The organism is Bosea sp. RAC05 (assembly GCF_001713455.1).
Taxonomy (GTDB): domain Bacteria; phylum Pseudomonadota; class Alphaproteobacteria; order Rhizobiales; family Beijerinckiaceae; genus Allobosea.
This window is the reverse complement of record NZ_CP016464.1, coordinates 4,484,165-4,540,133: the sequence shown is the minus strand read 5'-3', so window position 1 is coordinate 4,540,133 and position 55,969 is coordinate 4,484,165. Positions and strand designations below refer to the sequence as shown.

Annotated in this window: 48 protein-coding genes and 1 tRNA gene (1 of these 49 only partly in view); 27 read left to right on the top strand and 22 right to left on the bottom strand. The window is 69.5% G+C overall.

Annotated features, from left to right (window positions below):
- Positions 1-292: 292 nt before the first annotated feature.
- Both BSY19_RS24980 and cpdR read right to left on the bottom strand, forming a co-directional pair.
- Positions 293-367: transfer RNA gene (locus tag BSY19_RS24980), tRNA-Val, on the bottom strand.
- Positions 368-519: 152 nt separating this feature from the next.
- A complete protein-coding gene (gene cpdR, locus BSY19_RS24975; RefSeq protein WP_038363805.1) occupies positions 520-879 on the bottom strand; it encodes a cell cycle two-component system response regulator CpdR in 360 nt (119 codons plus the stop codon).
- Positions 880-1,140: 261 nt separating this feature from the next.
- Here cpdR and BSY19_RS24970 point away from each other — a divergent pair, with 261 nt between their 5' ends.
- Together BSY19_RS24970 and hisN are read left to right on the top strand one after the other, a co-directional pair.
- Complete coding sequence (locus BSY19_RS24970) at positions 1,141-2,061, top strand: N-formylglutamate amidohydrolase (RefSeq protein ID WP_083247822.1); 921 nt, start codon at positions 1,141-1,143, stop codon at positions 2,059-2,061.
- A 331-nt stretch (positions 2,062-2,392) separates the two neighbouring features.
- Positions 2,393-3,175 carry a histidinol-phosphatase gene (gene hisN, locus BSY19_RS24965; RefSeq protein WP_069056522.1) on the top strand — a complete coding sequence of 261 codons (783 nt, stop codon included), beginning with the start codon at positions 2,393-2,395 and terminating at the stop codon, positions 3,173-3,175.
- Here hisN and BSY19_RS24960 read toward each other — a convergent pair.
- Positions 3,080-4,144 (bottom strand): alpha/beta hydrolase, encoded by a 1,065-nt coding sequence (locus BSY19_RS24960; protein ID WP_069056521.1) that lies wholly within the window; start codon positions 4,142-4,144, stop codon positions 3,080-3,082. The genes hisN and BSY19_RS24960 overlap by 96 nt on opposite strands.
- A 209-nt stretch (positions 4,145-4,353) precedes the next feature.
- Between BSY19_RS24960 and BSY19_RS24955 the strand changes: the two genes are divergently transcribed.
- Positions 4,354-4,827: an Hsp20 family protein gene (locus BSY19_RS24955; protein WP_069057381.1), complete on the top strand. Its 474-nt coding sequence runs from the start codon at positions 4,354-4,356 to the stop codon at positions 4,825-4,827.
- A gap of 83 nt (positions 4,828-4,910) precedes the next feature.
- Here BSY19_RS24955 and BSY19_RS24950 read toward each other — a convergent pair whose 3' ends face one another.
- The 3 genes from BSY19_RS24950 to BSY19_RS24940 form a co-directional block, all read right to left on the bottom strand.
- Positions 4,911-5,846, bottom strand: a complete 936-nt coding sequence (locus BSY19_RS24950; protein ID WP_069056520.1) for a hypothetical protein — start codon at positions 5,844-5,846, stop codon at positions 4,911-4,913.
- 89 nt (positions 5,847-5,935) lie between these two features.
- Positions 5,936-7,000: a threonine aldolase family protein gene (locus BSY19_RS24945; protein WP_069056519.1), complete on the bottom strand. Its 1,065-nt coding sequence runs from the start codon at positions 6,998-7,000 to the stop codon at positions 5,936-5,938.
- A 49-nt stretch (positions 7,001-7,049) separates the two neighbouring features.
- Positions 7,050-7,442, bottom strand: a complete 393-nt coding sequence (locus BSY19_RS24940; RefSeq protein WP_069056518.1) for an MAPEG family protein — start codon at positions 7,440-7,442, stop codon at positions 7,050-7,052.
- A gap of 595 nt (positions 7,443-8,037) precedes the next feature.
- Between BSY19_RS24940 and gltB the strand changes: the two genes are divergently transcribed.
- A complete protein-coding gene (gltB, locus tag BSY19_RS24935; protein WP_069056517.1) occupies positions 8,038-12,738 on the top strand; it encodes a glutamate synthase large subunit in 4,701 nt (1,566 codons plus the stop codon).
- A 6-nt stretch (positions 12,739-12,744) separates the two neighbouring features.
- Positions 12,745-14,169 (top strand): glutamate synthase subunit beta, encoded by a 1,425-nt coding sequence (locus BSY19_RS24930; protein ID WP_069056516.1) that lies wholly within the window; start codon positions 12,745-12,747, stop codon positions 14,167-14,169.
- Between the two features lie 117 nt (positions 14,170-14,286).
- On the opposite strand, the gene BSY19_RS24925 is transcribed toward BSY19_RS24930, so the two are convergent.
- From BSY19_RS24925 to galE, 3 genes are all read right to left on the bottom strand, one after another.
- On the bottom strand, positions 14,287-15,507 hold the full coding sequence (locus BSY19_RS24925; RefSeq protein ID WP_171905203.1) for an SGNH/GDSL hydrolase family protein: 1,221 nt from the start codon (positions 15,505-15,507) through the stop codon (positions 14,287-14,289).
- A gap of 62 nt (positions 15,508-15,569) precedes the next feature.
- Positions 15,570-16,787 (bottom strand): lytic murein transglycosylase, encoded by a 1,218-nt coding sequence (locus tag BSY19_RS24920; RefSeq protein WP_069056515.1) that lies wholly within the window; start codon positions 16,785-16,787, stop codon positions 15,570-15,572.
- Positions 16,788-16,906: 119 nt separating this feature from the next.
- The gene (gene galE, locus BSY19_RS24915) at positions 16,907-17,896 is read right to left on the bottom strand and encodes a UDP-glucose 4-epimerase GalE (protein WP_069056514.1); all 990 of its coding nucleotides are present in this window, start codon (positions 17,894-17,896) and stop codon (positions 16,907-16,909) included.
- Positions 17,897-18,071: 175 nt separating this feature from the next.
- Here galE and BSY19_RS24910 point away from each other — a divergent pair, with 175 nt between their 5' ends.
- The 3 genes from BSY19_RS24910 to BSY19_RS24900 are packed head-to-tail and all read left to right on the top strand — an operon-like array spanning position 18,072 to position 20,332.
- The gene (locus tag BSY19_RS24910) at positions 18,072-18,956 is read left to right on the top strand and encodes a UTP--glucose-1-phosphate uridylyltransferase (protein WP_069056513.1); all 885 of its coding nucleotides are present in this window, start codon (positions 18,072-18,074) and stop codon (positions 18,954-18,956) included.
- Between the two features lie 25 nt (positions 18,957-18,981).
- Complete coding sequence (locus BSY19_RS24905) at positions 18,982-19,863, top strand: methyltransferase domain-containing protein (RefSeq protein WP_069056512.1); 882 nt, start codon at positions 18,982-18,984, stop codon at positions 19,861-19,863.
- Between the two features lie 16 nt (positions 19,864-19,879).
- Positions 19,880-20,332: an acyl-CoA thioesterase gene (locus tag BSY19_RS24900; protein ID WP_150129724.1), complete on the top strand. Its 453-nt coding sequence runs from the start codon at positions 19,880-19,882 to the stop codon at positions 20,330-20,332.
- Here BSY19_RS24900 and BSY19_RS24895 read toward each other — a convergent pair.
- Positions 20,307-21,548, bottom strand: a complete 1,242-nt coding sequence (locus tag BSY19_RS24895) for a TadE/TadG family type IV pilus assembly protein (RefSeq protein WP_069056510.1) — start codon at positions 21,546-21,548, stop codon at positions 20,307-20,309. The genes BSY19_RS24900 and BSY19_RS24895 overlap by 26 nt on opposite strands.
- Before the next feature lie 176 nt (positions 21,549-21,724).
- On the opposite strand from BSY19_RS24895, the gene purL reads away from it, so the two are divergent.
- The 5 genes from purL (at position 21,725) to bla (ending at position 25,890) form a co-directional block, all read left to right on the top strand.
- Positions 21,725-23,932, top strand: a complete 2,208-nt coding sequence (gene purL, locus BSY19_RS24890; protein ID WP_442856675.1) for a phosphoribosylformylglycinamidine synthase subunit PurL — start codon at positions 21,725-21,727, stop codon at positions 23,930-23,932.
- Positions 23,933-23,943: 11 nt separating this feature from the next.
- Positions 23,944-24,180, top strand: coding sequence for a BolA family protein (locus BSY19_RS24885; protein ID WP_069056509.1), 237 nt, complete (start codon positions 23,944-23,946; stop codon positions 24,178-24,180).
- A 22-nt stretch (positions 24,181-24,202) separates the two neighbouring features.
- Complete coding sequence (locus tag BSY19_RS24880) at positions 24,203-24,451, top strand: hypothetical protein (protein ID WP_069056508.1); 249 nt, start codon at positions 24,203-24,205, stop codon at positions 24,449-24,451.
- Positions 24,452-24,468: 17 nt separating this feature from the next.
- A complete protein-coding gene (gene grxD, locus BSY19_RS24875; RefSeq protein ID WP_069056507.1) occupies positions 24,469-24,804 on the top strand; it encodes a Grx4 family monothiol glutaredoxin in 336 nt (111 codons plus the stop codon).
- Between the two features lie 72 nt (positions 24,805-24,876).
- The gene (gene bla / locus BSY19_RS24870) at positions 24,877-25,890 is read left to right on the top strand and encodes a class A beta-lactamase (protein ID WP_069056506.1); all 1,014 of its coding nucleotides are present in this window, start codon (positions 24,877-24,879) and stop codon (positions 25,888-25,890) included.
- Here bla and BSY19_RS24865 read toward each other — a convergent pair.
- Complete coding sequence (locus tag BSY19_RS24865) at positions 25,887-26,801, bottom strand: DMT family transporter (protein WP_069056505.1); 915 nt, start codon at positions 26,799-26,801, stop codon at positions 25,887-25,889. The two genes, bla and BSY19_RS24865, sit on opposite strands and share 4 nt — an antisense overlap.
- A 127-nt stretch (positions 26,802-26,928) precedes the next feature.
- Here BSY19_RS24865 and BSY19_RS24860 point away from each other — a divergent pair, with 127 nt between their 5' ends.
- The 3 genes from BSY19_RS24860 (at position 26,929) to BSY19_RS24850 (ending at position 32,220) form a co-directional block, all read left to right on the top strand.
- On the top strand, positions 26,929-27,810 hold the full coding sequence (locus BSY19_RS24860; RefSeq protein ID WP_069056504.1) for a type 1 glutamine amidotransferase: 882 nt from the start codon (positions 26,929-26,931) through the stop codon (positions 27,808-27,810).
- Positions 27,811-28,193: 383 nt separating this feature from the next.
- Positions 28,194-30,275 carry a methyl-accepting chemotaxis protein gene (locus BSY19_RS24855; RefSeq protein WP_069056503.1) on the top strand — a complete coding sequence of 694 codons (2,082 nt, stop codon included), beginning with the start codon at positions 28,194-28,196 and terminating at the stop codon, positions 30,273-30,275.
- A 217-nt stretch (positions 30,276-30,492) separates the two neighbouring features.
- Positions 30,493-32,220 carry a mucoidy inhibitor MuiA family protein gene (locus BSY19_RS24850; protein ID WP_069056502.1) on the top strand — a complete coding sequence of 576 codons (1,728 nt, stop codon included), beginning with the start codon at positions 30,493-30,495 and terminating at the stop codon, positions 32,218-32,220.
- 164 nt (positions 32,221-32,384) lie between these two features.
- On the opposite strand, the gene BSY19_RS24845 is transcribed toward BSY19_RS24850, so the two are convergent.
- Positions 32,385-32,999, bottom strand: a complete 615-nt coding sequence (locus tag BSY19_RS24845) for a tyrosine phosphatase family protein (protein WP_236840447.1) — start codon at positions 32,997-32,999, stop codon at positions 32,385-32,387.
- A 239-nt stretch (positions 33,000-33,238) separates the two neighbouring features.
- Positions 33,239-34,450 carry an amidohydrolase gene (locus BSY19_RS24840; RefSeq protein WP_069056501.1) on the bottom strand — a complete coding sequence of 404 codons (1,212 nt, stop codon included), beginning with the start codon at positions 34,448-34,450 and terminating at the stop codon, positions 33,239-33,241.
- Positions 34,451-34,751: 301 nt separating this feature from the next.
- Here BSY19_RS24840 and BSY19_RS24835 point away from each other — a divergent pair, with 301 nt between their 5' ends.
- Together BSY19_RS24835 and BSY19_RS24830 are read left to right on the top strand one after the other, a co-directional pair.
- Positions 34,752-36,044 carry an adenylosuccinate synthase gene (locus BSY19_RS24835; RefSeq protein ID WP_069056500.1) on the top strand — a complete coding sequence of 431 codons (1,293 nt, stop codon included), beginning with the start codon at positions 34,752-34,754 and terminating at the stop codon, positions 36,042-36,044.
- Between the two features lie 116 nt (positions 36,045-36,160).
- Positions 36,161-37,396, top strand: a complete 1,236-nt coding sequence (locus BSY19_RS24830; protein ID WP_069056499.1) for a hypothetical protein — start codon at positions 36,161-36,163, stop codon at positions 37,394-37,396.
- A gap of 128 nt (positions 37,397-37,524) precedes the next feature.
- Here the strand turns inward: BSY19_RS24830 and BSY19_RS24825 are convergent, their stop codons facing one another.
- Positions 37,525-38,679, bottom strand: a complete 1,155-nt coding sequence (locus BSY19_RS24825; RefSeq protein ID WP_150129722.1) for a hypothetical protein — start codon at positions 38,677-38,679, stop codon at positions 37,525-37,527.
- A gap of 372 nt (positions 38,680-39,051) precedes the next feature.
- Positions 39,052-40,008 (bottom strand): polyprenyl synthetase family protein, encoded by a 957-nt coding sequence (locus BSY19_RS24820; RefSeq protein ID WP_083247819.1) that lies wholly within the window; start codon positions 40,006-40,008, stop codon positions 39,052-39,054.
- An 85-nt stretch (positions 40,009-40,093) separates the two neighbouring features.
- Here BSY19_RS24820 and mtgA point away from each other — a divergent pair, with 85 nt between their 5' ends.
- Both mtgA and rpmF read left to right on the top strand, forming a co-directional pair.
- Positions 40,094-40,804, top strand: coding sequence for a monofunctional biosynthetic peptidoglycan transglycosylase (gene mtgA / locus BSY19_RS24815; RefSeq protein WP_069056497.1), 711 nt, complete (start codon positions 40,094-40,096; stop codon positions 40,802-40,804).
- Positions 40,805-40,962: 158 nt separating this feature from the next.
- Positions 40,963-41,148: a 50S ribosomal protein L32 gene (rpmF, locus tag BSY19_RS24810; RefSeq protein ID WP_043233137.1), complete on the top strand. Its 186-nt coding sequence runs from the start codon at positions 40,963-40,965 to the stop codon at positions 41,146-41,148.
- 132 nt (positions 41,149-41,280) lie between these two features.
- On the opposite strand, the gene BSY19_RS24805 is transcribed toward rpmF, so the two are convergent.
- Positions 41,281-41,478, bottom strand: a complete 198-nt coding sequence (locus BSY19_RS24805; protein ID WP_069056496.1) for a hypothetical protein — start codon at positions 41,476-41,478, stop codon at positions 41,281-41,283.
- Between the two features lie 166 nt (positions 41,479-41,644).
- On the opposite strand from BSY19_RS24805, the gene BSY19_RS24800 reads away from it, so the two are divergent.
- A complete protein-coding gene (locus tag BSY19_RS24800) occupies positions 41,645-43,333 on the top strand; it encodes a GGDEF domain-containing phosphodiesterase (RefSeq protein WP_069056495.1) in 1,689 nt (562 codons plus the stop codon).
- Positions 43,334-43,381: 48 nt separating this feature from the next.
- On the opposite strand, the gene phaR is transcribed toward BSY19_RS24800, so the two are convergent.
- Positions 43,382-43,978, bottom strand: a complete 597-nt coding sequence (gene phaR / locus BSY19_RS24795; protein ID WP_069056494.1) for a polyhydroxyalkanoate synthesis repressor PhaR — start codon at positions 43,976-43,978, stop codon at positions 43,382-43,384.
- Between the two features lie 312 nt (positions 43,979-44,290).
- Between phaR and BSY19_RS24790 the strand changes: the two genes are divergently transcribed.
- From BSY19_RS24790 to phbB, 3 genes are all read left to right on the top strand, one after another.
- Positions 44,291-45,469, top strand: coding sequence for an acetyl-CoA C-acetyltransferase (locus tag BSY19_RS24790; RefSeq protein ID WP_069056493.1), 1,179 nt, complete (start codon positions 44,291-44,293; stop codon positions 45,467-45,469).
- 7 nt (positions 45,470-45,476) lie between these two features.
- On the top strand, positions 45,477-45,692 hold the full coding sequence (locus tag BSY19_RS24785) for a DUF1737 domain-containing protein (protein WP_069056492.1): 216 nt from the start codon (positions 45,477-45,479) through the stop codon (positions 45,690-45,692).
- A gap of 140 nt (positions 45,693-45,832) precedes the next feature.
- Positions 45,833-46,555, top strand: coding sequence for an acetoacetyl-CoA reductase (gene phbB, locus BSY19_RS24780; RefSeq protein ID WP_069056491.1), 723 nt, complete (start codon positions 45,833-45,835; stop codon positions 46,553-46,555).
- A gap of 114 nt (positions 46,556-46,669) precedes the next feature.
- On the opposite strand, the gene BSY19_RS24775 is transcribed toward phbB, so the two are convergent.
- Positions 46,670-47,863 (bottom strand): MFS transporter, encoded by a 1,194-nt coding sequence (locus BSY19_RS24775; RefSeq protein ID WP_069056490.1) that lies wholly within the window; start codon positions 47,861-47,863, stop codon positions 46,670-46,672.
- Positions 47,864-48,052: 189 nt separating this feature from the next.
- Between BSY19_RS24775 and yddG the strand changes: the two genes are divergently transcribed.
- Positions 48,053-48,952 carry an aromatic amino acid exporter YddG gene (gene yddG / locus BSY19_RS24770; protein ID WP_069056489.1) on the top strand — a complete coding sequence of 300 codons (900 nt, stop codon included), beginning with the start codon at positions 48,053-48,055 and terminating at the stop codon, positions 48,950-48,952.
- Positions 48,953-49,105: 153 nt separating this feature from the next.
- Here the strand turns inward: yddG and BSY19_RS24765 are convergent, their stop codons facing one another.
- From BSY19_RS24765 to argH, 4 genes are all read right to left on the bottom strand, one after another.
- On the bottom strand, positions 49,106-51,838 hold the full coding sequence (locus BSY19_RS24765) for a TIGR02302 family protein (protein WP_069056488.1): 2,733 nt from the start codon (positions 51,836-51,838) through the stop codon (positions 49,106-49,108).
- A gap of 180 nt (positions 51,839-52,018) precedes the next feature.
- Entirely contained in the window at positions 52,019-53,308 is a 1,290-nt protein-coding gene (gene lysA, locus BSY19_RS24760; protein WP_069056487.1) for a diaminopimelate decarboxylase, read from the bottom strand.
- 10 nt (positions 53,309-53,318) lie between these two features.
- Positions 53,319-53,582, bottom strand: a complete 264-nt coding sequence (gene lptM, locus BSY19_RS24755) for an LPS translocon maturation chaperone LptM (protein ID WP_069056486.1) — start codon at positions 53,580-53,582, stop codon at positions 53,319-53,321.
- A gap of 158 nt (positions 53,583-53,740) precedes the next feature.
- Positions 53,741-55,132 carry an argininosuccinate lyase gene (gene argH / locus BSY19_RS24750; protein ID WP_069056485.1) on the bottom strand — a complete coding sequence of 464 codons (1,392 nt, stop codon included), beginning with the start codon at positions 55,130-55,132 and terminating at the stop codon, positions 53,741-53,743.
- Positions 55,133-55,160: 28 nt separating this feature from the next.
- On the opposite strand from argH, the gene tlpA reads away from it, so the two are divergent.
- Together tlpA and BSY19_RS24740 are read left to right on the top strand one after the other, a co-directional pair.
- Positions 55,161-55,793, top strand: coding sequence for a thiol:disulfide interchange protein TlpA (gene tlpA / locus BSY19_RS24745; protein WP_069056484.1), 633 nt, complete (start codon positions 55,161-55,163; stop codon positions 55,791-55,793).
- A gap of 82 nt (positions 55,794-55,875) precedes the next feature.
- Positions 55,876-55,969 carry the 5' portion of a DUF294 nucleotidyltransferase-like domain-containing protein gene (locus tag BSY19_RS24740; protein ID WP_069056483.1) on the top strand. It continues 2,015 nt past the right edge of the window, so only the first 94 of its 2,109 coding nucleotides appear in the window; its start codon is at positions 55,876-55,878; its stop codon lies beyond the right edge, outside the window.

Genomic DNA, 55,969 nt, shown 5'->3' with positions numbered 1-55,969 from the left:
GCCGCGCCAGCACAGCGGCGCCAGCGTCAGCGAGGGTCTTGCAGGGGCTCGGCGCCGTCACCGGCGCCTCAGCCGAAGGGCAGGAGCGCCCGGACCACGTCTACCATACGGGTTCTGCGAATGCGGGCCCTTGCGAGAGACCATCACGCCGGGCGCCGGTGTCAATGCGCCAATGGCCAGGCTCATCCTTCGGCCGATCCCGGGCCCGGCCCGCAGCCGCCCGGCTGACGCGGCCATGGACCCCGGCCAAACAAAAACCCTGCAAGCCGGAGGCTTGCAGGGTTTTCGAAAATGGTGGGCGCGACAGGGATCGAACCTGTGACCCCTACGATGTCAACGTAGTGCTCTCCCGCTGAGCTACGCGCCCGTCTGCCGCGTCGGGAAATCGTCGCGGCGGTCGGAACAGGCCCCGCCGTTTCCGGGCGACCATGTTGCGAGGTGTGCGGCTATAGCCGCTCGTCTCGAGGCTGGCAAGGCGCTTTGTGTAGAAAGCCTCGCAGGCTCCCGGCGCCCGTGCCGTCAGGCCGCCAGCAGCTTCTCGACCTCGTTCACCAGCTCGCGCAGGTGGAAGGGCTTGGAGAGCACCTTGGCATCCTTGGGCGTCTGCGAATCGGGGTTGAGCGCCACCGCCGCGAAGCCGGTGATGAACATCACCTTGATGTCGGGGTCGAGCTCGGTGGCGCGGCGCGCCAGCTCGATGCCGTCCATCTCGGGCATGACGATGTCGGTCAGGAGCAGCTCGAAGGGCTCTTCGCGCAGCCGGTTGTAGGCTGACAGCCCGTTGTCGAAGGAGGCCACGTCGTAGCCCGCATTCTGCAGGGCCTTGACCAGGAACCGGCGCATGTCGTTGTCGTCTTCGGCGAGGAGTATCTTGGTCATGGGCCTGATCTGTCCGTCCCGTAAGGCCTGTGTTCTGGTGCAGCGGAAGCCGGCGAGGCACCCCGGTCCCGTTCTCGTCTGGTTTTCGCGCCCCAACCCTGCGCGCCTGCGGCGGCAGGGTTATCGGCCCGCCCCCGCAGTGGGAACCCACGGTTTCTATAAGGCATCAGCATGGTAAACAACGGGTGAATCCGTGACCGATACCGGCCCTGCGGGCGCAGCCCTTCAACCCCGCGGCGTTGTGTGCTTGTGTTCGGGTCGATGAGCGATCCCTCCGCCCCGTTTCCGCCCGGTCCCGACGACGTCGTCCGCGAGATCGAGCGGCCCTACACGCTGTACCAGCCGGCGCTGCACATCGTTCCCGTGGTGGTGGACGTGCCCCATGCGGGCCGGCGCTACCCGCGGGCTTTCGTCGAGCGGGCGCGGCTGCCGCTGCGCTCGCTGCGCCGCTCGGAAGACGCCTATGTCGACCGGCTGTTCGGCCGCAGCGTGGCGCTGGGCGCGCCGCTCCTCGTCGCCGAGTTTCCGCGCGCCTATCTCGACGTCAACCGCGAGCCCTATGAGCTCGATCCGCGGATGTTCGACGGGCGGCTGCCGCCCTTCGCCAACACCCGCTCGCTGCGGGTCGCGGGCGGGCTCGGCACGATTCCCCGCATCGTCGGCGACGCGCACGAGATCTATTTCGGGCGGATTCCGGTCGAGGAGGCGCTGTCGCGCATCGACGGGCTCTACCGCCCCTATCATGCCGGGCTGCGCGACCTCGTGCAGCGCACGCAGCGCGCCTTCGGCACCTGCATCCTGGTCGACGCGCATTCGATGCCCTCGACCGGGCTCGACCGCGACGGGCCGGCCAAGCCCGACATCATCCTGGGAGACCGCTTCGGCACCAGCGCGGCGGGCTATGTCACCGACATCGCGGAAGCCGCCTTCGCCCGTCTCGGGCTGCGCGTGACCCGCAACCGTCCCTATGCCGGGGGCTTCATCACCGAGCATTACGGCGCGCCGAGCACCGGCGTGCACACGCTGCAGATCGAGATCAACCGCGCCCTCTACATGGACGAGGCGACGCTCTTGCCCCATGCCGGCTTCGCAGAGCTGGAACAGGCGATCACCGGGGCGATGGCGGAGTGCTTCGCGCGCTGGAGCGGCTGGCTCGACGACTACCGCCAGGCGGCCGAGTAGCGGCGCGCGAGGGTCGTTGCCGTCGCAACAGAAAAAAGGGCCGCACACTTTCGTGGCGGCCCAAGTCTAGGGAGGAAACGCCCAAGGAGGGCAACGAAGGCTTGAGGTCATCGCCCCTTCGCAGTGCACAATATGACGGTGCAGCGCAAAAAAGCAAGTGGCCTGACCAAATTTTTGCGAGTGCGAAGGGCGGATGGGGCATGCGCCAGACGCAGGGCAGGCGAGGTCACGGTCAAGCGCCCGGCCTCCGGCGCTTGCCTTCCGGCGGCCGGCCGCCCATCACCGGGGCGCTGCGGCGCGGCGCCTGCATCGGCCGCGCAGGGGGGATATGATGAGTGCTGTCGATTTCGGGGCCTTCGTGGCGGATCTCGCCACCCAGTCGGGCCGGGCGATCCTGCCCTTCTTCCGGGCCCATCACGGGCTCGAGGACAAGTCGGGCGGCGGCGTCTTCGACCCCGTGACCGAGGCCGATCGGGCGGGCGAGATGGTGATGCGCCAGATGATCCGGCGCCAGTTCCCGGCCCATGGCGTGCTCGGCGAGGAGTTCGGCAGCGAGAACACCGAGGCCGAGTATGTCTGGGTCCTCGATCCGATCGACGGCACCCGGGCCTTCATCTCCGGGATTCCCGTCTGGGGCACGCTGATCGGCCTGACGCGCGGCGGGGTGCCGGTCTACGGCATGATGCATCAGCCCTTCACCGGCGAGCGCTACTCCGGCGATGGCGGCGAGGCGCGCTATGACGGGCCGGGCGGCCCGCGCATCCTGCGCACGCGGCCGGTGTCCAGCCTGGCCGCCGCGACGCTGATGACGACCTCGCCCGCCCTGTTCAAGGGCGACGAGGCGCAGGCCTATGGCCGCGTCGAGAGCGCGGTGCGCCTCGCCCGCTATGGCTGCGACTGCTACGCCTACTGCATGCTGGCCGCCGGCCATGTCGATCTCGTCATCGAGAGCGGGCTGAAGCCCTACGACATCGTCGCCCTGATCCCGATCATCGAGGGGGCGGGCGGCATCGTCACCTCATGGGACGGGTGCAGCGCCGCCGGGGGCGGGCGCATCCTCGCCGCCGCCAACAAGGCGCTGCATGAGGCTGCGCTGGCGCGGCTCGCCGGCTGAACCGGCGCCGGCTGCGAGGTCCGCGTCCTCGCCCGGGATGAAGGCGTCGAAGGCGGCCCAGAACTGCGCCCGTATCGCGTCGCTCTCCATCAGGATCTCGTGGCGCGCCTCGCGCAGGATCAGCGCCTGGCCGGTCTTGAGCCGCGCGGCGAAGCGCTCGATCGCGGGTGTCGAGACGATCCGGTCGCGCCCGGCGGCGATGACGAGGGTCGGCACCCGGACCTCGCGGGCGGCATGGGGGGCCGCGAGCCGGGCCATCAGGCGAAAGGCGGTCCTGACCCAGGCGATGGTGGGGTCGCCGATGCTGAGATGGCGCGCCGCCGCCGAGAGCGCGCTGTTGCGTGCATAGCGGACTGGGTCGCCGGTGAGGCGGTTGCCCTCGAAGGGCTTGGTGGCGATGGCCGTGTCGCCGCCGCCGGGCACGAAATTCTTGCCGAAGCCGAGCCAGAACAGCGCGCCGGCCAGCCGGCGGGCCCGGCGCGGCTTCTCGATGACGGTCAGTTCCAGCATCGGCGCGAGCGCGACGAGCCGGGCGACGGGCAGCCGGTCGTTGCGCGCGGCGTCGAGACACAGCGCGGCGCCCATCGAATGGGCAAGCGCGAAATAGGGTCCGGGCAAGCGCTCCTGCATCTGCGCCATGGCCAAAGCGAGATCGGCTTCGTAATGGCGCAGCCGGCCGACATGGCCCTTGCGCGCACGGCTGACGAAGCGCTGCGAGCCGCCCTGGCCGCGCCAGTCGAAGGTCAGCACATGGAAGCCGCGGCGGCGCAGTTCCCCCACCGTCTCGCCATAGCGCTCGATGAACTCGGCCCGGCCCTGCACGAGCAGGATGGTGCCGTGGACCGGTTTCACCGTGGGGCGCCAGCTGGCGAAGCGCAGCTGCGCCCCGTCGCGCGTCCGGGCGGTCCAGGCGCGGCCATGGCCCGGCGGCGGATAGTCGGGATGAGCGAAGAGTTCGGCGTCGGCCATGGCGGCTTCCCGGCGGCTGGCGCGATCCCGGCGGTGACGCAGCCCTGATCCGCCCTACCGCTTATGCCCGTCCGGGAGGGCTCTTGAAAAGCCGAAAACGCTATCCCAGATCAGCTCTGCGCAGGCCGGAACGGCTGCGCGACCCCAGACCGGGCCCGCGCTCATCACGAGGCGGGCCGGACACGAACGTCGCTTCTTTGGAGGACATCATGCGTCAATTCGATCTTTCCCCGCTCTATCGCTCGACCGTCGGCTTCGATCGTCTGTTCTCGCTGCTCGACCAGGTCGGCAGCGCCGAGACGGCCCCGAGCTACCCGCCCTACAACATCGAGCGTACGGCCGAGAACGCCTACCGCATCACCATCGCGGTCGCCGGCTTCGGCGAGTCCGACCTCTCGATCGAGAGCAAGGAGAACGCGCTGACGGTGCGCGGCGAGAAGCAGGCCAACGACAATGGCGAGAAGCGCGAGATCCTGCATCAGGGCATCGCCGCGCGTGCCTTCGAGCGCCGTTTCCAGCTCGCCGACTACGTCCAGGTGACGGGCGCGAGCCTCGAGAACGGGCTGCTCCACATCGATCTCGTGCGCGAGATTCCCGAGGCGAAGAAGCCGCGCCAGATCGCGATCGGCACCGGCAGCGCCAAGGTGATCGAAGCCAAGGTCGAGGCCGCCAAGGCCGCCTGACCAGGCCGCCCTCGGTCTTTATGGTCGGCAGGGCGCCCCCGGGGAACCGGGGGCGCCTTATTTGTGCGGTGGAGGCCGCCGTCTCAATCCATCGGCACGACGGGAACAGCGGGGGTCTCGGGCCGGGGCTGGGCCGAGGTCGAATCCTGCGGCTGGACCGGTGGAAGCTGCGCCGGGATGCCGGGATTGTCGGAGCGGGCGAGCGGCGGCGTACGCTCGCCGGTCTCGCTGCCGCGGACATCGCTCGGGTTGACCAGGCGGGGCTTCTCCGCACCCGTGGCCGGGTCGGTGGTGCCCGGCGTCGGCGCCGCCGGTGCGGTGGGGGCAGGTGGCATGCTCGTGGCGGGAGCCGCAGCCTCGGCCGGGGGCTTGGGGGCGGGCGGGGCCGGCTCGGCCCGTGGCGGGGCGGCGGGGGCGGGCGGGGTCTGTGTCGCCGGTGCGCTGGCCGAGGCCGGAGCCTTGCGCTCCTGCGTGGGTGCCGGCTCGGCCTTGGGCGGCGCGGCGGGCGAGGGCGGGATCACCGTGGCGGGCGCGGTCGCCTGGCCGGGCGGCTTGAGCGGGGCGGGCCGCTCGGGCGGTTGTGGCGTGAGGCGCGGCGCGCGCGGCCTGGGCTCGTCGCGCGGGTCGGTCCGGGCGACGCGAGGGGCCGTGCGCGGCGGGGCCTGGAGGACGATCTCGTCGAGAACCTGCCCGCTATAGGGGTCGAGGATCAGCCTGACGCGGGCGCCCGAGCGGGTGCGGCCATCGACGACATAGGCCGAGCCGGTCGCGATGGTGCGGTCGACGCGCGTGAGCCCATAGTCACGCGCCGCGATGCGGCCCAGAGCCCGCTGCGGAATCGGTGCCGGGGGGCGCGGGGCGAGGTAGCGATAGCCATAGCCGAAGCGCTGCTCGAGATAGGGCGCGTCGTCATAGAGATAGTACTGGGCCGATGCGGAGCCGGTCGCGCCGGCGAGGGCACCGGCGACGGCCACCCCCATCAACGTGCTGCGCCGCGCCGCGGTCGATCGAATGGCCATGGGGAGCATCCCTTTCCAAGGACGAACTGACAGGTCTTCAGTCTTCCTTAGGGATTGCGGCGGGGGTGGGGCTGAAACCGGGAGCGATGTCAGCCAACGCGCGCCGTGAACAGGGCAATGAGGCGTTCCACCTCGGCCTCCGGCGTCGCGAAGGACATGACGAAGCGGCCGACGACCTCCCCTTCGGCCAGGGCCTCGCCCTCCGGAAGGGCGCGCGCCGACCAGTCGAGATAGCCGACGCCGGCCGCCTTCAGCCGTGCCTGCAGGGCGGGGGACAAGATCGGAAACACTTCATTGGCCTGGCAGGGCCAGGCGAGGCGGGCCTGACCGCTGGCCACGACGGCCTGGGCGAGGCGTTGCGCCAGCGCATTGGCGTGGCGGGCCAGATCGAGCCAGTGCCCGTCGGCGAGCAGCCCCTCGAACTGGGCGCCGATCAGCCGGCCCTTGGAGAGCGTCTGGCCGGCGCGCTTGCGGCGCCATTTCATCTCGGCCGCGCGGGCGGGGTCGAAGAACACGACGGCTTCCGCCGCCCAGGCGCCGTTCTTGGTGCCACCGAAGGTGAGCACGTCGACGCCGGCCTTCCAGGTCGTCTCCGCGGGGCTGCAGCCCAGCGTCACCAGCGCATTGGCGAAGCGGGCGCCGTCCATGTGCAGGGCCAGGCCGCGCGGCGCGGCGGCCGCCTTCAGCGCCCGGATCTCGTCGGGGGTGTAGATGGTGCCGCACTCGGTCGCCTGGGTGATCGAGAGCGCCTGCGGCTGGACCTGGTGCAGCGCGCCCTCGCGGAAGCGCGCCAGCGTCTGCGTCACGTCCGCGGGCGCGAGCTTGTTGCCGGCGCCGGGCAGGCCGATCAGCTTGGCGCCGTCGCTGAAGAACTCCGGCGCGCCGCATTCGTCGTCGGCGACATGGCTCTCGTCATGGGTGATCACGGCGCCCCAGGGGCGGGTCAGGCTCGCCAGCGCCAGGGCATTGGCCGCCGTGCCGCTGGTGACGAGGAAGACCGCGACCTCCCGCTCGAAGATCTCGGCGATGCGTCGCTCGGCGGCCTGCGTCCAGCCATCCGTGCCATAGGCCGAGGCCGCCCCGTCATTGGCGGCGGCGATCGCGGCCATGACCTTCGGGCTCGCGCCCGCGATGTTGTCGCTGATGAAGTTCATGCCGTCTGCGATAGAGCCCGGCGGCGCCGGCGCCAAGAGCTCGCGGCGCCTACCTGACCAGCGCCTGCACGAGCAGCGTCAGCGCCGCCGCGATCAGGGCCGCGAAGGTCGCGACCATGCCGGCGACGCGGAAGCGCAGATCCTCGTCGAGATGCGAGACGCCCCAGGCATGGCTCGCCCGGCCGACGAGGAGGAGCAGGCAGAGCCCGTGCAGCAGCAGGCCAGGTGCGCCACGAAACTCGGCCATCGCCAGCAGCAGCAGGGCGAGCGGCGTGTATTCGGCGAAATTGCCGTGGACCCGGACCCGCCGCTCGAGCTCGCGGTCGCCGGCGGTGCCGATGGCGACGCGGCCGCTGCGCCGCTGCCGGACCACGGCCAGCGACAGCATCACGAAGAGGAGTGCCAGCAGCGCGGCATAGATGGGGACGATGACGAGGGGCATGACGGGGTCCGCCGGCGGATTGCGGGGTTCCGTTCTAGGCTGCCGCCGTCTCGGCCGCCAGTGCGCCATTTGCGGCGATCCGACAGGAAGTGTGCGTCGGGTTGACGCCTTCATCCCGGAAATGTCGAGGCTGCCTCTGAAATGAACATAAAATTTCGCGGCTGCGCCGAATCACCGCTTGTGCGGAGATTGGAATTCTGGCAAATTGACGGAATAGGACAGTGTTGCTGTCCCATTTTTCGCCGCGCAGACTGGTCCTGTAAAGGGTGCGGTCGTGCCATCGCAACGGAGCGGATCGATGACGAAGGGTACGGTCAAACACGCCAAAACCACTCGTACGCGTGCCGCCCGCAAAGCGGCAGCCTGACAGGCGCGGCAGGGCGACAAGCCCTCAGCGCCTGCGGAGGACGCGGGCGCCCCGAGACCAGCGCAAGCCACCTCCGACGAACGAGCCCCCGGCCATGCTGGCCCCGTCCTTGCTGCGGCTTGAAAAAGCCGGCGCGGGATCGGCGGCCCAGGGTGGGCGAAGGGTGATATGGACTCAAGGAGGTCCCCTGGCGGAAGCTGGGCGGGCGGTGGCAAGCGGGGTTTGACGATGGGCGAGATCAGCAAGGCGAGCGTGGCGGCGGCTGCAGCGAACTTCCCGGCTGTGCGTGACCCGGCGATGCCGGAACGCCAGGGTCTCTATGATCCGTCCTTCGAGAAGGATTCCTGCGGCGTCGGCTTCATCGCCGACATGAAGAACCGCAAGAGCCACGCCATTGTCGCGCAGGGCCTGCAGATCCTTCACAATCTCGACCACCGCGGCGCTGTCGGTGCCGATCCCAAGCTCGGCGACGGCTGCGGCATCCTCACCCAGATCCCGCATCGCTTCTTCGCCGAGGAATGCGCCCGGATCGGCATCGCCCTGCCGGCGCCCGGCGACTACGCCATCGGCCAGTTCTTCATGCCGCAGGACGACGCCGCGCGCGCGGTCTGCGAGGAGATCGTGGCTCAGACGATCGAGGAGGAGGGGCAGGTCTTCCTCGGCTGGCGCGACGTTCCGGTCGACTCCTCCGATCTCGGCGACGCGGTGCGCGAGACCGAGCCGCGCCATCGCCAGCTCTTCATCGGGCGCGGGCCCGGCGTCACCGACGCCGACGATTTCGAGCGCAAGGTCTTCGTGCTGCGCAAGTCCGTCTCCAACAAGGTCTACAAGCAGCAGGATCGCTCGACCGCGACATACTATCCGGTCTCGATGTCGGCCCGCACCATCGTCTACAAGGGCATGGTGCTGGTCACGCAGCTCGGCTCCTATTTCAAGGACCTGACCGACGAGCGCTTCGAGAGCGCCATCGCGCTCGTGCACCAGCGCTTCGCCACCAACACCTTCCCGTCCTGGCGGCTGGCCCATCCCTACCGGATGGTCGCCCATAACGGCGAGATCAACACGCTGCGCGGCAACGTCAACTGGATGGCGGCGCGCCAGGCTTCGGTCGATTCCGAGCTGTTCGGGGCCGACATCTCGAAGCTCTGGCCGATTTCCTATGAGGGCCAGTCCGACACGGCCTGCTTCGACAACGCGCTGGAGTTCCTGGTCCAGGGCGGCTATTCGCTCGCCCATGCCATGATGATGCTCGTGCCCGAGGCTTGGGCCGGCAATCCGCTGATGAACGAGGAGCGGCGCGCCTTCTACGAGTATCATGCCGCGCTGATGGAGCCCTGGGACGGGCCGGCGGCGATCGCCTTCACCGACGGCAGGCAGATCGGCGCGACGCTGGATCGCAACGGCCTGCGGCCGGCGCGCTATCTCGTCACCGATGACGGGCTCGTGGTGCTCGCCTCCGAGTTCGGCGTGCTGCCGATCCCGGAGGAGAAGATCGTCCAGAAGTGGCGGCTGCAGCCCGGCAAGATGCTGCTGATCGATCTCGAAGAGGGCCGGATCATCTCCGACGACGAGATCAAGAAGAGCCTGTGCCTGGCCAATCCCTACCAGGAGTGGCTCAAGCGCACCCAGATCGTGCTCGAGGAGTTGCCGCCGGTCGAGGCGCGCGCCCAGCGCACCGACGTGCCGCTGCTCGATCGCCAGCAGGCCTTCGGCTACACCCAGGAAGACACCAAGATCCTGATGGCGCCGATGGCGGTGACGGGGCAGGAAGCCGTCGGCTCGATGGGCACGGACACGCCGATCTCGGCGCTCTCGTCGAAGTCGAAGCTGCTCTACACCTATTTCAAGCAGAACTTCGCCCAGGTCACCAACCCGCCGATCGACCCGATCCGCGAGGAGCTGGTGATGAGCCTGCTCTCCTTCATCGGGCCGCGGCCGAACATCCTCGACCTGGAGGGGACCTCGCGGCGCAAGCGCCTCGAGGTGCGCCAGCCGATCCTGACCAATGACGATCTCGAGAAGATCCGCTGCATCGGCCATTACGAGGATCGCTTCGACACCAAGACGATCGACATCACCTATCCGGCGCGCGAGGGCGCGGCCGGCATGGAGGGTGCGATCGCGCGGTTGTGCGAGCGGGCCGAGGCTGCCGTGCATGGCGGCTACAACATCATCATCCTGTCCGACCGGCAGGTCTCGGCCGAGCGCGTGCCGATCCCGGCGCTGCTGGCGACGGCGGCCGTGCACCATCACCTGATCCGCAAGGGCCTGCGCACCTCGGTCGGCCTGGTCGTGGAATCGGGCGAGCCGCGCGAAATCCATCACTTCGCCTGCCTCGCGGGCTTCGGCGCCGAGGCGATCAACCCCTATCTTGCCTTCGAGACGCTCGAGGCACTGCTCGACGCCGGCGAATTCCCCAAGGAAGTCGACCGCTACGAGGTGGTGAAGCGCTTCATCAAGTCGGTCGGCAAGGGCATGCTCAAGGTCATGTCCAAGATGGGCATCTCGACCTACCAGTCCTATTGCGGCGCGCAGATCTTCGACGCCGTCGGACTGCGCAGCGACCTGATCGAGACCTATTTCACCGGCACGATCTCCTCGATCGAGGGCGTCGGCCTCGCCGAGATCGCCGAGGAGACGGTGCGCCGCCATCGCGACGCTTTCGGCGACTCGCCGATCTATCGCGATTCGCTCGACATCGGTGGCGAGTACGCCTTCCGCCTGCGCGGCGAGGACCATGCCTGGACGCCAGAGAACATCGCGCTGCTGCAGCATGCGGTGCGCGGCAATGCGCTCGACAAGTACAAGGCCTATGCCGAACTGGTGAACGACCAGAGCTCGCGCTTCTCGACGATTCGCGGCCTGTTTGCGATCAAGGATGCCGACGGCATCGGCCGCAAGCCGATCCCGATCGAGGAGGTCGAGCCCGCCGTCGACATCGTCAAGCGCTTCGCCACGGGCGCCATGTCCTTCGGCTCGATCAGCCACGAGGCGCATTCGACCCTCGCCATCGCGATGAACCAGATCGGCGGCAAGTCCAACACCGGCGAAGGCGGCGAGGAGCCCGAGCGCTTCGTGCCGATGGCCGACGGGCGCTCGATGCGCTCGGCGATCAAGCAGATCGCCTCGGGGCGCTTCGGCGTCACGACCGAGTATCTCGTCAACTCGTCGATGATGCAGATCAAGATCTCGCAGGGCGCCAAGCCCGGCGAAGGCGGCCAGCTGCCCGGCCACAAGGTCGATGCGCGCATCGCCAAGGTGCGCCATTCGACCCCGGGCGTCGGCCTGATCTCGCCGCCGCCGCATCACGACATCTACTCGATCGAGGACATCGCCCAGCTCATCTTCGACCTGAAGAACGTCAACCCGGCGGCCGACGTCTCGGTGAAGCTGGTCTCCGAGCTTGGGGTCGGCACGGTTGCGGCCGGCGTCGCCAAGGCGCGCGCCGACCACATCACCATCTCGGGCTATGAGGGCGGCACCGGCGCCTCGCCGCTGACCTCGATCAAGCATGCCGGTTCGCCCTGGGAGATCGGCCTCGCCGAGACCCACCAGATCCTGGTGATGAACAAGCTGCGCGGGCGCATCGCGCTGCAGGTCGACGGTGGCCTGCGCACGGGGCGCGACATCGTCATCGGTGCGCTGCTGGGGGCTGACGAGTTCGGCTTCGCCACGGCGCCGCTGATCGCGGCCGGCTGCATCATGATGCGCAAGTGCCATCTCAACACCTGCCCGGTCGGCGTCGCGACGCAGGATCCGGTGTTGCGCAAGCGCTTCAAGGGCGCGCCCGAGCACGTCATCAACTTCTTCTTCTTCCTCGCCGAGGACGTGCGCGAGATCATGGCTTCGCTGGGCGTGGCGCGCTTCGACGATCTCGTCGGCCGCTCGGACTGGCTCGACAAGAAGCAGGCGATCGATCACTGGAAGGCCAAGGGGCTCGACTTCTCGCGGATCTTCTACAAGCCCGACATGGGCCCCGAGGTGGCGATCCGTCATGTCGAGCTGCAGCAGCACCCGATCGACACCGTGCTCGACCGCACGCTGATCGCAAAGGCGCAGGGCGCCATCGAGCGCGGCGAGCCCGTCGTGATCGAGAGCGCGATCAACAACGTTGACCGTTCGACTGGCGCGATGCTGTCGGGCCAGGTCGCCAAGCGCTACGGCTATGCCGGCCTGCCCGACGACACCATCACGGTGAAGCTGACCGGAACCGCCGGCCAGAGTTTTGGCGCCTGGGTGGTCAATGGCGTGACGCTCGAGCTCACCGGCCAGGCCAACGACTATGTCGGCAAGGGCCTGTCAGGCGGCAAGCTGGTGATCAAGCCCTCGCCGGATGCCAGGCCGCTGGCCGAGCAGTCGATCATCGTTGGCAACACCGTGCTCTACGGCGCGATTTCCGGGGAATGCTATTTCCGCGGCGTCGCGGGCGAGCGCTTCGCGGTGCGCAATTCCGGCGCGATCGCGGTGGTCGAGGGCACCGGTGACCATGGCTGCGAATACATGACCGGCGGCGTCGTCGTCGTGCTCGGCCAGACCGGGCGAAACTTCGCGGCCGGCATGTCGGGCGGCGTCGCCTATGTGCTCGACGAGGACAAGAGCTTCGCCAAGCGCTGCAACCTCTCCATGGTCGATCTCGAGCCGGTCACCGAGGAGGAGGAGCTGATGCAGCGCATCCATCACCATGGCGGCGATCTCGAGTTCAAGGGACGCATTGACGTCATGGCCAACATGTCGGGCTATGACGCCGAGCGCCTGCACCAGCTGATCAGCGACCATCACAGGTACACCGGGTCGCTGCGGGCCAAGGACATCCTCGACAACTGGGCGGAGTACCTGCCCAAATTCGTCAAGGTCATGCCGGTCGAGTATCGGCGGGCGCTTCAGGAAATCGAGCAGGCGCAGGCCGGCCTGTCGGTCGCGGCGGAGTAAGGGCTGATGGGCAAGGTAACAGGCTTCCTCGAGATCGACCGGCGCGACCGCAAGTATCTCCCCGCATCGGACCGGATCAGGAACTACAAGGAGTTCGTGATCCCGCTCGGCGCCGAAGCGACGCGCGACCAGGCGGCGCGCTGCATGAACTGCGGCATCCCGTATTGTCACAATGGCTGTCCGGTGAACAACCAGATCCCGGACTGGAACGACCTCGTCTACAACGACAAGTGGCGCGAGGCGCTGACCAACCTGCACTCGACCAACAACTTCCCCGAGTTCACCGGCCGCGTCTGCCCCGCCCCCTGCGAGGCGTCCTGCACGCTGAACCTCGAGGATACGCCGGTCACGATCAAGTCGATCGAATGCGCCATCGTCGACAAGGGCTGGGCCGAGGGCTGGATCACGCCCGAATTGCCCAAGGCCAGGACCGGCAAGTCGATCGGCATCATCGGCTCGGGCCCGGCCGGGCTGGCGGCTGCGCAGCAACTCGCGCGCGCCGGCCACGAGGTCCATGTCTATGAGCGCCAGGCGCGCGCTGGCGGCCTGCTGCGCTACGGCATTCCCGACTTCAAGATGGAAAAGTCGCATGTCGAGCGCCGGGTCAAGCAGATGGAGGCCGAAGGCGTCGTCTTCCATTACGGCGTCAATGTCGGGGTCGACATCGACCCGGCCGAGCTGCTCGCCCGGCACGACGCGGTCGGCCTGACCGGCGGCGCCGAGAAGCCGCGCGACCTGCCGATCGAAGGCCGCGACCTCGCCGGCATCCATTTCGCGATGGACTTCCTGCCGCAGCAGAACCGGCGCAACGGCGGCGAGCCGGCCACGCTGGCCAACTCGCAGCCGATCCTGGCGTCGGGCAAGCATGTCGTCGTCATCGGCGGCGGCGACACGGGCTCGGACTGCATCGGCACCTCGGTGCGCCAGGGGGCGCTCTCGGTGACGCAGATCGAGATCATGCCGCAGCCGCCCGAGAAGGAGAACAAGCAGCTCACCTGGCCCAACTGGCCGCTGAAGCTGCGGACCTCGTCGAGCCATGAGGAGGGTGCCGAGCGCGACTTCGCCATCGGAACGGTGAGGTTCACCGGCGAGAACGGCCATGTCCGCAAGCTGCGCTGCGCCCGGGTCGACGCCTCGTTCAAGCCGATCGAGGGCACCGAGTTCGACCTCAAGGCCGATCTCGTGCTGCTGGCGATGGGCTTCGTTTCCCCCGTGCATGAGGGGCTGATCCAGAAGCTTGGCGTCTCCATCGACAAGCGCGGCAATGTCGAGGCCAACACGCTGGCCTACAAGACCACGGTCGAGAAGGTCTTTGCCGCCGGCGACATGCGCCGCGGCCAGTCGCTCGTGGTCTGGGCGATCCGCGAAGGCCGCCAGATGGCCCACGCCATTGACAAGCACCTGATGGGCGAGACGATTTTGCCGAGGTGAGGCGGAGAGCGTCATGGTCGGGCTTGACCCGGCCATCTCGGAAACCAGTGGCTTTTCGTCACGAGAGTCTCGGGTCTGCGCTTCGCTGCGCCCGAGAATGACGGCTGGCCCAGGGCCTCACCGCGGCCAGCGGTGATCGTCCATCCGCCCCGGCTTCGGTTCGGGCAGGATGCCCTCGCCGAAGATGCGGTCGAGCTGGCCGGCGATCTCGCCGCGGCCGCGCGCCTCGGGGATCGAGACCAGCAGCGCCTGATCGCCGGGCCCCGCCGTGCCGGTCAGCGGCAGGATCGGGCCGGCCGCGGGCTTGGCCTGGAGCGCGGCCGGCAGGCTGATCACGGGCAGGCCCGCGACCATCTGGTCGATCAGGCGCTCGATGCCGCCGGGCTGCAGCTCGGGATTGGTCGGGGCTCCGGTCTCGGGCGAGACGGGCAGGGCGATCACGCTGCCCTGGGTTCCCGGCTCGAACATCCGGCGCACCAGCACATCGACGAAATGTGCGGCCTTGCGGGCCCCGACCGCGGTGAAGTGGATGCCGTCGCCGAGCCGCAGCCGCGCCGGCTGGCCGGAGACGTCGGGGCCCATCGCGGCGTAGCGGTTCTCCGCATCGACGAAGGCGCCCCAGAGATCGACATATTGCCCGCCGGCGCGCTCGACCTGCTGGCGGTACTGCTCGTTGAAGGTCACCAGATCGGCGGAGAGCCGCGCATTCTGCACCGGCGGCGCCCCGACCCAGATCAGCGGGACGCGCCGTGCCGCGAAGGCCTGCGCGACGGCATTGATGCGCTCGCGATAGAGTTCGAGCCAGCGCGGGCTGAGCGGCTCGTGGACGATGTCGCCCTCGCGGATCGCCTGCCGGTCGTTGAGGCCGACCAGCATGACGCCGAGCCCGATCTTGGCATCGCCGGCGACGAGTTCGGCGGCGACCTTGGGCCAGTCGTGGAAGTCGCTGCGGACGAGGCCCGAGTCCGGTTTCGCCCGCGCGATCACGGCGAGATCGGGCCGGTCATCCAGTGCTTCCTCCAGCCCGTCGGCCAGCAGGTTGGCGAGCGAGTCGCCGATGACGAGGATGTGGTGGGCGACGTCGACCTTGGGGATCACGGGGTCGTCGCGGACGACGACGGGGGCGGCCGGGCGGCGCCGGGCCACCGGCGCGACGCGCTGGCGCTGCGGCTGGACCGCCTGGGGCTGCTGGGGCTGCTGCCAGAAGAGCTGGAACAGGCTGCGCTGCTGCTGCGGCGGTTGCGGCTGGCGCGCCTGCTGCGCGAGCGACGGCGGCCCCCCGGTCAGGAGCAGCAGGCCGGCGGCCGCCAGCATCGTGAAGAGGGCGCGCAAACGCATCGGGCTCTCGATCCGCGCCCCTGTGCGGGGCGGCGCCATCATAGCGGAAGACGGTGCGCCCGTCAGCGGGCCGTGCGCAGCCGCGCCAGCAGGGCCGGCGTCGGCCAGCCATCGGCGATCTCGCCCTGGCGGAGCTGGTACTGGCGCACGGCCTCGCGGGTGCCGGTGCCGATGCGCCCGTCGGCGTCGTGGTCGTAGAGGCCGAGCGCCTTGAGCCGGCGCTGCAGGTCCTGGATGCCGGATTTGTCGAGGCGCGGCGCCTGGACCGGCCAGTCCGCCTGGATGGCGGGGCGGCCCATGATGCGGTCGCCGAGATGGCCGACGGCGAGCGCATAGGCGTCCGACGAGTTGTACTTCTTGATGACGTCGAAATTCGCGGTGAGCAGCATCACCGGGCCGCGATGGCCGGCGGGGTAGAACAGCCGTCCCTCGCCGGAGGAGGGCAGCCGCCCGCCATCGGCCTTGCGTACGCCGGCCGAGGCGAACTGCGAGAAGCTCGCCCGGTTGAGCTTGTGGTCGAAGCCGTCAGGCAGCGTGACCTCGAGACCCCAGGGCAGGCCCGGCACCCAGCCATAGCCCTTGAGATAGTTGGCGGTGGAGGCGAGCGCGTCGGCGGTCGAGGTCCAGATGTCGGCATGGCCGTCGCCGGTGAAGTCGACCGCGTATTTGCGATAGCTCGACGGCATGAACTGGGTGTGCCCCATCGCGCCGGCCCAGGAGCCGCGCAGTTCGCGGCGCTCGACATGGCCTTCCTGGATCAGCTCGAGCGCGGTGAGGAGTTCGTCGCGGAAGAAGTCGCCGCGATAGCGCAGATGGGCGAGCGTCGCGAGCGAGCGGATCGTGTCCTTGTCGCCCTTGAAGGAGCCGTAGTTGGTTTCCATGCCCCAGACGCCCAGCACGATCTCGCGCGGCACGCCGTAGCGTGCCTCGACCTGGGCCAGGAGCCCGGCATTGTCGGCCGCCGCGTCGCGGCCGCGCGGGATGCGCGTGCCGCCCACCGCGCTGTTGAGGTAGCCCCAGATCGGGGCGGTGAACTCGGACTGCTTCCGGGTCAGCGCCTCGATGGCGGGGTCCGGGGTCACGCCGCGGAAGGCGGCGTCGAAGGTCGTGCGCGAGACGCCGCGGGCCTGGGCCAGCGGCCAGAGCCGCTGCAGGAAGGCGGCGAAGTCGCCCTGGGCCGGGCGGGCCGCGGCGGCCGGGCCGCCGATCGAGCCCGTGGTCTGGGCGAAGGCGGGCGCCAGGCTGATCAGGGCCGTTGCGGCGATGACGGACAGGCGCATGGAACACTCGGACGGCTGGAGAGAGGGACCGCTCCAGAGCGCCCGAACAAGATTAACCAAAGGTTAAGCCCGGCGGCAATGACGGGGGCGGGGTGTCGCAGCCGGCCGCGTCGATGCCTTCACATCGCGTTGCGGGTCTTCAGCTTCTCCTCCCAGGTCAGGGCCTGGCGGACGATCTCCTCGAGGTCGTCATGTTCCGGCGTCCAGCCGAGCTCGCTGCGGATGCGATCGGCCTTCGCCACCAGCGAGGCCGGATCGCCGGCGCGACGGCCCGAGAGCTTGACCGGGAAATCGACGCCCGAGACCTTCTTGACGACCTCGACCACCTCCTTGACCGAATAGCCGCGGCCATAGCCGCAATTCAGGGTGAGGCTTTCGCCGCTGCCGCGCAGATGCTCGAGCGCGGCGATGTGCGCGCGGGCAAGATCGGTGACGTGGATGTAGTCGCGGATGCAGGTGCCGTCCGGCGTGGGATAGTCGGTGCCGAAGACCTCGAGGCCCGGACGCTGCCCGAGGGCGGCCTGGCCCGCCACCTTGATCAAATGCGTCGCATTGGGCGAGGACTGGCCGGAGCGGCCCCGCGGGTCGGCGCCGGCGACGTTGAAATAGCGCAGCACGACATAGGCCAGCCCATGCGCCTTCGCCGTGTCGGCGAGCATCCACTCGCTCATCAGCTTCGAGCGGCCATAGGGGTTGATCGGGTTAAGGTCGATCTCCTCCGGCACGGGGCTGACCGCGGGTTCGCCATAGACCGCGGCGGTGGAGGAAAAGATGATCCGGCGGACGCCGCCGCGCACCGCGCTCTCCAGGAGGGCGCGGGTCTTCACGGTGTTGTTGAAATAGTAGCCCAACGGGTCGGCGACGGATTCGGGAACGACGATCTTGGCGGCGAAATGGGCGATCTCGGTGATGCCGTGCTCGGCGATGATGCGCGCAAGGAGGTCCTGGTCGCCGATGTCGCCCTGGATCAGCGGCACCTCCTTCGGCACGGCCCACCAGAAGCCGGTCGAGAGATTGTCCAGAACGACCACGTTTTCGCCACGGTCGAGCAGTTCCAGAACCATGTGGCTGCCGATATAGCCGGCTCCGCCCGAAACAAGTACCGCCATAGCCCGTCGTCACCTTCCGCCGGCAGGAACCGCCCCATGCAACAGGCGTTCACGGTCTCGCAAGCACATTCTGCTTCTACTACGATGCGACCGGTTTCGTACAAGCCGTGAGCAGGCCGCTTTTCAACCCGCACCGCCGCAGCCACGCCAGGCCGGGGCGCCAAATGGACCTTCCATGTCGAAACGCATCCGCAAGGCCGTCTTTCCCGTCGCCGGTCTCGGCACTCGCTTTCTCCCCGCGACCAAGGCGATCCCGAAAGAGATGCTGACGGTCGTCGACCGGCCCGCCCTCCAGCATGTGGTGGATGAGGCCCGCGCCGCCGGCATCGAGCATTTCGTCTTCATCACCGGCCGCAACAAGGCGGTGATCGAGGATCATTTCGACTTCGCCTATGAGCTGGAAGACACGCTGCGCAAGCGCAACAAGACGGCTGAGCTCGAGGCGCTGGCGGCCGATCTGCCGCTGGCCGGCGCGACGAGCTTCACCCGCCAGCAGCAGCCGCTGGGGCTGGGGCACGCGGTCTGGTGCGCGCGCGACATCATCGGCGACGACGAGCCCTTCGCGCTGCTGCTGCCGGACATGCTGCACCACACTCATGGCAAGGGCTGCCTCGCCGAGCTGATCGACGCCTACAACAAGCATGGCGGCAACCACATCGCCGTGGCGCCGGTGCCCGACGACCAGACGCATCAATACGGCATCGTCGGTGTCGAGAAGCGCGAGGCCAAGGTCTCGAAGGTGACCAAGATGGTCGAGAAGCCGGCCAGGGGAACGGCGCCGTCCAACCTGCACATCACCGGCCGCTACATCCTGCAGCCGACGATCTTCAACCTGCTCGCCAACCAGGAGCCCGGCGCGGGCGGCGAGATCCAGCTGACCGATTCGATGATCGCGCTGTCGCGTCTGGAGCCCTTCCACGCCGTGCGGTTCGACGGCGACATCTACGACACCGGCTCGAAGATGGGCTTCCTGGCGGCCAATGTCGCCTATGCGCTCGACCGCCAGGATCTCGGGCCGCAGCTGCGGCAGGAACTCGAGCGGCTGCTGGACCGTCTGTGAGACGGCCCCTGCCGGGACGCCACGCGTGAGTGATGCAGCCCGCGTCTTCGACCGGGCGCTGGGTCGGCGGCGGCTGACGCGGGCGCTGGCGGCCGGCTATCCGGATTTCCTGCTGCAGCGCGCCGCGGAGGATCTCGAGGAGCGGCTGGCGGCGGTGCTGCGCCGCTTCGAACGGGCGGCCGATCTCGGCTCGCCCCTGCCGCTGGCGGTGCCCGTCCTCGCCGGCAAGGCGGAGTCGGTGCTGCACATGGCGGAGGCCCCGGGCGGCCGGAGCGATTGGGTCGGCGATCTCGAACGCCTGCCTCTGGCCGCAGCGAGCCTCGATCTCTGTGCCTCGCTGCTCGCGCTGCAGGGCGTCAACGACCTGCCGGGCGCGCTGATCCAGATCCGCCGCGCCTTGCGGCCGGACGGGCTGTTCATCGGCTGCCTGCTCGGCGGCCGCACGCTCCACGAATTGCGGCAGGTGCTGCTGGAGGCGGAAGCCGAGACCGCGGGCGGCGCCAGCCCGCGGGTCGCGCCCTTCGCCGATCTGCGCGATCTTGGCAGCCTGCTGCAGCGGGCCGGATTCGCGCTGCCGGTCGTCGACAGCGAGGTCGTGACCGTGCGCTATCGCGACGTCTTCGGGCTGCTGCGCGACCTGCGCGCGCTGGGCTGGGGCAATGCGCTCGAGGCCCGCCGCCGGACGGGCCTGCGCCGCGACACGCTGATGCGGGCGGCTGCGCTCTATGCCGAGCGCCATGCCGACGGCGACGGACGCCTGCGGGCGACCTTCGAGATCGTCTGGCTCTCGGGCTGGGCGCCGCATGAAAGCCAGCAGAAGCCGCTGCGGCCGGGCTCGGCCAAGGCGCGACTGGCCGATGCGCTCGGCGTGCCGGAGATCGGCACGGGCGACAGGGCGGGCGGCTGAGAGCGGGAGGATGGCCATGAGCGGCAGACAGGAACGGCTCGCGCGCGCCGCTTTCGGCGTCTTCCGCGCGATCCCGACGCGCTGGCACGACAATGACGTCTACGGTCACGTCAACAATGTCGTCTATTATTCCTGGTTCGACACGGCGGTGAACGCCTGGCTCATCGAGCGCGGTTTCCTCGACATCGCCGGCAGCGCAACGGTCGGCCTCGTCGTCGAGACGACCTGCAGCTATTTCGAGAGTGTCGCCTTTCCGGAGACCGTCGAGCTCGGCCTCGGCGTCGAGCGGCTGGGCACCAGCTCGGTCACCTACCGGATCGGCGTGTTTCGCCAGGGCGGGGAGCGGGCGGCGGCGCAGGGCCGCTTCACCCATGTCTATGTCGACCGCGCGACGCAGCGCCCGGTGCCGATCCCGGCCGATCTGCGCGCGGCGCTCGAAGGCCTCACATCGTCAGGCGGATCTGGCTGATCTCGCGGGCGATCTGCTGGAAGATCGGGGTGAGCTGGGACGCATTGGAGACCTCGAAGAACATCGAGGGCTCGCTGGCGCAGCCGCGCAGCAGGCTGCTGTTCCCGTTGATCACGCGGATCGAATAGATCTTGATGCCCGCTGCCTTTGCATTGGTGCAGGCGGTGGCGGTGCGCTGGTCCATGGTGGTCTGGTTGTCGCCGAAGCGGTTCTGCGTGTTGTCGCCGTCGGTCAGCAGGATCATGTACTTGGTCAGCCGCGGCGTGGTGGAGGCGGCGGCCTCCGGCAGCGGCGCGCCCTGGCTGAGGCTCGCCATGCCCCAGGCGGCGCCGATCGTGACATTGGTGTTGCCCACCGGCGTCATCGCGTTGACGGTACTCTGCAGCGCGGTCCAGTCGCTGGTCAGCGGCCGGATCGGCGTCAGCGAGGCGTAGGCGCAGAAATCCGCGGGATAGAGCGTGGCGTTGACGCCGGAGACGGCGCTGGCATCGCTGACGTCATAGGCCTTGTCGCGGTCGCTGACGCAGCCCTGCCAGGTCGCCTTGGTGATGGTCTCGGTCGTCCGGCTCCGGCCGCTGCCGGTCGTGCGGGTCAAGTCGTAGCGCAGCCAGGGCGAGTCCTTGTAGGTCGTCGGCAGTCGCACCTGCGTCGCGAAGGGCACGATCGAAACGCGGATCTGGTCGGGCGTGGTCGCAGCGTCCTTCAGGATCTTGAGCAGGTCGAGCGAGGCCTTCTTCAGCTCGGTCATCTTGCTGGAGGAGGACATCGAGCCGGTGTTGTCGAGCACGAGCGCGAGTTCGACCGTGTTCGTGCCCCAGGCGGCCTGGGCGCTGGAGGAGACGGGGATGCGGTCGAAGCCGATCACGCGGGTGATGCTGGTCTCCACCGTCGTGTCGGCGGTGACGCTGACGGTGCGCGCCGCGCGATCGACCGAGACGGTGTAGGTTCCCAGCCGCGCATCGGCATTGCCGGCGAGGTTGGCGCGGATCAGGGCTTCGGCGCGGGTCCGGAGCTCGGCGTCGGTGAGCTTGCTGGCCTCGCGGGCCACCATCAGCGCGGCCGAATCGACGGCGACGTTGAGGCTCGCCCGGGCCGAACTCGCGCGGGCATAATCCACGCTCGCGCCGGCGATGCCGATCATCGGCAGGGCGACGATCCCGAACAGGATCGCGACATTGCCGGACGCATCTTTCCTGAAACGGGACAAAAGCGACATCGACTGTTCCTCCGCGGCACGGTCCGCTCCGTGCTGGCGGGACCAGCGCAGGGCGCGTGCCAGCCGGCCGCGCAGAGGCGGATGCGGCGGGAATGCGTTGTCTACGCCCGTCAGTCGGGTTATGCCCCGCGCATCGAAACTGGCCGCGCGGCCGGAACGGCAGGAACCCTCGCCCCGTGATTCCCAACGACATCAAGATCACGCCGCAGCTCGTCGCCGAACACGGCCTGAAGCCCGACGAGTACCAGCGCTTCCTGCATCTGATCGGGCGCGAGCCCTCGATCACCGAGCTCGGCATCGTCTCGGCGATGTGGAACGAGCACTGCTCGTACAAATCCTCGAAGATCCATCTGAAGACGCTGCCGACCAAGGCGCCCTGGGTCATCCAGGGCCCGGGCGAGAATGCCGGCGTCATCGACATCGGCGACGGCCTCGCCATCGTCTTCAAGATGGAGAGCCACAACCATCCGTCCTTCATCGAGCCCTATCAGGGCGCGACGACGGGTGTCGGCGGCATCCTGCGCGACGTCTTCACCATGGGCGCGCGGCCGATCGCGGTGCTCGATGCGCTGCGCTTCGGCTCGCCGGACCATCCGCGCACGCGCCATCTCGTCTCGGGCGTGGTGGCCGGCGTCGGCGGCTACGGCAATTCCTTCGGCGTGCCCAATGTCGGCGGCCTGACCGGCTTCCACAGCCGCTATGACGGCAACATCCTCGTCAACGCCATGGCGGTGGGCATCGCGCGGGCCGACGAGATCTTCTACGCCAAGGCCTCGGGCGTGGGGAAGGCGATCGTCTATCTGGGATCCAAGACCGGCCGCGACGGCATCCATGGCGCGACCATGGCGTCGGCCGCCTTCGACGAGGGCGCCGAGGAGAAGCGCCCGACCGTGCAGGTCGGCGATCCCTTCGCCGAGAAGCTCCTGCTCGAGGCCTGCCTCGAGATCATGGCGGCCGGCCATGTCGATGCGATCCAGGACATGGGCGCGGCGGGCCTGACCTGCTCGGCGGTCGAGATGGGCGCCAAGGGCGATCTCGGCGTGGAGCTCAACCTCGATGCCGTGCCCTGCCGCGAGGACGGCATGAGCGCCTATGAGATGATGCTCTCGGAGAGTCAGGAGCGCATGCTCATGGTGATCAAGCCGGGCCATGAGGAGCCGGCCGAGGCGATCTTCAAGAAATGGGGGCTGGACTTCGCCGTCGTCGGCCACACCACCGACAATCTGCGCTTCGTCGTGAAGCACCAGGGCGAGACCATGGCCGATCTCCCGATCAAGGAGCTCGGCGACGAGGCGCCCGAATATGACCGGCCCTGGATCGAGACGCCGGCCAAGCCGCGCCTCGCGCCCGAGAGCGTCGCGCCGCCGATGGCCAATGCCCAGGCCCTGCTGAAGCTGATCGGCTCGCCCGATCTGTGCTCCAAGCGCTGGGTCTGGGAGCAGTACGACACGCTGATCCTGGGCAATTCGGTGGTGACGCCGGGCGGCGACGCCGGGCTGATCCGCATCGAGGACGGGCCGAAGGGCCTGGCCATGACTGCCGACGTGACGCCGCGCTATTGCGAGGCCGATCCCTTCGAGGGCGGCAAGCAGGCGGTGGCGGAAGCCTGGCGCAATCTCACCGCGACCGGGGCGACCCCGCTCGCCGTCACCGACAATCTGAATTTCGGCAATCCCGAGCGGCCCGAGGTGATGGGGCAGCTCGTCGGCTGCATCAAGGGCATCGGCGAGGCCTGCCGTGCGCTCGACTTCCCGGTCGTCTCCGGCAATGTCTCGCTCTACAACGAGACCAATGGCGTCTCGATCCTGCCGACCCCGACCATCGGCGGCGTCGGTGTGCTCGCCGACGTGACCAAGCATGCGACCATCGCCTTCAAGGCGGAGGGCGAGGCGATCCTGCTGGTCGGCCAGACCACGGGCTGGCTCGGCCAGTCGGCCTACCTCGCGACGGTCTGCGGCCGCGAAGAGGGCGCCCCGCCGCCAGTCGATCTCGCCGTCGAGCGCCGCAACGGCGATGTCGTGCGCGGCCTGATCACGGCCGGGCGCGTCAGCGCCTGCCACGATCTCTCGGATGGCGGGCTCGCCGTCGCGCTGGCGGAGATGGCGATGGCCGGCGGAATCGGCGCGACCATCGAGACGCTGCCGGCGGGGCCTGCCCATGCCGTGCTCTTCGGCGAGGACCAGGCGCGCTATCTGGTCACCGTGCCGGCCGGCTCGGCCGAGGCGGTGCGGGCCGAGATCGCGGCGGCGGGCGTGCCGGTGACGGTGCTCGGCCGCACGGGCGGCGCCACGCTGGCGCTGGCCGGCGAGACCGCTGTGGCCGTATTCGAGCTGAAGAGCGCCCACGAGACATGGCTGCCGGCCTATATGGCCGGAAAGGCCTGAGGAGAACCGCCATGGCGATGGATGCCCACGACATCGAGGCGATGATCAAGGCGGCGCTGCCGGATGCGATCGTCGAGATCAAGGATCTCGCCGGCGACGGCGACCATTATGCGGCAACCGTGACCTCGGCCGCCTTCAAGGGCAAGACGCGGGTGCAGCAGCACCAGATGGTCTATGCCGCGCTGAAGGGGAACATGGGCGGCGTCCTGCACGCCCTTGCGCTGACGACGGTGACGCCTGATATTTGAGGCGAACCCTGGAGCAGCCGCCATGGCCGAGCCCGATCCGACTGTCGCCAATCATACGCTCGTTCTCCTGCGCGGCATGGACCGGAAGCTCGATCACGTCATCGAGACGCTCGGGCGGCACGATGTTCGCCTCGGACGGCTCGAGCGCGACATCGGCGAGGTTAAGAGCGATCTCGTCTTGCTCGAAAACCGGATGCTGACCCAGACCAATGAAATTCTTCGCATCGTGCATCGCCTCAACGAGCAGGACGCTCTGGCGAGCCAGAACTGAAATCCGGAGATACGCCCATGTCCGACACCAACGCCCGCATCGATTCCGAGGTGAAGTCCGCCGATGTGGTGCTCTTCATGAAGGGCACGCCGCAATTCCCGATGTGCGGCTTCTCCGGCCAGGTCGTGCAGATCCTGTCCTATGTCGGCGTGCCGTTCAAAGGGGTGAACGTGCTCGAGGATCAGGAGATCCGCGAGGGCATCAAGGCCTATTCCAACTGGCCGACGATCCCGCAGCTCTACGTCAAGGGCGAGTTCATCGGCGGCTGCGACATCACCCGTGAGATGTTCCAGGCCGGCGAGCTGCAGGCGCTGCTCGCCGAGAAGGGTATCGCGGTCAAGCAGGCGAGCTGAGTCCCGCCTCCGGCCCGACAAACCGGCGCCCCATTCGCCGTCATCCGTGCGCGCCGCTCACGGGAGACGCCGATGCCTCGCTTCACCATTACCGCCATCCTCGCCTGCGCTGTCGCCGCGCCCCTGCTCGCGCCGGCGCCGGCCGCGGCCGACTGGGACAAGGCGAGGCTGTCGCGCGAGATCGTCGCGATCGAGCGGGAGGCCAAGGGCCGCCTCGGCGTCGCCCTGCTCGATCTGAAGGACCGCTCGCTCTGGTCGCATCGCGGTGGCGAGCGCTTCCCGATGCAGAGCGTGTTCAAATGGCCGCTGGCGATTGCGGCGCTGCAGGCGGTCGAGGCCGGCAGGCTGTGGCTCGACCAGCCGATCACGATCAGGCGCCGCGAGTTCTCGCTCTATCACAGCCCGCTCGCCAAGGCCTTCAAGGGCGAGGCCAACGCCTATCCGGTGCGGGAGCTGATCGCGCTCGCCGCCGGCGAGAGCGACAACACCGCCGCCGACATCCTGATGCGCGAAATCGGCGGGCCGCAGGCGGTCACCGCCATGCTGAAGGCCGGCGGCATCACCGGTATCTCCGTCGACCGCTATGAGCGGCAGTTCCAGCCGGAGGTCTTCGGCTTGGCCGGATTCGGCTGGTCGGACGTGATCGACGAGCACGCCTATCGCGCCAGGCTGTCCGCTGTCGATCCGGCCAGGCGCAGGGCGGCCCTCCAGTTAGCCCTGAGAGATTCGCGCGACAGCGCCACGCCCGAGGCCAGCGTCGCCTTCGTCGAGGCGCAGGCGAAGGGCAACTGGCTGCGCGAGCCGGCGCACAGCGCGCTGATCGACAGGATCACCCTGGAAACGAAATCGGGTCCCGACCGCATCCGCGCCGGCCTGCCGCAAGGCGCGCGCTTCGCCCACAAGACCGTCGCCGGGCTGACGATGGACGGCATCAACCACGCCACCAACGACATCGGCCTCGTCACCCTGCCGAACGGGCGTGTCTTCGCCATCGCGGTCTATCTCGCGGGTTCGACGGCGGATGCCAAGCAGCGCGAGGCGGCCCATGCCGCAGTGGCGCGGCTGGCGGTCGCGGCGCTGCGCTAGGCGCGCTTGGCCAGCCGCTCGGCGATGAAGATGCCGCCGAGCACGAGCAGCAGGGCGACGCCGTGATAGAGCGCGAGCTGCTCGCCGAGGATCAGCACGGCGAGGATCGGCGCGAAGACCGGCACGAGATTGACGAAGACGCCGGCGCGCCCCGGGCCGATCAGCTCGACCGAGCGCATGAAGAAGAGCTGCGACAGGATCGAGGGGCCGATCGCGACATAGAGCAGGATCAGCCAGCCCTGGGGCGCCTTCACCACGAAGGCCCCCTGCGCGACCTCGATCGCCAGCAGCGGCAGCGAGACCAGGCAGGCCACCATCGCCAGCGCCGAGAAGAAGACGAGGCCGGGCACCTGCGGCCGCGAGCGGATCGCGACCGTGTAGCCCGCATAGAAGGTGCAGGCGACGATCATGAAGAGATCGCCCGGCGCGAAGGCGAATTGCCGGAGCACCGCAATGTCGCCGCGGCTGGCGACGACGGCGACGCCGAGCAGGGTGATGAGGACGCCGAGCGCCTGCACCGGGCCGATCGGCGTGCGATAGGCGATGAAGGCGCCGATCAGCACGAAGACGGGAATGGAGCCCTGGAGAATGCCGATATTGATCGCCGTCGTCGAATAGGCGGCGAGATACATCAGCGCGTTGAAGGCGGTGAAGCCGACGGTGCCCATCGCGACGATGAACTTCCAGTGGGCCCGCAGCACCGGCCAATGCGCCCTGATCTGGTGGCGCAGCAGCACCGGCATGACCGCGCAGACCACGATCCAGCGCAGCGAGGTCAGCGCCATCGGCGAGATGGCGTCGACCGCGAGGCGACCGGCCACCGCATTGCCGCCCCACATCAGGGTCGTCAGGGTCAGCAGCAGATAGGCATTGCCCCAGAGGCGCTGCTTGAGGGTCTGGTTCGCGGGCAAGCGGTCAACCGATCCGGAAACGGGCTCCTGCAATAGCCTTGCGCGCGGTTCGCGTCATGTGGGATGAGGCGCAGTGGCGCCCGGCGCCCGGCGCATCCCTCACCCACAGTCACCCGCGGCCTCTCCCATGCTCGATGTCGTCCGACGCCCGCTCCGCCTGCTCTTCGTGGACGGCAACACCCGCGCCCAGCGCGAGAGCCACGCCGCCGGCTATGGCGCCCAGCCGGCGGAGGCCTATGCCGCCGAGGTCGCCGCGATCGAGCCCGGCGTGGTGACCGATATCTGCCTGCCGGCCGACGCCGGCGCCAATCTGCCGGACGGGGCGGGCTTGCAATCCTATGACGGCATCATCCTCACCGGCTCGGCCCTGCACATCTACGAGCTCGAGCCGGCGGTCACCCGCCAGATCGAGCTGATGCGCGCGATCTATGCCAGCGGCACGCCCTGTTTCGGCTCCTGCTGGGGCATCCAGATGGGCGCGGTCGCGGCCGGCGGCACCGTGACGCGCAACCCGCGCGGGCGCGAGGTCGGCTTCGCCCGCCGGATCACGGTCAACGAGGCCGGCCGTAGCCATCCGCTGCTGGCCGGGCGCCCGGCGGCCTTCGACGCACCGGCGATCCATCTCGACACGGTGGTGCTGCCGCCCGGCGACACCACCATCCTCGCCTCGAACGCCTATAGCGACGTGCAGGCGGCCGAGATCCGCCATGAGGGCGGCGTGTTCTGGGGCGTGCAGTACCACCCGGAATTCCCACTGCGCCAGGTCGCCTCGATTCTCGGGCGGATGGTGCCGATCCTGGTCGAGGAAGGCTTCCGGCGCGACGAGGCCGCCGCCGAGACCTGGCTCGCCGAGCTGCGCGCGCTCGACGCCGACAGGAGCCGCCAGGACCTCGCCTGGGCGCATGCACTCGATGCGGAGGTTCTGGACGACGCCCGCCGCGTCACCGAGCTGCGCAACTTCCTGAACCACCGCGTCAAGCCGCAGGCGAGCGCGCGCGGACGGGGTTGAACACCGGCGAAGCGAGCCCCGCTGCCCTGTTTGGTGCCGTTTCGAGCCCCCGAGACCACCGACACATCTGAGTCGCGACGCAGAGGCAGGCCGGCCCCGCCCCAGCGGCAGCGCGCGGCTGACGCTACACGCACTGGGGAGGCCGGGCGATCATCGTTCGGTGTCGCTGATTTCAGGTGCATTTCCCGCTAAAGTTGCAAATTGCTTAGGCAATTCTCGCTCTGGATTAATCGTATTTTAAATGTCGTGAGACGAAATCGAGCGAGATTGTGACGCAAGGAGAGGGTTTTGAAACCTCATCGATCCCTGCGGCACCTGCGCTGACTACCTGATCGTCATCCCGCCGGCGCGTGCGCTGCGCCGCTTCATGGGGCCCGAAGTCGTTGAAATCCATCCGCACCAAAATCATCGCGATCCTGGCGATCATCTCGCTGGGCGCCATCATTTCGTCGGCGCTGGGCCTCTGGGCCCTGTCGCGCTCCAATGACCTCAGCCAGCGCTCCGCGACCCTCTCCGACGTCACGCTTGCCACCGACAAGATCAACGGCCATGTCCTCGGCGTCGTCATGGACGCACGCGGCATCTACATGTCGAAGGACGCCGCGGCCGCCGAGCCCTTCGCCAAGGGCATGGAGGCGCGCTTCCCGCAGATGCGGTCGCTGGCGGCCGAGCTGACCCGGATCGCTCCGGAATCGGAGCGGGCCCAGACGCGGGCGATCGAGAAGGCCATCGCCGATTTCATCACGTTCCGGACGGAGACGATCCGGCTGGCGCGCGAGGTCTCGACCGCGGCGGCCAACACGCAGGGCAACAACGAGGCCAACCGCAACAACCGGCGGGCCCTCAACGATCTGCTCGTCGCCTTCGCCAAGACCACCGATGCCGCCAGCGACGCGCTGCAGACCGAGGCCGCGAGCTTCACCCAGATGGCGCAGACGGGCCTGCCGATCGTGCTCGGCGTCACGCTGCTGGGCTCCCTGCTGATCGCCATGTTCTTCGCGCAGCGCTCGCTGACCCGCCCGATCCTCGATCTCAGCGGCGTCATGGAGGCGCTGACGCGCGGCGATCTCAAGGTGGCCGTGCCGCATCTCGGCCGTCAGGACGAGATCGGCACCATGGCCAAGGCCGTCTCCGTGCTGCGCGAGAGTTCCGAGCAGGTCGCGATCCTGCAGCAGCAGGAGCAGGCGGCGGCGGCGACGCGCCTGGCCCGGGCGCAGTCGATGGAAGCCGTGGTGTCGGATGTCGGCGAGGTCGTGGCGGCGGCGGCGGCGGGCGATTTCTCGGCGCGGCTGCAGATCGACCATGCCGACGAGCAGATGCAGAAGCTCGTCGCCGGCATCAACGAGATCAATGCCGTGGTCGACGGCGCCACCAGCGAGTTCTCCGACGCGCTGCAGGCGATCGCGGCGGGCGACCTGACCCACCGGGTCGACACCGCCTATCGCGGCCGCTTCGCCGATCTCAAGGGCGCGATCAACGACACGGTCGATCGGCTGTCCTCGACCGTGAAGACGATCCAGCTGACCTCGGCCGATGTCGGGCTCGCCGCCCGCGAGATCAACATGGGCGCGGACGATCTGTCGAAGCGCACCGAGGAGCAGGCGTCGAGCCTGGAGGAGACCGCGGCGACGACCGAAGAGCTCGCAGCCTCCGTCAAGGCCACCGCCCAGGCCTCGCGCCAGGCGGCGAGCGTCGCCAATGATGCGATGCAGGCGGCGCAGACCGGCGGCGCCATCGCCGGCCAGGCGGTCGACGCGATGGCGCGCATCGAGAGCGCCTCGACCAAGATCTCCGACATCATCCGGGTGATCGACGATATCGCCTTCCAGACCAATCTGCTGGCGCTGAACGCGGCGGTGGAAGCGGCGCGGGCCGGCGACGCCGGCAAGGGCTTCGCGGTCGTGGCCTCGGAGGTCCGGACCCTGGCGCAGCGGTCGAGCGAGGCCGCCAAGGACATCTCGGCGCTGATCTCGTCGTCGAACAGCGAGGTCGGCGAGGGCGTCAAGCTCGTCCGTCAGGCCGGCGAACAGCTCAGCCAGATCCTCGCAGCGTCCGAGAAGGTCGCAGCCACCATCGCGGAGATTTCCGCCGCGTCGGGCGAACAGGCGAGCGGCATCGACGAGATGAGCCAGGCCGTCGCCCATCTCGACGAGATGACCCAGCAGAATGCGGCGCTGTCCGAACAGAGCGCGGCGTCTGCCGGCTCGCTCTCGGGCAAGATCGCCCAGCTCAACGACCTCGTCGCCGCCTTCAAGACCGGGCCGGACACCGGCCGCTCCGCAGCGGCGCCGGCCCCTGCCGGCGAGCCCGCCCGCCTGCGCCAGCTCGCGGAAGCCGCCTTCGCCCAGACCCGGGCGCCGGCTCCCCGCGCCGCTGCCCCGGTGCCTGCGCCGCGCCCGGCGCCGGCCCCCGCCAAGAAGGTCGCCAACAGCCGCGCCAGCGATTCGGGCTGGGAAGAGTTCTAAAGCCGGTTCCCGCCGCGCAACGCCAAGCAAGGCCCTGCCCGACCGGCAGGGCCTTTTGCATGGGGGCCCATCTCCGCGGATGAGGTCGCGCCCCGCCGCGGGGCGCCAGCGGCTGCTCCGATCCCGCCGTCCGCAATCGGGCCCAATTCCGCCTTGGCCTCGTCCCAATCGGGCCTGCCTATCACGGGCTCGTGATCGTCTATGGGGATAGCACAGCATGATGACCCGTTTCGCCGCCGCCCTGGTGCTGGCTCCCAGCTTCGCGGGGGCCGCCGAGATCGAGCTGGCCTCGCGGATCGACCGCGTCACGGTCTATCCGGACGGGGCGGTGGTGACGCGGCTGGGCAAGGCCGAGCTGCTGCAGGGCGCCTCCCAGATCGTGCTGCGCGGCCTGCCCGCGACCATCGACCCCGCATCGATCCGTGTCGAGGGCCGGGGCAGCGCGGCGGGTGCCGGTGGCGGCGCCTTCTCGATCGGGGCCGTCGATGTGCGCCTGGCGCCGGGCGAGGCGAAGCCGGTGCTCGACGCGGTGATCGAGGGCAAGCTCACCGCGCTGCGGGACGAGAAGCAGGCGCTGGCCGGGCGCATCAGCGCGATCGAGGCCAAGCGCGCCACGATCGAGCGCTTCGGCCAGACCGGGCCCGACAAGCTCGGCCCCGACGGCAAGGCGCTGCCGGTGGCGGACTGGCCGGCCGTGTTCGAGGCCATCGGCACGGCGCTGGTGAAGGTGCATGAGGAATTGCGCGGCGTCCGCGCCCGGGCGGCGGATGTCGAAGGCGAGATCGCGGCGCTGGAGCGGGCCAGGCCGCAGCCGGGCCGGCCGGGTGCGCCCCGGCGCGACGTCGCCATCGCCGTCGAGGCGCCGGCGCCGCTGTCGGCCGAGTTCATGGTGACCTACCGCGTCGGCGGCGCTGGCTGGACCCCGCAATACGAGGCCCGTCTGTCGACCGCCGGTGCCGGCGGCAAGCCTTCGCTCGATCTGCTGCGGCGGGCGGAGCTGCGCCAGCGCACGGGCGAGGACTGGGCCGATGTGGCGCTGACGCTGTCGACGACTCGCTCGGCCGGCGGCACGCAGGCGCCGGAGCTGACGCCGGTGCAGGTGATGTTCTTCGAACCGCCGGCGCTCTACGAGACGCGCCCGCTGGGGCGGGCCGCGCCGGCCCCGATGGCGCCCGCCCGCGCCAGGGCGGAGGCCGACGCGATCGCCGAACAGTCGCAGAAGGCGGCCGCCCCCGTCGCCGCCGAGGCGCAGACCGCCCAGATCGAGGCGGGCGCCTATCAGGCGAGCTTCCAGGTGCCCGGGCGCGCCACGGTCCCGCAGGACGGCTCGTCCAAGACCGTGCTGCTGAGCCAGGCGAAGGCCGAGCCGGCGCTGGCGGCGCGGATCGTGCCCGAGCTGGAAGAGAAGGCCTATCTCGAGGCGAGCTTCGTCCATGACGAGGCGGCGCCGCTGCTGCCTGGATTGGTCGCCCTGCATCGCGACGGGAGCTTCATCGGGCGGGGCCGGATCGGGCTGGTGGCGCCGGGCGACAAGGTCGCGCTCGGCTTCGGCGCCGACGACAAGCTCAAGGTCACGCGCGCGCCGGTGCGCCGCCGCGAGAACGAGCCGAACTGGCTCGGTCAGACCCGCACCGATCTGCGCGAGTTCCGCACGGTGGTGAAGAGCCTTCACGCCCAGCCGGTGAAGGTGACGGTGACCGAGCGCATCCCCTATTCGGAGAGCAGCGCGATCACGGTCGAGAGCCTGCCGGCGCAGACGACACCGCCGACCGAGAAGCAGGTCGGCGACAAGCGCGGCGTCTCGGCCTGGACCTTCGATCTCGCGCCCGGCGCCGAGAAGGAGATCAAGGTCGCCTACCGGATCAAATGGCCGGGTGACCGCGAGGTCACCTATGCCCCGCAGCCGGGGCCGGGGCCGCAGCCGATGCCGCGGCCGCTGAACTGAGGCGGGGACGTTCGCTCACGAACCACGCGTCATCCTGGACCAGCCGCGCAGCGGCGCCGGCCGGGATCCATCATTGGGCTCTGCGCCGCTCTAGGATGGATCCCGGGACGACCTTCGGTCGCCCAGGATGACGGCCGAGTGTCGGAGGGAAAAACGGCAACCGCTCACACCGCCATCTCGAGCTCGCGCCCGCGGCCCAGCCGCGTCATCCAGTCGGTGTATTGCGGCTGGACCTTGAGCTGGTGGCCATAATGGCGACGCAGCCCTTCCGTGAGGCGCCCGCCACGCCCGAGCTGCTCGTCGGCGAAGCCGATCATCACCGAGTTCGGCCAGGCCTGCGGGCGTACCGCGCGCAGGCGCTCGAACAGCGCGTCCTCGCTCGTGTCGGCATCGTTCTGCGCCATCAGCATCAGCATCGCCGCGGTCGAGCGCGAGATGCCCATATGGCAGTGGACGAGGAGATGCCCCTCGACCCGCTCGCCGGCGCCCGCGCGCAGGCCCTCGCCGAACTGCAGGATCTGCTCGACATGGCGCGGCTGAGGCGGGGTCATGCCCTGTGACGGGCCGAGGATGTCGTGAAAGCGCAGCGTCACCCGGTGGTGCTCGCCATAGGTCCCGAAGGTGTCGATCTCGGGCAGGCCGGGGTCGAGCAGCGACAGCACATGGCTGACACGGCGGAGGCTGTGGGCGGGCAGTTCCTCGATGCCGCAGATGGTGAGCGTCGAGATCGAGAGCGATTGCATGGTGGTGACCCGCTGGTTTGCGTAAGCCCGCCGCATAGGACCTGCCTCCGTGCCGTGCAACCGACGGGACTGGTGGGGAGCCCTGCAGAGGCGCTGTAGCCTGGAGTCGGCCTGACCGGACGGCGGCATCCCTCAGCCCTCATCCTTCGACACGCGCTCGGCACGAGCGCGTGTCGAAGGATGCTCCAGATGGTTCCCGAGCCTCCAGGGTCATCCTTCGAGACGCCGCTTCGCGGCTCCTCAGGATGAGGGCTGAGGTTTTGTGATGCGCGGCCCTAGGCCGCCGCCGCGCGCTCCTCGATCCCCAGCTCTTCGCCGACGACATTGACCCAGTAACGGATGCCGTCGGGGATGATCGCGTCGTTGAAGTCGTAGAGCGGCGTGTGCAGGCCCTTGAAGGAGCCGTCGGCGGCGACGCCGTTGCCGATGCGCATGAAGGCGCCGGGCTTGATCAGCATCATCTCGGCGAAGTCCTCGCCACCCGTGCCCGGCCGCATCTTGCCGTCCACATGGGCCGCGCCGACAGAGGCCGAGGCGGCGGCGACCGCGACCGCGACCTGATCGGCCTTGTTGATCAGCGGGCTGGTGCCGCGGTGATAGGTGGCTTCCGCCTTGCAGCCCCAGGCGAGAGCGGTGGCGGCGGCGAGCTCACTGATGCGGCGCTCGATCGTGTTGCGGATCTCGGGCGCATAGGTGCGCGCCGTGCCGCCGAGCACCAGCTCGGAGGGGATGACGTTCGAGGCGTTGACGTCGCCGCCATGGATGTAGCCGACGCTGATGACGGCTGTGTCGAGCGGCGGCACGTTGCGGCCGACGATGCCCTGCAGCCCCAGCACGAACTGCGCCTGGGCGTAGGTGATGTCGGTCGAGAGATGCGGCTGCGAGCCGCCATGGCCGCCGACGCCGCGGAAGATCACCTCCCAGCTGTCGGCCGAGGCGAGGAAGGGGCCAACCGCCGTGCCGAAATGCGAGGCCGGCAGGCCCGGCGTGTTGTGCAGGCCATAGATCGCGTCGCAGGGGAAGCGCTCGAACAGCCCGTCCGCCAGCATGGCGTTGGCGCCGCCGCGGCCTTCCTCGGCCGGCTGGAAGATCAGGATGCAGGTGCCGGCGAAATCGGGGTTCTCGGCGAGGTAGCGCGCGGCGCCGAGCAGCATGGTGGTGTGGCCGTCATGGCCGCAGGCGTGCATCTTGCCGGGGTGCTGCGAGGCGTAAGGGAGGCCGGTCTGCTCCTCCAGCGCCAGGCAGTCCATGTCGGCGCGCAGCCCGATCGCGCGCTGGCCGGCCCGCTTGCCGCGGATGACGCCGACGACGCCGGTGCCGCCGACCCCTTCCGTGACCTCGACGCCCCATTCGCGCAGGTTCTTCGCGACGAGGGCGGCTGTGCGCGTCTCCTCGAGCCCGAGCTCGGGATGGGCGTGGATGTCCTGGCGGATTGCGGAGAAAGCCGCATGGTGCCGGTCGAGCCAGGCGTCGAGCGTGTTCGTCATCGTGGTCCTATCCCCTTGGCGCGGGCCTTGCGTCGATCCTGCGGGCGGTTGCCGCAGCCCTCCATCCCGGCGGTTAGGCGCCGGCCGGAGAGGCGCCGGCGGGCCCGCCGGCTCACCTTCTACACCTGTGCGAAGCGGCCGGCCATGCGCGCCAAGCTTGACCTCGGCGCGCTCTTGGCTCATGAGGGCCTGCAAGAACCTGCCTTCGAACCCCGGTCTTGCGCCGGGGTTTTTCATGTGCGGCGCTTGCCCGGAACGACACGCGCAAGACTCACTTAGGACAAGCAGGAACCCCTGAACCATGGCAAATGTGGTGGTGGTCGGCGCCCAATGGGGCGACGAGGGCAAGGGCAAGATCGTCGACTGGCTGTCGAGCCAGGCCGATGTCGTGGTGCGATTCCAGGGCGGGCACAATGCCGGCCACACGCTGGTGATCGACGGTGTCGTCTACAAGCTCTCGCTGCTGCCCTCGGGCATCGTGCGGCCCGGCAAGCTCTCGGTCATCGGCAACGGCGTCGTGGTCGATCCCTGGCATCTGGTCGAGGAGATCGCGCGACTGCAGGCGCAGGGCGTCGCGATTTCCCCCGAGAACCTGCGCGTCGCCGACAACGCCACGCTGATCCTGCCGCTGCATCGCGAGCTCGACCATTTCCGCGAGACCTCCAATGTCGGGCTGAAGATCGGCACGACCAAGCGCGGCATCGGTCCCGCCTATGAGGACAAGGTCGGCCGCCGCGCCATCCGCGTCATCGACCTGAAGGACCCCGCGATCCTGGAGGCCAAGATCGAGCGGCTGCTGGCGCATCACAATGCGCTGCGCCGGGGCCTGGGCATCGACGAGGTCAACGGCGCCGAGCTGCTCGCCCAGCTCAAGGAGATCGCGCCGAAGATCCTGCCCTTCGCCGACACCGTCTGGGCGCTGCTCGATTCGCAGCGCCGCGCCGGCAAGCGCATCCTGTTCGAGGGCGCGCAGGGCGCGCTGCTCGACGTCGACCACGGCACCTATCCCTTCGTGACCTCGTCCAACATCGTTGCCGGCCAGGCCGCGACCGGCTCTGGGCTCGGCCCCTCGGCGGTCGGCTATGTGCTGGGTATCGCCAAGGCCTATACGACGCGCGTCGGCGAGGGCCCGTTCCCGACCGAGCTGTTCGACGAGATCGGCGAGCTGATCGGCCAGAAGGGCAAGGAGTTCGGCGTCGTCACGGGGCGCAAGCGCCGCTGCGGCTGGTTCGATGCCTGTCTGGTGCGCCAGACGGTGAAGACCTCGGGCATCGACGGCATCGCGCTGACCAAGCTCGACATCCTCGACGGCTTCAAGGAGATCAAGGTCTGCACGGGCTACAAGCTCGATGGCGAGATCCTCGAGCATCTGCCGGCCGGCCAGAGCGACCAGGCCCGCGTCGAGCCGGTCTATGAGACGATCGCTGGCTGGGAGGGCTCGACCGCGGGCGCCCGCTCCTGGGCCGATCTCCCGGCGCAGGCGATCAAATATGTCCGCCGGATCGAGGAGCTGATCGGGGCCAGCGTCGCGGTGCTCTCCACCAGCCCGGAGCGGGACGACACCATCCTGGTCCACAACCCCTTCGAGGGGTGAGACGTTCCGCAACGGGAGCTTTCGCGCCGGACACCCTTCCGACATGCGGCCCAGCCTGAAACCAGACGGGGCCGACAAGGGTTGACGCAGGACAGCAACAGCGACAAGTGAGGCCAATGGCCGACTTCTATCCCATCCTGGCACGCGCGGTTGCCGGGCTGCCCGACACATCGCCGGGAGCCCGTCAGGCGATCTATGACCGGGCCAGGGCCGCGCTCGTCGCGCAGCTGCGCAGCCTCGATCCGCCGCTGGGCGAGGCCGAGATCATGCGCGAACGCCTGTCGCTGGACGAGGCGGTGGCGCGGATCGAGGCCGATTACGACGACACGCCGCCGCGCCTCGAGATCGATTCGCTCGAGCCGCCGCTGGAGGCCGGTCCCGCTCTCGCCGAGCCTCTGCCGCCCGCAGCCGTGCCGGTTCCGCCCCGCGCCCCCACGCCCCGGGCGCCCGCGCCCGTGGCCGATGGCGACGAGGCGGGTTTCGGCGAGCCCCAGCCGGAGATCGCGGACACGCAGCCGGTGCGGCCACGGATCGCGCCGCCGCGCGAGAGCCGGGTCAAGCCGGGCCATCTGCGCACTGCCATCGTCGCGGGCGGCGTCGCGGTTGCGGTCGCCGCGATCGCGGTGACGGCCTATTACGTCAACAAGGTCAAGCCGACCGAGACGGCGACGCGCCAGACCGTCGCGGCACCGGGCCAGCCGGCGCAGCCGGACAGTGCCGGCAAGATCAACGAGCGCGCCGGCGAGGCTCCCGCCCCGGCGCCGGTGACGCGTCCGCAGACGGGCGGCACCGCGCCCTCCCAGGAGATCGCGGTCGCTCAACGCGCCATTCTCTACATCGAGGACCCGGCCGTTCCGCAGACGCCGAAGGCGGTCAATGGCCGCGTCTTCTGGCGGCTCGACAGCGAGAGCGTCGGCCAGGGCCGTCCGGTCGAGACGATCGTACGCGCGACCGTCGAGATCCCCGAGAGCGGGCTGACGCTGGACTTCACCATCCGCCGCAACACCGATAACGCCTTCCCGGCCTCGCACATCATCGGCATGCGCTTCTCCAGCACCGGCGATCCGGCGACCGAAGCGGTGCGCGAGGTCGGCGTGCCGCAGTTCAAGACCGAGGAGAGCGAGCGCGGCGCGCCGCTCTCGGCGATCAACTCGGCGCTGGGCGAAAACCTCTTCGTCGCGGCCCTGTCGAACGTGCCCGTCGAGGTCACGCGCAATGTCGACCTGATCCTGAACCGGGCCTGGATCGACGTGCCCGTGCGCTTCGCCTCCGGCAAGCGCGGCATCATCACCTTCGAGAAGGGGGTGTCTGGCGGGCAGACCCTGGCGGATGCGTTCGGACGCTGGCGGTAGGGGCTGCGTGATCCCCGGCCCGTTCCCTCGGCCCTCATCCTGAGAAGCCGCGTCAGCGGCGTCTCTTCGGCGCCAAAGCCCGCCAGCCCCGCCGCTGGAAAGCAGCCACCGCGGTCGAGCGTTGCGGCCTAGGAGGCTGCGATGGAGGGTTCGGCGAGCAGGCAGGCGCTGCAGAGCAGGGCGATGTCCAGCAGCCTTCGGCGCGACGACAGCCAAGCCGACATCATCCCGCCCAGGGAGTTTCGCGGCCGGGTCGGCAGGTCCAGGTGACCGCGTGCCAGGGCCGTCTCGCGCGCTGGCTGAGGATGCGCCGGCCGGAGCAGGCGGTGGAGCATCGTGCCGATCCGCCGCTTCGTGCGGCGCAACGCCCGGCTCCAGACCAGTGCATGCTCGTCGAGCCAGATGACGTTCACCGGCAGCGACGACATCGTGCGCTCGTCGGCGCGCAAGGGCGCGTCCGGGTCGGTCACCTCGTAGAAGCACTCATAGTCCGGCCAGTTGTAGCCGTTTTCCCAGGTCCAGCACTCATGCGCCTGGTAGTGCTGCATCAGCCGGGCGCCGAGCGCCTTGTCGGTCGGCAGGAAGGCCGACGGCGCACCGAGGCGGGGGCTGTTTCGCTGCATGAAGTAGAGCACCCGGTCGCTGACATAGCCGCTGACGTACAGCCGGAAATCGCGCTGCCGCCGGATATGCGCGACGGCCCGGAACACCTGAACATGCTCTTCATGGCCGTATTCGCCCCAGGGATTGTGGGAGATGACGAGGTCTCCGGCGCTGATATGCTCCTCCAGCGCCGCCGTCAGCAGATGGAAGTTTCTCGCATAGGCGTCGCCGTTGCGACCGCAGTGGATGCCGTAGATGGTCTCCACCGGCTTGCGCCAGTCGGTCGTCTGGTAGGTGTTGGATTCGTTGATGTTGAGACTGATCGCGTTCTTGAGGGGAAAGTCCTGAAACACCGTCTGGCGTCCCTGGCTGATCGAGCCGCTGTTGGGCGCCTGATTATAGCAGATGATGATCTTCTTGGCCGAAGCCAGAATGGAACTCGCGTAGAGAACCTCGTCATCCGGGTGCGCCATGACGACGACGGCCTGATTGAAGTCCTTCAATGTCATGGTCATGATCGATCCCTGTTTATTGTTGTTCTCGAATTCATGGTGGGTCGGCGTTTGAATGCTATGGCGCATCGGAGCGCCGTTCGATGCCTTCTCGATGCCGTCACGGGGACATGGGAGTTTCAGCTCAGATAATAAGATAGGGTATTGTCCCGATACTCTGCCCTTCATTCGTGGCACTCATAGAGTTGAGCGACTAAAAAACCATCAACGCCACCGGTCGATCCCGTCGATCTGCGAAAAGATGTTCCCCGATGGCCTATGTCTTGGGGTGGCCTCGAAAAAAATGCGTCACGCTACGTTGTTCCGCTGATAGACGTGTACGATCGACGCTGGATTGAAGCACAACGACGGAACGTTGTTGAGGCCTAAAGCTGCGAGATGCTTAAGGGCGTCGATGCCGCCCGGCGCGCATCCCTCGAGACGCCGCATCAGCGGCGTCTCGAGGGATGCGACATCACGCTCCGGAGCGTCACGAAGCATGCCTCGAGACGCGTTCCCGCGGAACGCTCCTCGGGATGAGGGCTTGGGTGGACCTTGCGCTCAGCTCTTGCGCTCGGCGGCGAACCGCGCCGCCGCGCGCAGCCCATCCGCCTCCGGCCCGAAGCCGGCGAGCGCCGCCACCGCCGCTGCGCTGAGGCGGTCGCGCTCGCGCTTGGCGGCGTCGAGCCCGAGCGCCTGCACCAGCGTGCCCTTGCCCTTGTCCTGGTCCTTGGCGGTCGCCTTGCCGAGCTGCTCGGGGCTGGCCTCGACGTCGAGGATGTCGTCGGCGACCTGGAAGGCGGCGCCCAGCGCCCGGCCATAGCTCGCCAGCGCGGCGCGCTGTGCGGCCGAGGCGCCGCCCAGGATCGCGCCCATCCCGACGCTCGCCGCCAGCAGCGCGCCGGTCTTCATCGCCTGCAACTGGCGGATCTGCGCCTCGGTGAGGGCGGCGGGTTCGCCGGTGCCGAATCGGCCCTCGGCGGCGAGGTCGAGCATCTGCCCGCCGGCCATGCCGCCGAGGCCGGAAGCCTGCGCCAGCGCCAGCACCAGCGCGGCCCGGATCTCGCCGGACGGGTGGGTCGCGTGGTCGGCCAGCACCTCGAAGGCATAGGTCAGCAAGGTATCCCCGGCGAGGATCGCGCTCGCCTCGTCATAGGCCTTGTGGACGGTCGGCCGGCCGCGGCGGGTGTCGTCGTCGTCCATGGCCGGCAGGTCGTCGTGAACCAGCGAATAGCAGTGCACCAGCTCCACCGCCGCGCCGGCCCGCAGGGCGGCCTCGGGCGCCACGCCGAAGAGGCGGGCGGTCTCGACCGTCAGGAAAGGCCGCAGCCGCTTGCCACCGCCGAGCGCGCCATGGCGCATCGCTGCCAGCAGGCGCTCAGGCCTCGCGATCTCGCCCTCGCGCGGGGTCTGCCCGAGAAGCTGGTCGAGCAAAGTCTCGATCGCGTCGGCGGTCCAGGCCAGCCGGGCGGCCAAGGCGTCGGCGGCCGGCGTCTCGCGGTTGGGGGCGGAACTCATGCGCGGGCCTCGCGTTCGCTGACCGGCGGGGCTTGCCGGAGTGCGGCCGAACCGTCAAGCCGGAGGCAGGGCGCGGAGGCGGGGGATGTCGGCGATGGCGGGCGAGCGGGCGGCGAGGCGGCGAAGCCCTGTCCTGCGCCTGTTGCGGGCCTTATGGCTCGCCCTGCTCGCGCTGCCGGTACTGTTGCTCCTGGCCATCCTGCTCTACGCCTTCGTGCCGGTGCCCTCGACGCTGATGCTCGGGCGCTGGCTGACGCTGCAGCCGGTCGAGCGCCGCTGGGTGCCGCTGGCGGAGATCTCCCCCAATCTCATCCGGGCCGTGATCGCGGCCGAGGACCAGCGCTATTGCAGCCATCGCGGCGTCGACTGGGTCGAGCTGAACGCCGTGATGGAGGACGAGGAGGGCCCCTCGCGCGGCGCCTCGACGCTGACCATGCAGACGGCCAAGAACGTCTTCCTCTGGCCGGGCCGCTCCTATGTCCGCAAGGCGCTGGAGATTCCGCTGGCGCTGGCGATCGACCTCGCCTGGGGCAAGCCGCGGGTGATCGAGGTCTATCTCAACGTCGCCGAATGGGGGGAGGGGCTCTATGGGGCGGAAGCCGCGGCCCAGCGCTCTTTCGGCAAGCCGGCGGCGCGGCTGAGCCCTGCGGAGGCCGCGCGGCTGGCGGCGGCGCTGCCCAATCCGCTGCTGCGCGATCCGGCCCGGCCGAGCCGGGGCCTGCAGGCGGGGGCGGCGCGGATCCAGCGCCGCGTCGGCCAGATCGGGCCGCTCGGCGACTGCGCGCTCCCGGCGTGAAGGCCGCGCCGGTGCGGCGAAGGCGAAAACCGGGATTGGGCACTAGCCATCGGCCCCGGCAGCGTGTATGGGCAACGCCTCACGAGATTGATCCGTCGTCGTGGCGGTGGCGTGGCCTGCGGGCAGCGCTTCCGGGCGGCGGCACGATGGAGAGTACAATGGCCGTTCCGAAGAGAAAGACGTCGCCGTCGAAGCGCGGCATGCGCCGCTCGGCCGACGCGCTGAAGCAGCCCACCTATATCGAAGACAAGAACTCCGGCGAACTGCGCCGTCCGCACCATGTCGACCTGAAGTCGGGCATGTATCGCGGCCGTCAGGTTCTGAAGGCCAAGACCGAGGCCTGAGCGGCCGAGGTCCGGGACCCGACAGGGTTTCGCCATCGACCCGCTGCCCTGCAGCGTCACGAGCCGGCCGCAAGGCCGGCTTTTTCTTTGGCCGGTCGGCCGGCTGGTGGGGAGGAGCGCTTCGGGGCGGCCTCAGCCGTGCCGGCTCGTGCCGGTCCGGGCGCGCAGGGCGGCCGCACGATAAAGTCCGGCCGCCATCTGCGGCGTCTCGCGGCCGCGGCGGGCGAAGGGGCCGATCTCTGCCTGGCTGGCGGCGAGCTGCAGCAGGAGCATCGCGGACGCCGCCGCAATCGTCTCTCCCGCCTGCTCCCGATAAGCCGATTCGGCCATGTGCCACTCCGATACGCAATCGCTGCGCCCGGTGGCAAAGTTGCAAGGGCCCGGCCAACCTTAACGGTGTATTAAGACCGTCCGCCGCATCGTTTCGGAACATTTTCCCTTCGCCCGCGTGCCGCCCGGTCGCGGTGCGGTTCCGCTCTCCCGAGGCTGCTCACCGATGCCGGCGCCGTCGATCTTCAATGCCCGTGACGAGGCCCGCGTCGATCCGCGCAACCTGCTCTCGTCGATCGGCGAGGTCGTCTACAGCTGGGACATCCAGAGCGACACCCTGACCTGGGGCCCCAATGCGGCCGAGGTGCTGGGAGCGATTCCGGAGGCGGCGATGGCGCGGGGCCTCGGCTTCGCCGGCCTGGTCGAGCCCGGCAGCGGCCGCAGCCGCTATGATGCGGTGTTCTCCTCCGGCGGTCACGACGAGGGCGAGGGCGTGATCTACCGCACGCGCTATGCCGCCGAACTGGCCGGTCGCCGGATGTGGGTCGAGGATTCCGGCCGCTGGTTTGCCGGCACGGACGGCCGTCCCGCCGGCGCCCGCGGCATGCTCCGGCTCGAGCGCCAGGTCCGCCCCGACGAACTGCTCGGCCAGACCGGCGAGCTCGGTGACCGCTCGGCCCTGCTCGACCGTCTCTCCTCGGCGCTCTCCGAACATCTGCCGGCTGAGCGCAACGTCGTCATTCTGGTGGCGGCGATCGACGAGCTGGCGCGGCTCAACGACGATTTCGGCCACGAGGCGACCGACGAGATCATCGCCGTGGTGCAGGAGCGGCTGCGCTCGGTGACGCGCCGGCGCGACTATCTGGTGCGCTATTCCGGCAACCGCTTCGCCATCCTGCTCACCGGCTGCCCGCTGAACCAGGTCGATGCCGCGGCCAGGCGCTTTGCCAAGGCCGTGGCGCAGGCCGCCATCGAAACCGCGCGCGGCATCGCGCTGGTGCGTCTGCGCGTCGGCGCGGCGATCGCCCCCGATCTGTCGAACCATGCCGGCACGCTGCTCTCGGCGGCCGAGAACGCGCTCGCCGGCGCCAAGGCGGGGTCGTCCGACACGGCCGTGATCGCCCGGCGGCAGGAGAGCCGCGAGCGCACCGACAGCGCCAGCGGCTTCGACGTCAGCGCGCTGGCTGCGCTCAACGAGCGGCGGATCGAGCTGGCGCTGCAGCCGGTCGTCAGGGCGCAGTCGCGCGAGGTCTCGTTCCACGAGGCGCTGCTGCGCGTCTCCTTCGGAAAGGACGGCGCCTTCTTCGCCACCGCCGAGCTGATCCCGATGCTGGAGCGGCGCGGGCTGGTGCGCCTGTTCGATCACCGTGTCCTCGAACTCGCCGTCGGCCTGCTGGCGAGCGAGCCGTCGCTGTCGCTCTCGGTCAATGTCTCGCCGCGCTCGCTGTCCGATCCGGAGTGGCTGGACGCCTTCCTCGCCTGCACGAGCGGCGCGCGGGGCGTCGCCGAGCGGCTGATTGTCGAGATCACCGAGACCGCCACCATCGACAATCCGACCCGCGTCGCGCGGCTGCTCGGGCAGATCAAGGAGCGCGGGTCACGCGTCGCGATCGACGATTTTGGTGCGGGCCACACTTCGCTGCGGCATCTGCGCGCCTTCCCGATCGACGTGCTCAAGATCGACGGCACCTTCACGCAGAACCTGCGCCGCTCGACCGACGACCGCTTCTATGTCCGCACGCTGATCGATCTCGCCCGCCATCTCGGCGTCGACACGGTGGCGGAATGGGTCGACGACGAGATGCAGGCGCGCCTGCTCGCCGATTGGGGCGTCACCTATCTCCAGGGCCATCTGCTCGGGAAGGCCGAGCTGCGGCGGCCGGGCGCGCGCACCGACACGCGCGCAGCCGGCTGAGGCCTCGGGACGCGGGCGGAGCGGCCTTCAGGCCGCCCCGCCCCGGGCTCACTTCGTCTTGGCGAGCTTGTCGAGCCGGTCGCGCATCTCGCTCAGCTCGCGCTTGAGGTCGCCGAGATCGTCGCCCTTGGCGGCGCCGGCGGCAGCGCTCTCCTCCTGCGCCTTGGCGGCGGCGGCCGCGGCGAAGGGATTGAACATCCGGAAGGCCTCGGTGAAGATCGCCATGTTGGCGCGCGTCTGGGCCTGCAGCGCGTCCATGGCGCCGCCGCCGAGCGCCCCGCCCGAGAAGGCCTTGGTCATCTGCTCGCGGAACTGGCCCTGGTCCTTGGTCAGGCTGTCCATCGAGAATTCGAGATAACGCGGCACCAGGGCCTGCATGCTGTCGCCGTAGAAGCGGATGAGCTGGCGCAGGAAGGCGATCGGCAGCAGGTTCTGCCCGTCCTTCGATTCCTCGTCGAAGATGATCTGCGCCAGGACCGAACGGGTGATGTCCTCGCCTGACTTTGCGTCATAGACGACGAAATCCTCGCCGCCACGGACGAGGCCCGCCAGATCCTCCAGCGTCACGTAAGAACTCGTACCGGTGTGGTAGAGACGGCGATTGGCGTATTTCTTGATGACGGTCGGTTCTTTGTCGCTGGCCATCAGAATCCTGCATCACGTTGGCCCGAACCCCGGCGCGAAGATCGCGCGACGGCCGGACTGACGGTCTTCCGGGAGCGATGGTAGCCGCTGCGGCGCCCGTCGCAAGTTTTTTGAGCGCCGGCCCGGAAATGGCGATCACAGCATGAGCGATGCGGCATGTCTTTGCGGCATCTCAAGGATCGGCTGCCGCAAGTTTGCGCGCCGTCATCTCTTTCGGCTGACTTGACGGCGGCGCGGCGGGCTTCGAAGGTGCCTCCCGAACAGGCGCCCGGCCGGCCCGGGCGTCGCGACAACCAGCTGAGGAATTCCCCCATGGCCGATACGGACATCGTGATCGTCAGCGCGGCGCGCACCGCGGTCGGCGCCTTCAACGGCGCCTTCGCCAACACGCCCGCCCATGAGCTCGGCGCGGCCGCCATCAAGGAGGCCCTGGCGCGCGCCAAGGTCGACCCCGCCGATGTCGACGAGGTCATCATGGGCCAGATCCTGACCGCCGGTCAGGGCCAGAACCCGGCCCGCCAGGCCGCGATGATCGCGGGCATCCCGCAGGAGAAGACCGCCTGGGGCCTCAACCAGCTCTGCGGCTCGGGCCTGCGCACGGTCGCCATCGGCCTGCAGCAGATCGCCAATGGCGATGCCGACATCATCGTCGCCGGCGGGCAGGAATCGATGTCGATGGCGCAGCATGCCGCGCATCTGCGCTCCGGCACCAAGATGGGTGACCTGAAATTCACGGACACGATGATCAAGGACGGCCTCTGGGACGCCTTCCACGGCTACCACATGGGCACCACCGCCGAGAACGTCGCGACCAAGTGGCAGATCACCCGCGAGGAGCAGGACGCCTTCGCCGTCGCCTCGCAGAACAAGGCCGAGGCCGCGCAGATGGCCGGCCGCTTCAAGGACGAGATCGTTCCCTTCACGGTCTCGACCCGCAAGGGCGACATCGTCGTCGACACCGACGAATATCCCCGCCATGGCGCAACGATCGAGGCCATGGCCAAGCTCAAGCCCGCCTTCTCGAAGGACGGCACCGTCACCGCCGGCAATGCGTCCGGCATCAATGACGGCGCGGCGGCTCTCGTGATCATGTCGGCGAAGGAAGCCGCCAAGCGCGGGCTGAAGCCGCTGGCCCGCATCGCCTCCTGGGCAACGGCGGGCGTCGATCCGGCGATCATGGGCTCGGGCCCGATCCCGGCGACGCGCAAGGCGCTGGAGAAGGCCGGCTGGGCTGTCTCCGATCTCGATCTCGTCGAGGCCAACGAGGCCTTCGCGGCGCAGGCGCTGGCGGTCAACAAGGACCTCGGCTGGAACCCGGAGATCGTCAACGTCAACGGCGGCGCGATCGCCATTGGCCATCCGATCGGCGCCTCGGGCGCCCGCGTGCTCGTCACGCTGGTGCACGAGATGATCAAGCGCGACGCCAAGAAGGGCCTCGCCACGCTCTGCATCGGCGGCGGCATGGGCGTCGCCATGGCGCTGGAGCGCTGAGAGCGCGATGGCGCGGCAGACGACGCTCTACCGCTATCTGACCGGGCCCGACGACGCCTCCTTCTGTCATCGGGTCTCGGAGGCACTGAGCCAGGGCTGGGTGCTTTACGGGCACCCGACCCTGACCTTTGACGCAGCGCAAGGTCGCGTCATCTGCGGCCAGGCCATCATCAAGGACATCGACGGGCCCTACACGCCCGATCTGAAGCTGTCGGAACAATAGGTCGCCGCGCGTCCGGTGGGACGCGCTCACGGCGAGCTAGCACTGAGAAATCGCATCGGAATCACCCGAAAGGTGCAGTCCACCTTTCGGTCCGATGCCAAAGCGCGGCGTCCACGCCGCCATCTGGAGGGGATGAGGTCATGACGAAGGTTGCGTTGGTCACGGGCGGAACGCGCGGCATCGGGGCGGCGATCAGCCGGGCCCTGCAGGAGGCCGGCCACAAGGTCGCCGCCAGCTATGCCGGCAATGACGAGGCGGCCGCCAAGTTTCAGGCCGAGACGGGCATCCCGGTGTTCAAATGGGATGTCGGCGACTACGACGCCTGCGCGGCGGGCATCGCCAAGGTCGAGGCCGACATCGGGCCGATCGACATCCTCGTCAACAATGCCGGCATCACCCGCGACGGCTTCTTCCACAAGATGACGAAGCAGCAATGGTCGGACGTGATCCGCACCAATCTCGACTCGCTGTTCAACATGACGCGCCCGGTGATCGAGGGCATGCGCGCCCGCTCCTTCGGCCGCATCATCGTGATCTCCTCGATCAACGGCCAGAAGGGCCAGATGGGGCAGGTCAACTACTCCGCCGCCAAGGCCGGCGACATCGGCTTCGTCAAGGCGCTGGCGCAGGAGAACGCCAACAAGGGCATCACCGTCAACGCGATCACGCCGGGCTATATCGGCACTGACATGGTCGCCGCCATGCCCGAGGAGGCGCTGAAGCGCGTCGTCGCCGGCATCCCGGTGGGCCGTCTCGGCAAGCCTGAGGAGATCGCCGCGATGGTCGTCTTCCTCGCCTCCGAGCAGGGCGCCTTCGCGACGGGCGCGACCTTCGCGGTCAATGGCGGGCAGTACATGGCGTGAGAGACCGGCGCGTTATTCCCGGGCGCCGCAGTGCGGCGACCCGGGAACCGCGTGCCGATGACGATCGCGTTTCCTCAGAGATGCTCGGGTCGAGCCCGAGCATGACGCGGGTTTTCACCCCCGCCGCGATTTCGGCAGCAGGAAGGTGAGCAGGCCGAGCGCCGGCAGCCAGGCCGTGATGCGGAAGACCTCGACGATGCCGATCTTGTCGGCGAGTGCACCCAGCACGGCGGCCGCGATGCCGGCCAGCCCGAAGGAGAGCCCGTAGAACAGCCCGCCGACCAGCCCGACGCGGTGGGGCACGAGGTCGATGGCGTAGATCAGGATCGCCGAGAAGGCGCTCGCCATGACGAAGCTGATGATGACGCTGAGCACGCCCGTCCAGAACAGATCGGCATGGGGCAGCATGAGCGCGAATGGCAAAGACCCCACGATGGAAAGCCAGATCACCCGGTCGCGGCCGATTCGGTCTCCGACCATGCCGCCGATGATGACGCCCGCCGTGCTGACCGCGAGATAGAGGAACAGCATGATCTGCGAGAGCTGCACCGTGATCTCGAAGCGCGTCATCAGATAGAAGGTGTAGTAGGAGGTGAAGGCGGCGTTGTAGCCGTTCTTCGAGACCAGCAGCAGGATCAGGATCGTCATCGCGAAGAGCACGCGGCCGCGCGACAAGCCGTGCGCGGCGGTCTCGTCGCCCTGGCCCTTGGGCTGGCTGCGGCGGAAGGCGCTGTAGCGCGAGGCGGTCCAGGACATCAGGACCATCGCGACGAGCACGACGATCGAGAACCAGGCCAGGCTCGACTGGCCGCGCGGGACGACGACCGCCGCCGCCAGCAGCGGGCCGATGGCGTATCCGGCATGGCCACCGACCTGGAACAGACCCTGTGCCAGGCCCTGGCGGCCGGCGGCGGCATGGCGCGCCATGCGCGTCGCCTCCGGGTGGAACACGGCCGAGCCGAGCCCGACCAGCGCGGCCGACAGCAGCACCAGCGGGTAGCTCGTCGCGAAGGCGAGCGTCATCAGCCCGAGCAGCGTCGCGCCCATGCCGGCGACCATCGCATAGGGCCAGGGGCGCCTGTCGGTCAGCCAGCCGAGCAGCGGCTGCAGCAGGGACGAGGTCACCTGGAAGGCCAGCGTGATCAGGCCGATCTGGCCGAAATCGAGCTGGAAGTTCTCCTTGATCAGCGGGTAGAGCGCCGGGATCATCGACTGAAGCAGGTCGTTCAGCAGATGCGCCGCGCTGAGCGCGACGAGAATCGGGATCAGCGGGCGGCGCTCGGTGGCCGGCAGGGCGAGTGTCGTCATGGCCCTGACGCTTGATCCTTGCGCCCGTCGCGGTCAATGGCGGTGATCCGGCGTCGGGATCATGGCGCCCATGGCGCGAGCGCCATGCTGCGACGCGGCGAGGGCGCATCTGCCGGCTGACCTAGGCTATCGGCTTTCCGCCGGGCGCCTGCTATCGAAGCCGCGATCGCGCTCCAACCCCGCCTGGCCATGACCTCCCGCACCGCCACCCTCATCGGCGCCCTCGCCATCCTGCTCTGGTCGACGCTCGCGCTGTTCACGGCGATGAGCGGGCGGGTGCCGCCGTTCCAGCTCGTCGGCATGACCTTCGTGATCGGCGGGCTGCTGATCCTCGCCATCGCCGCAGCGCGCGGGCAGCTCTCACGCATCCGCCCGACGCCGGCCTCCTTCGCACTGGGGCTCTACGGCCCCTTCGGCGACACGGCGCTGTATTATGCCGCGGTGAAGACGGCGCCGGCCGCCGAGGCGAACCTGATCCATTATCTCTGGCCGCTGCTGATCGTGCTGTTTGCCGCGCTCTTGCCGGGCGGGCGGCTGCGGCCACGGCACCTGGTCGGCGCGCTGATCGGCCTGGCCGCAACCGCGCTGCTGGTCTCGGGCGGGCTCGGGGCCGGGCAGGGGCTGGCGCTCGGGCATGTGCTGGCGGCGCTCGGCGCCTTCGTCTGGGCGAGCTATTCGGTGGCCTCGCGCCGCTTCGCCGCCGTGCCCTCGGAGAGCCTGTGCCTTACCATGCTCGGCTGCGCCGTGCCGGCCTTCGCCTGCCATCTCGCCTTCGAGACGACGCTGTGGACGCCGACGGCGACCGAATGGGCCGGCGTGCTGGGCCTCGGCCTCGGGTCGATCGGGCTCGCCTTCGTGGTCTGGGACATCGGCATGAAGCAGGGCGACGTCGCCCTGCTCGGCGTCGCTTCTTACGCCGCTCCGGTGCTCTCGACGATCATCCTGGTGCTCGCGGGCTACGCCCAGCCGAGCTGGCTGCTGGCGGTGTCCTGCGTGCTGATCGTCGTCGGGGCGCTGGTGGCGAGCTGGGAGCGATCCCCGAAGAAGGCGCGGGGAACCCCTCTCCCGTCGGGAGAGGGGCAGGGGTGAGGGGTCGGCCCCTCGACCAGTCGAGCGTCCATCTCGCAGGGCAGAAGCGGTGAGGTCACGGCAGCAGCGTCAAACGGCCGCCGACCCCTCACCCTGCCCTCTCCCTCCGGGAGAGGGTTCCCCGCGTCCTCTGCCGAGACGGCGTAGCGAGGCTCAATTCCGCCTGAGCAGCCGCTCCAGATAATCGAGCTCCTCCATCGGCCGCGACGGGTCGCCGAGGCGGCGGCGGAGCTCCTCGAGGATGCGGCGGGCGCGCTGGGTCGCGCTCTCGTCGGCGCCGGGCACGCGGACGCGGCCATCGGCCCAGTCGCGCTGGCGCTGCGGCCGGCCGAGCGGGTCCTCGCGGCCGCGCTGCTGCGCCGAGGGGCGGCCGGCGGGCTGGCCGTCGGGCTCGCCGAAGGCGCCTTCGCCGGGCTCACCGCCCTCGCCGGGCTGGCCCTGCATCTGCTGGGCGAGGTTCTGCGCGCCCTTGCGCAGCGCCTCGAGCGCCCGCCCTTGCGCGTCGAGCGCGCCTTCGCCCTGGCCCTGGCCGAGCTGCTCGCCGGCCTCGCCCATGGCGCCCTCGGCCTCGCCGAGTTCGCCCTGCTGGGGCGCGCCCATGCCGCGCATCCGGCGCTGCAGATCCTGGAGACGGTCGCGCAGCTGCTGCTGGCGCTGGGCGAGGCTCTGCCCGCCCTGGCCCTGCTTCCCTTGCGCGCCCTGCTGGCCTTCGCCCTCCTCGCCGTCCTCGCCCTGGTCGCCGGGCTGCTGGCCCGGCTGCTGGCCGCGCTGTCCCTGCTGGCGCTGGCCCTGCTGTCCGGGCCGCGCCTGCTGCTGGCCGGGGCGCTGGCCGCGCTGGGCGCGGTTCTGGCGCTGCTGTTCCTGCTGGAAGGTCTCGTCGCGCAGGTTCTGCTGGTCGCGCGTCATCCTGTCGAGATCGGAGAGGGCCTGGTTCATCTCGCGCTGGCGCGGGTCCTGCTGGCCCGGACGCGCCATCTGGAGATTGTTGAGCATCTGGTTGAGCTGCTCCATCAGGCGCTGCGCCTCGGCCATGTCGCCGCGCTTCGACAGCTCCTCGATGCGGTTGAGCATGTTCTGCAGGTCGCGCGGCGTGACGGTCCGGAAGTTCTCCGGCAGCTGCGACATCTGGTTGGGGTCGGCGTTCTGCTGCTGGCGCTGCATTTGCTCGGCGAGCTGGCGCATGAACTGGTCCATGGCCCGGCGCAGATCCTCGGCCAGCTTCTTGATCTCGTCCTCGGAGGCGCCGCGCTCCAGCGCCTGCTGCAGGTTTTCCTGCGCGGCGCGCAGCGCCCGCTCGGCATCGGAGAGGTCGCCGTCCTCGAGCTGGAGGGCGAGCGCCCACATCAGCTCGGCGACCTCGCGCAGCTGGTCGTCGGTGCGGGCCTGGCGCAGGCGCTCGCCGATCATGCGCATGCCGAGATAGACGCCGGTCTCCTTCATGAAGAGCCCGGGCTCGATCAGCAGCGCGTCCATGGCGAGCTGGACCTTGCCGCGCGTGTCGACATCCATGACCAGCTTGCGGCGCTGCTCGACCAGTGCCTTGGCCAGCGGCTTCGCGAAGGTGCGCTGCGGCAGGACGACTTCGACCGCCTCGCTGCGACCCTCCTGGCCGGCCTCGTCGCGTGCGACCAGCGTCATGCGCACCTTGGCGCCGGCCCAGGGATGGGCCGAGAAGTCGACGGTGCTCTTCATCTCCTCCTCGCCGGTGGGGGAGGAGGGCACGCTGAGCGCCTGCTTCGGCGCATCGACCAGCGAGCGGCCCGTGGAGGGCGGACCGGCGCGCTCGACCGTCGCCTCGACGGAGGCGAGGCCGTAATCGTCCTTGGCCTCGTAGATGATCGAGAGCCCGCCCGGCTGCGGGCCGGTCACCGGCTTGGGGGGCTCGCGGAAGGCAATTTCGGGAGCGCGGTCGGGAATGGCGGTGATCGAGAGCGTCGCGCCGGGGGCGCCGGCGCCGGTGAGGCGCAGCGTGCCGTTGCCGGCGAGCGTGTAGCGCCGCTCGACGACGCCGGGCGCCTGGCCGGGCGCGGGCTTTGCCGGGGCGGCTGCAGCCTGGCCCTCGGCCGCCTTGCCATCCGCGGCCTTGCCCTCGCCGGGCTTGGGTTCGGCCAGGGCGTCGAGCCGGCCGGTCACGGCGACGTCCATGGCCGACTTGCCGGCGATGCGCACCACGATGGTCGATTTCTCGGGCGCCGTGATCTGCGGGCTGGCGAGCTTGCCAAAGTCGATCAGCATCGGCGGCAGGCGGGTATAGGCCGGCGGATCGATCCAGGCGTCGATGCGGGTGGCGGGCGCCGGCAGCGAGGGGCCGCGCCAGTCGAAGGCGGCGCGCAGGCGCTGGTCGCTCTCCGGGCCGGCGACGAAAAAGGCGGTGACGGCGGCGAGCACCGGCACGGCGCGCAGCGCGCGGCGGTCGCGGTTGGCCATGCGCGGCTGCGGCGCAGCGACGCTCAGTCCGGCGATGCGCTCGCTCTGGCGCTCGACATGCAGGGCCCAGAGCGCCTGCGAGACGGGATCCTTCGCGCCGACGGCGAGGCTGTCCTCCAGCGCCGAGGCCGGGCGGTGGCCGCCTTCCAGCGACTGGTCGAGACGGCTCAGCGCATCGCGATGGGTCGGCAGCGCCGTGCGCGCGACATGCCAGAGGGAGGCCAGCAGCGCGGTGGCGAAGAGCGCGACACCGAGCGCGCGGCCCTGCCAGGGCAGGGCGGTCCAGAGGCCGAACCAGGAGAGCGCGAGGAAGGTGAGGATGACGGCGACGGGCAGCCAGAGGCGCGGCCAGAGGCGCTCCCAGCCCAGCGAAACCCGCGACGCCATGGCGAGGCGTGCCAGACGCTGCCGCACGCCCTCGATCCGAACCGGCGCCTCGCGGCGCTGCGCTTCCTTCATGCCGTCGCTCCGAGCCGCCCCCACATGCCGCCAGGACTCAATTCGCCTGCAACCCTGCCGATTTGAGCAAGGCTAACACGGGAATGTGGCAAGGCCAGTGCGAAGACGTCGCGCCGGGGCCCGCTCCACGTTTCGTGAACAGGGATGTCGGTCCGGGATCGCGGCTCCGGCAAACCCTGTTCAGGCCAGCCAGGGCGGTGCACGATCCGTGCCGAGCAGCTCCTCGAAGGTCTGGCGCGGTCGCGTCACGGCGTAGTCGGTGCCCTTGACCAGAACCTCGGGCACCAGCAGGCGCTGGTTGTAGGTCGAGGCCATGCTGGCGCCATAGGCGCCGGCGGTCATGAAGGCGATCAGGTCGCCGGGCTTCAGCGCCGGCAGCACGCGGCCGGTGGTGAAGGTGTCGCCCGATTCGCAGATCGGCCCGACGACGTCATAGGCCACCTCCGGCGTGCCGGCCTGGGGCTCCGTCACCGGCCAGATCTCGTGATAGGCCTCGTACATGGCCGGCCGGACGAGATCGTTCATCGCCGCGTCGACGACGAGGAACTGCTTGGTCGGGCGCGGATTGAGATGCAGCACGCGCGTCATCAGGATGCCGGCATTGCCGACGATCAGGCGCCCGGGCTCGAAGCCGAGCTCGACCTCGAGGCCCGCGGTGACGCGCGCGACCATGTCGGCGTAGGCGTCGATCAGGCCCGGCCCGTGGTCGAATTCCCTGGGGATGTCATAGGGAATGCCGAGCCCGCCGCCGAGGTCGAGCCGCTCGACGCGGTGGCCCTCGCCGCGCAGGTCGCCGACCAGCGTCGCCATCTTGGCATAGGCCGCCTCGAAGGACTCCGTCTCGCGGATCTGGCTGCCGATATGCAGCGCCAGGCCCATCATCCGCACGCCCGGCAGGTTGGCGGCGCGGGCATAGAGCCGGCCGACCTCCTCGAAGGAGACGCCGAATTTGTTTTCCGAGGAGCCGGTGGTGATCTTGGCGTGGCCGCCGGCGCCGATGTCGGGATTGACGCGGAACACCGCCTCCTGGCGCTTGCCGAGGGCGGCGGCGACCCGGGAGAGCAGGTCGAGCTCGCTCTCCGTCTCGATGTTGACCTGGTAGATGCCGGCCTCGACGGCGAAGCGCAGCTCGCTCTCGCTCTTGCCGACGCCGGAGAAGACGATCCGCTCCGGCGGGAAGCCGGCGGCGAGCGCCTTGCGGACCTCGCCTTCGGAGACAGTGTCGGCGCCGGCGCCGAGCGAAGCCAGCGTCTTCAGCACGCCGAGATTGCCGTTGGCCTTCATCGCGTAGAAGACATGCGCCTTGCCGCTGCCGGCGGCACGCGTCATCGCCTGCGCATAGAGGCGGTAGTGCCGCTCGATCGTTGCCGAGGAATAGACATAGACCGGCGTGCCGACCTCATCGGCGATGCGGCGCAGATCGACGTCCTCCGCGAAGAGGGCACCGTCGCGATAGCTGAAATGATGCATCGGGGCCGGCTCAGAGGATCGGGTCGAGAAAGAAGGGCTTCTCGGGGACGACCATGGCGCGGTTGGTCTTGGCCGGCCGGGCCAGGATCGAGGTCTCGCCGATGCCGCCGTTGGTGTTCTCGACGGCGCCGATCTGCGAATCGGGCAGGTCGAGCGCGCCGGTCGCATTGGGCGGCGCCTCGAGCGGGCCCTTGCGGCCGCAGGCCCCGAGCGCGAGGGCGAGCAGGCCCGCGACCAGGACGGCGCGGCCGAGTTTCAGGCGGGAGTGCAGCACGGAAGCGAACCCTTGGGCGAAACGGGCATCAGGCGATGCGAGCGGAGAGTGTAGCGAAGGATGGCGGCGGAGGCGAGGCTTTGGCGTGCTGAGCCGTCATTCTCGAATGACGGTCCCATCCGTCCTGGTCGGGACAGGGCCGACCATGACGGCAAGGATCACGCCTTTGTCGTCGCCAGCTTCTTCAGCCAGCGCCTGGCCTGGCGGCGGACATTGTTGGGAGCCGTGCCGCCATAGCTCACGCGGCTCCTGACCGACTGGTCGACGCCGAGCACGGCGAAGACGGCCTGCGTGATCTGCGGCTCGACCGCCTGCATCTCGGCGAGGCTGAGCTTCTCCAGCCCGATCTTGCGCTCGGAGGCGATGCCGACGAGGCGGCCGGTGACGTGGTGGGCGTCGCGGAAGGGCATCTTCAGCACGCGCACCAGCCAGTCGGCGAGGTCGGTGGCGGTGGCGTAGCCGAGGCCGGCGGCGCGCTTCATCACCTTCAGGTCGGGCTGCATGTCGCGGACCATGCCGGCCATGGCGGCGAGGCAGAGCGAGAGCGTCTGGAGCGCGTCGAAGGTGCCCTCCTTGTCCTCCTGCATGTCCTTCGAATAGGTCAGCGGCAGGCCCTTCATCATCGTCAGCATCGCCTGCAGCGTGCCGAAGACACGGCCCGACTTGCCGCGCACCAGCTCGGCGGCGTCGGGGTTGCGCTTCTGCGGCATGATCGAGGATCCCGTCGAGAAGGCGTCGGAGAGGCGCACGAAGCCGAACTGCGGCGTCGCCCAGAGCACGATCTCCTCGGCCAGCCGCGACAGGTGCATCGCGCAGATCGAGGCCGCCGCCAGCGTCTCCAGCACGAAGTCGCGGTCGGAGACGGAGTCGAGCGAGTTCGCCGTCGGCCGGTCGAAGCCGAGCGCCTTGGCGGTCATCTCGCGGTCGATCGGGAAGGAGGTGCCGGCGAGCGCGGCGGCGCCGAGCGGGGATTCGTTGAGGCGCCGGCGCGCATCGGCGACGCGGCCGCGGTCGCGCCCGAGCATCTCGACATAGGCCAGCAGATGGTGGCCGAAGGTCACCGGCTGGGCCGACTGGAGATGGGTGAAGCCCGGCATCACGGCGCCCGCATAGGTCTCGGCCTTCTGCGCCAGCGCGAGCTGGAGATCGCCCATCTGCTCGTCGAGCTGGTCGAGCGTGTCGCGCACCCACAGCTTCATGTCGGTGGCGACCTGGTCGTTGCGCGAGCGGCCGGTGTGGAGCCGGCCGGCGGCAGCGCCGATCCGGTCCTTCAGGCTGCTCTCGACGTTCATGTGGACGTCCTCGAGCGCACGCGAGAACGTGAAGCTCCCGGCCTCGATATCGGCCTCGACCTGCTTGAGCCCGGCGTCGATCGCAGCCACATCCTCACGCGTCAGGATGCCCGTCTCGCCGAGCATCGCGGCATGGGCGCGCGAACCGCGGATGTCCTGGCGCCAGAGGCGCTGGTCGAAATCGATGGAGGCGTTGATCTCCTCCATGATGGCGTCGGGACCCGTGGCGAAACGCCCACCCCACATGCGATTGCTCACGACGGTCTTTCCTGATTTGAGGACGCCGATGACGTCACGATCGAAATGGTTCGCTGCCGGAGGGGCGCTTCTGCTCGTCGCGCTCGCCGGCGGTGCGGCCTTCTACTCCGTCGCGGGCGATGCCGGCAATTCCGCTTCTTGCAGGGCGGCCCGGCCCGTCGCGGCGGCCATGGCGCCGCTGGCGCGCGGCGAGGTCGCGGCCGTGCAGGTCCATGCGGCGCCCCTGCCGACGCCCAACCTCGCCTTCGACGGTCCCGACGGGGCGCCGCTGACGCTCTCATCCTTCCGCGGCAAGGTGTTGCTGGTCAATCTCTGGGCGACCTGGTGCCCGCCCTGCCTGAAGGAGATGCCGGCGCTCGACGCGCTGCAGACGGCGCTCGGCGGCCCGGATTTCGCGGTGGTGGCGATCAATATCGACACCCGCAACCTCGACAAGCCGAAGGCCTGGCTCGCCCAGCGCGAGATCAAGGCGCTGACCTATTACGCCGATCCGCAGGCGAGGGTGTTCCAGGAGCTGCGGGCGGCGCGCAAGGTCGACGGCATGCCGGTCAGCCTGATCGTCGACCGCGACGGCTGCGAACTCGCGATCCTGCCGGGGCCCGCCGACTGGGCGAGCGCCGATGCCAAGGCGCTGATCGGCGCGGCGCTGAAGCGGCCCTGAGGCCCCCACCCGTCGGAAGTCGGTCTGGTCAGACGAGAGGGCCTGACGTTAGGGTGCTCCGCAGAAGCGCGGAGACAACCGCATGCCGAACCTGCTCCAGGCCACCCCGCTCTTTGCCGTGCGCGGCGTCGCGCTCGACGCCGAGACCACCGGGCTCGATGTCCGGCGCGCGCGGA

What these genes read in the sequence shown, in the direction of transcription:
- cpdR (WP_038363805.1), bottom strand. Translation starts at nt 879, where the DNA reads ATGACCAAGATACTCCTCGCCGAAGACGACAACGACATGCGCCGGTTC.
- BSY19_RS24970 (WP_083247822.1), top strand. Translation starts at nt 1,141, where the DNA reads ATGAGCGATCCCTCCGCCCCGTTTCCGCCCGGTCCCGACGACGTCGTC.
- hisN (WP_069056522.1), top strand. Translation starts at nt 2,393, where the DNA reads ATGAGTGCTGTCGATTTCGGGGCCTTCGTGGCGGATCTCGCCACCCAG.
- BSY19_RS24960 (WP_069056521.1), bottom strand. Translation starts at nt 4,144, where the DNA reads ATGGCCGACGCCGAACTCTTCGCTCATCCCGACTATCCGCCGCCGGGC.
- BSY19_RS24955 (WP_069057381.1), top strand. Translation starts at nt 4,354, where the DNA reads ATGCGTCAATTCGATCTTTCCCCGCTCTATCGCTCGACCGTCGGCTTC.
- BSY19_RS24950 (WP_069056520.1), bottom strand. Translation starts at nt 5,846, where the DNA reads ATGGCCATTCGATCGACCGCGGCGCGGCGCAGCACGTTGATGGGGGTG.
- BSY19_RS24945 (WP_069056519.1), bottom strand. Translation starts at nt 7,000, where the DNA reads ATGAACTTCATCAGCGACAACATCGCGGGCGCGAGCCCGAAGGTCATG.
- BSY19_RS24940 (WP_069056518.1), bottom strand. Translation starts at nt 7,442, where the DNA reads ATGCCCCTCGTCATCGTCCCCATCTATGCCGCGCTGCTGGCACTCCTC.
- gltB (WP_069056517.1), top strand. Translation starts at nt 8,038, where the DNA reads ATGGGCGAGATCAGCAAGGCGAGCGTGGCGGCGGCTGCAGCGAACTTC.
- BSY19_RS24930 (WP_069056516.1), top strand. Translation starts at nt 12,745, where the DNA reads ATGGGCAAGGTAACAGGCTTCCTCGAGATCGACCGGCGCGACCGCAAG.
- BSY19_RS24925 (WP_171905203.1), bottom strand. Translation starts at nt 15,507, where the DNA reads ATGCGTTTGCGCGCCCTCTTCACGATGCTGGCGGCCGCCGGCCTGCTG.
- BSY19_RS24920 (WP_069056515.1), bottom strand. Translation starts at nt 16,787, where the DNA reads ATGCGCCTGTCCGTCATCGCCGCAACGGCCCTGATCAGCCTGGCGCCC.
- galE (WP_069056514.1), bottom strand. Translation starts at nt 17,896, where the DNA reads ATGGCGGTACTTGTTTCGGGCGGAGCCGGCTATATCGGCAGCCACATG.
- BSY19_RS24910 (WP_069056513.1), top strand. Translation starts at nt 18,072, where the DNA reads ATGTCGAAACGCATCCGCAAGGCCGTCTTTCCCGTCGCCGGTCTCGGC.
- BSY19_RS24900 (WP_150129724.1), top strand. Translation starts at nt 19,880, where the DNA reads ATGAGCGGCAGACAGGAACGGCTCGCGCGCGCCGCTTTCGGCGTCTTC.
- BSY19_RS24895 (WP_069056510.1), bottom strand. Translation starts at nt 21,548, where the DNA reads ATGTCGCTTTTGTCCCGTTTCAGGAAAGATGCGTCCGGCAATGTCGCG.
- BSY19_RS24885 (WP_069056509.1), top strand. Translation starts at nt 23,944, where the DNA reads ATGGCGATGGATGCCCACGACATCGAGGCGATGATCAAGGCGGCGCTG.
- BSY19_RS24880 (WP_069056508.1), top strand. Translation starts at nt 24,203, where the DNA reads ATGGCCGAGCCCGATCCGACTGTCGCCAATCATACGCTCGTTCTCCTG.
- grxD (WP_069056507.1), top strand. Translation starts at nt 24,469, where the DNA reads ATGTCCGACACCAACGCCCGCATCGATTCCGAGGTGAAGTCCGCCGAT.
- bla (WP_069056506.1), top strand. Translation starts at nt 24,877, where the DNA reads ATGCCTCGCTTCACCATTACCGCCATCCTCGCCTGCGCTGTCGCCGCG.
- BSY19_RS24860 (WP_069056504.1), top strand. Translation starts at nt 26,929, where the DNA reads ATGCTCGATGTCGTCCGACGCCCGCTCCGCCTGCTCTTCGTGGACGGC.
- BSY19_RS24850 (WP_069056502.1), top strand. Translation starts at nt 30,493, where the DNA reads ATGATGACCCGTTTCGCCGCCGCCCTGGTGCTGGCTCCCAGCTTCGCG.
- BSY19_RS24845 (WP_236840447.1), bottom strand. Translation starts at nt 32,999, where the DNA reads ATGCGGCGGGCTTACGCAAACCAGCGGGTCACCACCATGCAATCGCTC.
- BSY19_RS24840 (WP_069056501.1), bottom strand. Translation starts at nt 34,450, where the DNA reads ATGACGAACACGCTCGACGCCTGGCTCGACCGGCACCATGCGGCTTTC.
- BSY19_RS24835 (WP_069056500.1), top strand. Translation starts at nt 34,752, where the DNA reads ATGGCAAATGTGGTGGTGGTCGGCGCCCAATGGGGCGACGAGGGCAAG.
- BSY19_RS24830 (WP_069056499.1), top strand. Translation starts at nt 36,161, where the DNA reads ATGGCCGACTTCTATCCCATCCTGGCACGCGCGGTTGCCGGGCTGCCC.
- BSY19_RS24825 (WP_150129722.1), bottom strand. Translation starts at nt 38,679, where the DNA reads ATGAAGGGCAGAGTATCGGGACAATACCCTATCTTATTATCTGAGCTG.
- BSY19_RS24820 (WP_083247819.1), bottom strand. Translation starts at nt 40,008, where the DNA reads ATGAGTTCCGCCCCCAACCGCGAGACGCCGGCCGCCGACGCCTTGGCC.
- mtgA (WP_069056497.1), top strand. Translation starts at nt 40,094, where the DNA reads ATGTCGGCGATGGCGGGCGAGCGGGCGGCGAGGCGGCGAAGCCCTGTC.
- rpmF (WP_043233137.1), top strand. Translation starts at nt 40,963, where the DNA reads ATGGCCGTTCCGAAGAGAAAGACGTCGCCGTCGAAGCGCGGCATGCGC.
- BSY19_RS24805 (WP_069056496.1), bottom strand. Translation starts at nt 41,478, where the DNA reads ATGGCCGAATCGGCTTATCGGGAGCAGGCGGGAGAGACGATTGCGGCG.
- BSY19_RS24800 (WP_069056495.1), top strand. Translation starts at nt 41,645, where the DNA reads ATGCCGGCGCCGTCGATCTTCAATGCCCGTGACGAGGCCCGCGTCGAT.
- phaR (WP_069056494.1), bottom strand. Translation starts at nt 43,978, where the DNA reads ATGGCCAGCGACAAAGAACCGACCGTCATCAAGAAATACGCCAATCGC.
- BSY19_RS24790 (WP_069056493.1), top strand. Translation starts at nt 44,291, where the DNA reads ATGGCCGATACGGACATCGTGATCGTCAGCGCGGCGCGCACCGCGGTC.
- BSY19_RS24785 (WP_069056492.1), top strand. Translation starts at nt 45,477, where the DNA reads ATGGCGCGGCAGACGACGCTCTACCGCTATCTGACCGGGCCCGACGAC.
- phbB (WP_069056491.1), top strand. Translation starts at nt 45,833, where the DNA reads ATGACGAAGGTTGCGTTGGTCACGGGCGGAACGCGCGGCATCGGGGCG.
- BSY19_RS24775 (WP_069056490.1), bottom strand. Translation starts at nt 47,863, where the DNA reads ATGACGACACTCGCCCTGCCGGCCACCGAGCGCCGCCCGCTGATCCCG.
- yddG (WP_069056489.1), top strand. Translation starts at nt 48,053, where the DNA reads ATGACCTCCCGCACCGCCACCCTCATCGGCGCCCTCGCCATCCTGCTC.
- BSY19_RS24765 (WP_069056488.1), bottom strand. Translation starts at nt 51,838, where the DNA reads ATGAAGGAAGCGCAGCGCCGCGAGGCGCCGGTTCGGATCGAGGGCGTG.
- lysA (WP_069056487.1), bottom strand. Translation starts at nt 53,308, where the DNA reads ATGCATCATTTCAGCTATCGCGACGGTGCCCTCTTCGCGGAGGACGTC.
- tlpA (WP_069056484.1), top strand. Translation starts at nt 55,161, where the DNA reads ATGACGTCACGATCGAAATGGTTCGCTGCCGGAGGGGCGCTTCTGCTC.